Here is a 57671-nt window from a genome sequence, read left to right as displayed (position 1 = left end):
AATCAATTAGAGAGAAACGATATTCTAAAATCTCAACTACTACCAAACCCTGATTGACTTTCTGGAAACTGAAATTATGGGCATCAACCAAGCAAATCAGGTCTTGACAGTGCCGTCTGGGCCTTTGCAAATTCCTGTTGTACCGACTTTCGGTTCAACTTTTACAGACGCAGACACACCGCCCATTTATTTTTCCCTCGTCATTCCGACCTATAACGAGTGCAAGAATGTCAAGAGTATTGTGGAACAATTGAGCCAATTGCTCGATGGCGTGATTCCCGGCAACTACGAATTAATTGTAGTCGATGACAACAGTCCCGATCGCACCTGGGAAGTTGCCCAGTCCTTGACAGCCGAATATCCGCACTTGCGCGTGATGCGGCGCTCAGACGAGCGGGGACTTTCCACCGCCGTAATTCGCGGGTGGCAAGCCTCTAGGGGCGAGGTTTTGGGGGTGATCGATGCCGACTTGCAGCATCCCCCGGAGACGCTGTTGCAGCTTTTATCAGAAATTCAGCGGGGAGCCGATTTGGCCGCTGCGAGCCGCCACGTTGACGAGGGCGGGGTGAGCGACTGGAGCGTTGTCAGGCGATTGTTGTCACGGGGAGCTCAAATAGTCGGATTGATCGTACTACCGGGAGTGGTGGGCCGAGTTTCCGATCCGATGAGTGGCTATTTTATGGTGCGCCGCAGTTGCGTTGCCGGTAAAACCATGAATCCTGCCGGTTACAAAATTTTGATTGAAGTGCTCGGGAGGGGGGATATCCGCTGGATTGGAGAAGTTGGTTACGTGTTTCAGGAGCGGAAAGCAGGCGAGAGCAAAGTTACTGGGAAACAGTATATTGAGTATTTGCGGCATTTGCTCATATTGCGGTTTGCCCGCTGGCCGATGGGTAAGTTTCTGCGGTTTGGCCTTGTGGGTTTCAGCGGCGTGTTTGTGAATATGGCGGTTTTGTACGTGCTGCGCGAGATATTCAATTTGGAGCTGACTCGCAGTCTGATTCTTGCTGCTGAATTGGCAATTATCAGTAACTTTTTTTGGAATGATTTGTGGACTTTTGGGGATATTTCTAAGCGGCAGCCGGGAATGAAGCAGCGCTTGAAACGGCTGTTGAAGTTTAATACAATTTGCTTGATGGGTTTGATTTTGAATGTGCTGCTGGTTAATGTGATGTTTAATATTTTGGGGATGAATGAATATTTGGCGACTTTAATTGCGATCGCAGTCGTGACTCTGTGGAATTTCTGGATTAATATGAAGCTGAGCTGGCGGGTGACGGAAGTTGACAGTTGACTGTTGGCAGTTGACTGTTGACTGTTGGCAGTTGACTGTTGACAGTTGACTGTTGGCAGTTGGCAGTTGGCAGTTGGCAGTTGGCAGTTGGCAGTTGTCAGGGAGGGTTTTAAACAGTTGATAGTTAACAACTAGCAACTAGCAACTATCAACTGTTAACTGTCAATTATCAACTATAATAACTGTTCTTCCCAAGACCTTTGAATGACTGAATTGATGATTAAAAATAAACAACTGTTGTTGCTCTTGCTGTGGATGGCGATCGCCCTAATGCTGCGTTTTGCCAATTTGGACTCGAAACCGCTGTGGACGGACGAGTTTTCGACTCTGGTGTTTAGTTTGGGCAACAGTTTTCGCGGAGTGCCGATCGATCGCGCGATCGCACTTTCGACTCTACTACAACCATTGCAATTTCGTCCCGATGCTGGCATTGCAGATGTCTTAAACCATTTGCTGCTAGAAAGCAACCATCCGCCAGTATATTTTATGCTAGCCCACTGGTGGATGCGGTTCTTTGGGCCGACTGACGATAGTTTAGTGTGGATTGGGCGATCGCTGCCGGCATTATTGGGCGTTATTTCAGTACCCGCCATCTATTTTTTAGGCAAATTTGCATTCAATTCTCGTTTAGTCGGTCAATGTGCGGCCGCAATGATGGCAGTTTCTCCCTACGGCATTTATCTCGCTCAAGAAGCCCGCCATTATACTTTAGGAATCTTATTAGTTATTGCCTCTCTTTTTTGCTTGACCTTAGCTGCTAAAAAACTGCAACAGCGCGCTCCGCTGCCTATTTGGGCGCTGCTGCTTTGGATAGTTGTCAACTGTTTAGGAATTGCTTCTCACTACTTTTTCGTGCTGACTTTGTGTGCTGAAACCATCGCCTTAATTGCTGTAATTTGGCTGCAATTTAATCAGAAATTGGCAACTTCAAATAATCAGCAGTCGAATATTTGGCAATTTCAAATTATCTGGCGGCTTGTCGCAGTAGCGCTGGGGACTTTAGCTGGCGGTTTAGTTTGGCTGCCGGTATTTTCGTCAAATAAATACGGCAGTGAACTAACTAATTGGATTGTCAGTGGCGATCGCACATTATTAGATGGGATCAATCCGATTGTTCAAGCTTTAGCTGGATGGATCACTGTCGTGTCGCTGCTGCCGGTGGAATCCTCAAATTTGGCAGTAGTGGCTGGATCTGCGATCGGCATGGCAATATTTTTGCTTTGGGCACTTCCCCTGCTGCCAAACGCTCTTAAAAATTCCTTAAAAACGCCAAATACTCATTTAGGTACTGTGATTTTCGGCGGATTTGTACTAGGAGCAATTTTCCTATTTTTCAGCTTTGCATACATTCTAGGAATTGACCTAACTCGCGGCCCTCGATACAATTTTGTCTACTTTCCCGGCGCGATCTTATTGTTAGGAGCAATCTTAGCAGTTATTTATAGCACACCTACAGTCAAAAGTCGATGGTTTAATTTACCTGCCGTAGAAATTTCTGGCAAAAAAGCAGTCATGCTAATTTTAGCAATGGGTTTTGTCAGCGGTATCACAGTAAATTCCAATCTCGGCTATCGCAAATATTACAAACCAGACCTTTTAATTCCCATTATCCGCGAAGTCTCGAAAGTTCCCGTGTTAATTGCCACTACTCAAAATACTCATGTAGAAATAGGAGAATTGATGGGGATAGGATTGGAATGGGAAAGAAGGAAGAAGGAAGAAGGAAGAAGGAAGAAGGAAGAAGGAAGAGGGAAGAAGGAAGAAGTTAAAGCCTTTGATTCTCCACGGTTTCTTTTAGTTAAGCAGAGAAGGGATGCGCCGGAAATTGTGGCGGGGATACTCGATCAGACACTCAGTCAATTAGAACGTCCGCTAGATTTGTGGTTAGTAAATTTTCGCGCACCTGTCAACTTAGCAGCACAAAAATGTCAGCTTGAATCGCGCCAGTTTCCGGGTGTAGATGGGTATGAATATCAAGTTTATCATTGTTCTAGGTCATAGTTGTAGGGTGCGTCGCTTGCATAAAATCCCTAAAAAAAATCGATCGCGCTTTTGATTAAAATAAGTACGTTAGGGAACCTTCGTGATATCGATCGCTCAGATCGCGTAAAATTGGATACAACAAGCTTTTAAATGCGATCGCTTATGTCCAGATTTCTCCAAAATTTGCTGCTACCGTTGCTGTTGATACTCAGTAATGGTTTGTTGGGTTGGCTGATCAACCAACTACCGGGTAAACAAGACTTAAAAATATCAGACCCCCTGATACTCGGACTGACTGTAGTGTGTCTATTGGCACTTTTCATCTTCACTGCTATATCCAGTCAGTCTCAGCCGAGTGCAACACCTGGGAATCAAAACTGGCTTGTTGGTTTTTTACCCCTGCTGGGAGGTGGCATCCTGTTCGGACTCTTGAAGGGGAACTACATAGCTGCTGAATTCAGCCCAGTAGTTTTTTATACATCTCTCGTGATGTTTGGTTTGGGGACTGTGCTGCCACCCGTACTGCTTTTACCGAGACAATGGCAGAACAGATTGGTATGGTTTCCGCCCGGTTTTGGACTGGCAGTAATGTTGTATTTCATACTGAGGGGGGAATGGACAGCATCATTTTTAGCTTTGGTTGTGACTGTAATTGTGATGTTGTTTATCCATCTCATCAAGTTTCTCATCCCAGTTACTAACCAACTTGCACCGAAGTTTAGGGCAAAGAGACAGCAACTTGCAGATAGTTTTGCAGACGGGATTTGGAATAAAATTGAAGATTCAACCTCACCTTTTCAGCGGGAATATTACAAGGGCTTGACTTATATCTGTCGAGACTATCAAACACAGGGATTGGATAGAGACAGAACTCTGAAGTTGCAAAAAGTATTTGTGCCGCTCAAAATTGCTGCAACAGAGGCAGCGAATACAAGTCACAAAATGATTCAGCCACTAAAGGATGAAGGAAACAACTCAAATGAAACACAAATTTGGAGTTTTGTAGCAGCGATAGATAAGAATCCGGCATTGCGGCGCATGGCAGTGTTGGGCGCACCCGGTTCTGGGAAAACTACGGTTTTGAGATATTTAACCCAGACTTATGCCACAAAGCAACAGCGGAAAGTGCATCGGAAAGCGCCGAAACTGATTCCGATATTGTTGTATCTCCGAGATGTGCGTCAGGAAATTGTGAACAATCATCAACTGCCTCTGGCAGAGTTAATTACTCAGCAGGTACAGCAGCAGCACCAAAAATATCCACTGATGAATCCACCGCCTAACTGGTTTGCCGAAAAATTACGTCAAAACCAATGTTTGGTAATGTTAGATGGATTGGATGAAGTGGCGGATGAATCCCAGCGCCAGCAAGTAAGTCGTTGGGTAGACGAACAGATGGGGGCATACCCGGACACAGCTTTTATTTTAACTTCTCGACCTTTTGGTTATAAAACTGCGCGGTTGCAACAAGATGTGACTGTCTTAGAAGTGCAACCATTTAACCTAAAACAGATGCAGCAGTTTATTGGTAGCTGGTATTTGGAAACAGAGGTGATGAGTCGCGCTGGACAAGATGATAAGGGAGTGCGGGCAGAGGCAAAACAACAAGCTGATGATTTAATTCAGCGGATTAAGAATAGCAAACCTCTGGCGGACATGGCGGTGAATCCTTTACTGCTAACAATGATTGCCACAGTCCACCGTCGCGGTAGCGCCTTGCCGGGAAAACGGGTAGAACTTTACAAAGAAATTTGCCAGATTTTACTAGAAAAGCGACAAAGAGCTAAAAATATTGCGGATACACTAACAGCCACGCAAAAGCAATCTGTTCTGCAAGTGCTGGCATTTGAATTAATGCAGCAAAAAACTCGCGATTTCCAGCTATCCGATGGAATTGATTGGATTACAGACAAGCTGGCAAATGTAGCTGGTAACGGTACGAATTCAGAGAGTTTTATCCAGCAAATTCGGGATGTGAGTGGGTTGTTAGTGGAAAAAGAAGTAGGCGTTTATGAATTTGCTCATTTGAGTTTCCAGGAATATTTAGCAGCGGTTCAGATTAAGGAATCGAACCAAGAGAGTCTGTTAATCGGAAATATTAATCAATCTTGGTGGGCTGAAACTATCCGTCTTTATGCAGCGCAGAGTAATGCTAGCAATCTGATTCGTGCAATCTTGGCGATGCCATCTCCATCTGTTGAGGAAATGGCACTCGCCTATGATTGCTTGGACGAGGCGTTGAGTGTAAATCCCGACGTTCGGCAACAACTGCAAGAAAAGTTAAACACAGATTTGGAAAGTCGATGACAGAAAGATTCACCTTAGCAGCTAACGTGTTGTTATCCAGGCGTCTGCAAAATCTACTGCGGATTGATGAGAATGTCGAAATTGACATGAGTTACATCACCTGCGCCGAATATCAGCTTTTTATTGATGAGAATCTGAAAGCAGATGAACATCGTCAACCTGACCATTGGAAAAGTTACAGATTTCCGCCAGGAGATGCTCAAAAACCCATTACTGGAGTACGATCTAGTGATGCTGAGGAGTTTTGTGAATGGTTAACTCAGCAGCAATCTGCATTGGGATTTAAGTACAGACTGCCAACTCTAGCTGAAGTAGAGGAGCATCCAGTTACAGAAAAACAATTAGGATGCTGGTGTTTTGATGGAAAACAGCGAATCCTTGCAGGAATAGAAACAGGACAGAAGCAAACTTGGGAACAGAAATTAGCTGAGGTTTTGGTTCTCAAGCTCAACCGCGACCGCGACCTCGACATCTACCTCGACCTCGACCTCGACCTCGACCTCAACCTCGACCTCAACCGCGTCCTCAACCGCGACCTCAACCGCGACCTCAAACCCGACCTCAAACCCGACCTCAACCGCGACCTCAACCGCGACCTCAACCGCGACCTCAACCGCGTCCTCAACTCCGACCTCAACTCCGACCTCAACTCCGACCTCAACCGCGTCCTCAACTCCGACCTCAACTCCGACCTCAACCGCGACCTCAACCTCATTCTCGACTACGAGCTCAACTTCATCCTCTACCGCGACCACGAACTCGTCCTCAAACTCGTCCTCAACCGCGACCTCAATCACGACCTTTACCGCGACCTCTACCGCAACCTTCACCGCGACCTCTACTGCGACCTCAACCGCGACCTCAACCGCGTCCTCAACCGCGACCTTGAAGCCCAGTTTAAAGCAATTGAAACAAGCAAAAGCAGTAATTTTCTTTTATACTTTCCTCTGCTTTCTATTCTTGTTATCTATCGTTTCTTGTCAGCAACTTATGAGGTAATCTCCAAAAATAAAAAGGCGCTCAATACAATTAAGTTAAGCGGTCAAGAAAGTGAAGCTATTAGCAGTAACTATCTAAAGAGTCTCAATGAAATCTACCCACTTTACGTTTACTTGGTATTACTAGATGAGCGACAAGCGGGTCGGATACCTGCATGGGAGAGTATTCGGATTGTCAGGGAAAGAGTTGAGTAGCAGATATAGTTAGCGAAGTATGTCATTGCGAGCTCTTAGCTAAGCAATCGCAAAGACTATGATACTTCTCAATTAATTGAGACAGGCGAGCAATTACCTTGTTAACTGAACCGTATTGAGATATATAATACGGTTCTGATAAGAGAGTCCTGGAGATAGAACAGTGTGAAAAATATATACTGCGATTGCTTTGCTAAGACGCTCGCAATGACAAAAAAGGGTTAACCCAAGCGTATTGAAAATATAACAATCAATTGCCATCATGATTTCTTCCAAGGACACGCAATTGTTTATGAAATAGTATTTTCAATCTTGCCTGACACTATCGGGCACGCCCACCGCCGAAATACCCGATATCGCCCTTAAATTCTGACACCGAATCAACTCATTAAAATCCAAACTGCGCCCTTCAATTTGAGCCACAGCTTCGATCGCCCCCAGCAGATGTCCCGCCGCTTCAGATTCACTGTAACCACGCCTTCCCGCGACTCTAATCGCCGTTTCATCAGCATCTAGCTCTACTTGCGAACTGCGATTGTCGCGCCAAATTCGAGTCATCGCCAATCCAGTCAACCCACCGGCGATCGCAATTCCGATCGCATCACCCTGCAACAACTCTACAACAGTGCCGACAATTCCCGCCACAGCCGCACCTTGATAAATATCCGCTTTAAACCACTTAAAATTTCCCAAAAAACTCACATTTCGCAATAGCAGTAAATCCCGCTGCGGCTTAGATAGCAGCCGCCACAAATCAAAATTAATATAAATCGGGCGAGATTGATGCCAAGGTAAAGGAAAATCGCAATCAATCACCGTCGATTGTTGAGGCTTATTAATAATTTTACACGTCATGCGACCGGAAGCGGGCATCACATCTAACAGGCGGCGAATTTCTGGTTCGGGATTCATAGTTGAAGGAAGAAGGAAGAGGGAAGAGGGAAGAAGGAAGAGGGAATTTACTACTCGTTACTAGGCTCTGCCTGGTAACGCAGATCCGGAGGCTCTGCCTCCTTTTTTCCAGTCGAGGCAGAGCTTCTGAATATCGGTTCCAAGGCAGAGCCTTGGAACCAGTTAATCTGCAAAAAAACAATCTTATCTATCACGGACTCGTAGGGGCGGGTTCACCAACAATATTTAACTCCCATCAATAACCTACATAAACCCGCCCCCACACAACCAATAAACTACATCAACCTGGATTTCTATCCAATACAAAAATATAACTGTAACTTGGGATTTATTGTTAAATGATAGCCAATTTTATAGATTGTCAATAATTGATCAACTATGTCAAACTATTTCATACAGTAGTCCGGGATTTACTGCTGGGTGAGGGCGGGTTTTAGAGATTGTCAATAATTGACAAATATTGTGGGTGAACCCGCCCCTACGAGTCCCTGGTAGATATTAAGGACTTTTATTCGATTCAGATTTAGGAGATTCTTGAGCTTTAGGAGCCACTTTCTCACCCTTGGGCGAAGGCTTCGGGCTGGCAATTGCTGGAGCAACTAACGGCTTGGAAGTCGCGGCGGGGGATGCCAGCGGTTTCGGGGAAGCGGGGGCAGTTATCGGGGCAGCAGGGGCGGCCTTAGCGCCTAAAATGCTCGCGTCTCCGGTGTCAAATAAGCCGGCGATGCAGGCAATCATCATTGTTGCTAAAGTGCCGACAAATAATGCTTTCCAACCGAGTTCGGAAATGTCTTTGCGGCGGGAGGGAATTAGGGCGATTGTGCCGCCGACAAATATGCCAACGGATGCTAGGTGGGCGAAGCCGGAAAGGGCGTAACTGACAATCAAAACTGTGCGATCGCTAATTAGTCCTTTTGCCGCCGCTTCTGCTAAACTTTGATAAGGCGGAATCGCGGTTTCTAACAGCCGCCGTCCGATGATTACTGATGCTACCCAGGAATCTTCAAGGGGAACTCCGGTTAACAAGGTTAGCGGGTAAAATAAGACTCCTTGAATGTTTTGCAGGGTAACAAAACTAAAGATTGTGCCGATGGGAGCAGGTAAAACTGCCAGCCAGCCAAAGAATTGATTGATTAAGGAAACTAAGCCCAAGATTAAAATCAAAACAGCGGCAATGGCTACTGACATTTTCACACCGTCCAATGCGCCAATTATCGCTGCATCCAAAGGGCTAACTCGTTCGATTGGTTCTCCGCCAACTGTCTCTTGTTTGCGGATCTCACCGTCATTATCTCTAATTTCGTCGCCGATGAACTCGTGGCCTTGGGGCTTAGGATTTTCCTTGGGGATACCGCCCATTGTCAGCGGTACTCCTGTCTCCGGCACTAAAATCTTGGACAGGACAAAGCAAGCGGGAATGGCGATAATTGAGGCTGAAACTAAATGTCCTAAAATATTTGGAAATACAGGCTTGAGAAAGCTGACGTAAATTGCTAAAGTTGATGAAGCGGCGGTTCCAAAACAGCAGGAGAGGATTGCACAAAGTTCGGAACGAGTCATTTGTGGCAAATAAGGCTTGACGACAATTGCTGCTTCTATTCCTACAAAAATATTGGCTGCGCCGCTGAGGGCTTCCGCGCCACTCAACCGCATTGTCTTATAAAATATTTTGGCAAAAACTTCGGTGACAATTTGAATTACGCCGATGTTGTACAGTAAGGCCATGAGGCCGGAAAAAAAGACTACTGTCGGTAAAGCTCGAAAGGCGAAAATATATCCTAAATTAATTGGCGGCTCTTGACCTGGTTTTGGTACGATGTTTGTGCCGAATACAAATCTCGCTCCGGTGTCAGCAGCGGTGAATACTCCATCGAGCAAGCCTGTAAACCACTCTAGGGCGATGCGAGTTGGGGGAAACAGGAATACTAAAAATCCTAAGACTAATTGCAGGCCAATGCCCCAGATGATGACGCGCCAAGGTATATAACGAACTTGGCGGTTTTCTGAGAAAATCCAGGCGATCGCACATAAGCCAAATATGCCCAGAAATGAGATAAAGTTGTAAATAGACATGAGCCTAGTCCTTGAAATAGTTGAGAATGCCGATCGACGGCTTGCACCACATCAGTTATACTATTCATCGGACGGCAAATGCCAAAAAAAATAACTGGCAGATAAATTACGCACTCAACAGCGTATTTATGTCGTTGCTTATGTGATTGCGAGTTCTGCGGATCTTTAGCAACCCTTGATTTGCCGTAATTACCAGCAGTTTAGATAGAAACTCTAACACATGGAAGCTTTTGCTCCACATTCTCCTGAATGGACTGCGGCGGCGGTTCACGCTACTGAGTTTTGCTGTCCCAAGTGCGCTGCTAGCTGCACGGATGCCCATGAAGTCTGGATTAATCGTCGATCGCCAGTATACACCGAGTCCAACCGCCGCAAGTGGCAAGAATTTTACCGCTGTCGGTGTGGCGCTGTGTGGTGGGCCTGGAGTAGCGATAGGCCTCCTTCTGAACTTGTGCGTAGCGATGAGAGCTCCGATGAGGCTTCAGATGATGATTTTTAGAGTGATTTTCGATTTTATTTGAAATTAGAGTAAGGTGCGCAACGCGCACCCTACTTTTACATAAGTCTGCGCAAGTTTTCAACTAATAAAGCACGTCTAGTATTCCCTTGACTACGCCTTCCATGACTTTTTCAATTAACCTCAATTCATTTTCGCCGATCGACTCATCTAATAACATTGACTGAATTCGCTGTCTGTCATCGCGAGTCAGTTCGCCTAATGCAAAGATATGCTCAACTACTTGTTCATTTAAAAATGGGAAAGTTTGAGTTTGCATGGTTGATCTCTAAAAGCATCAATATTTTGTTGTTAACTTCGTCAGATAACTTGGTCAGAGGAGCTAGTTATTTCGTGGGTTGACTGCTGTTCCATCTAATCAGTCTACAAATTATAGGACGAAAGCGAACACTTTGTCAAGACACCTGCCACAGATAAATATTAAATTTGCATCGTATTTCCGATATTCTAGTAATGGGTGGTTTGGAAGTGCGATCGACTAACTCAGCAGATTCACACCCAGGAGAAAAGCCCCATGCGCGCAACCTCGATCGACCTTTTTAAGTTTACTGGCACTTTCGCGGAACATTACAGCTCAAACAAAATCTCAAGTACCAGAGACTAGAATTGGCAATAGGGAATTGGCTTTTCTGACTTCCCTCTGACTAATGACTGACGACTGACGACTAATGACTGACGACTAATGACTAATGACTAATGACTTATTTTTTTCGCTCTGTTCTAATTTTGACATTAGGTTTTTGGCTGCTACCGCTAGCAGTGCGATCGCAATCTGTAGTTCCGGCGAATGACGGCACTAATACTGTTGTCAATCAGGAGCAAAATCGCTTAAACATTAGTGGCGGACAACTGTCAGGAAACGGCGCAAATCTCTTTCACAGCTTCCGCCAATTTAATCTCAGCGAAGGGCAAATCGGGAACTTTCTAACTAATCCAAATATTCAAAATATCTTAGGGCGGATTTCCGGCAGCAATATTTCCGTCATTAACGGTCTGATTTCTGTCAGTGGCGGGAACTCAAATTTATTCTTAATGAATCCGGCGGGAATTGTTTTCGGTCAAAATGCTAGATTAAACGTGCCTGGTTCTTTTCTCGCCACAACTGCTACAGGTATCGGTTTCGGCGATGGTTGGTTCAATTCTGCCGGAATTAATGATTATAAATCCTTGCTCGGAAATCCCAATCAATTTAATTTTAATAATTCACAAACCGGGACAATTGTCAATACTGGAAACTTAGCAGTTGGTAGCGGTCAAAATTTAACTTTGCTGGGTGGAACAGTTATTAATACTGGGGAATTATCCGCGCCAGCAGGTCAAATTACAGTGGCTGCTGTTCCCGGACAAAATGCAGTTCGCATCAGTCAAGTTGGGAATTTATTGAGTTTAGAAATTACTCCATTTTTGCCGTCAGAAAAATCTGCAATCGCCCCGGCTGCTTTACCTCAGTTGCTGACGGGCCCAGGAGTAGCCTCAGCTACAGGTTTAACAACCAACGCCCAAGGTCAATTGGTACTGACTGATGGTCAAAAAGTGCAGGTAAATGCCGGAAGTGCGATCGTCTCCGGTACTGTAAATGTATTTGCCCCTTCTGGCCCAACAGGCGGCGCAGTCAATATTTTAGGCGAAAAAGTCGGACTGTTCGGCGCCAATATCAATGCTTCCGGGACTAACGGCGGAGGTGTTGTGCGCGTCGGAGGCGGTTTCCAGGGGATGGAACCAGTACCAAATGCTCAGGTGACTTATGTTAGTCCTGATTCTACGATCGCAGCAAACGCGATCGACCGCGGCAACGGTGGCACAGCAGTAATTTGGTCAGACAATACAACTCGCTTCTTCGGCAATATTACTGCTCGCGGCGGCACTGCCGCAGGTAACGGCGGCACAGTCGAAGTTTCGGGCAAAAATGCTCTAACTTTCCAAGGAGAGGTCGATACCCGCGCGACTAACGGGGCGATCGGCAGTTTGTGGCTCGATCCGGCAAATATTGCGATCGTCAGCGGTAATGACGACACCAGCGCGCGATCGACCGACGGAGAACTCCAAGCGACAACAGAACCATCTGACACATCGACGATCTCAGAAGTGCAGTTGGAACAGATGGCGGCGGGTAGCAACGTGGTTCTAGACACCCCCGGCGAGATCACCGTCCAAGACTTGCCCGATAACCAACTTTCACTGCAAGCGAGAACCGGAGACAGCGTAACATTTAGATCAGGCGGAGTGTTTTTTGTCAATGATCCCAACGATTTAATCGAGACTCAAGGCGGCAACATCAACATTTTCGCCAGCAGCATCTCTCTGGGGCGGCTGAATGCGAACGGTGGTAACATCGCTCTCACTGCTAACGGCATTGACTTCAGGGGTGGCAACAATTCCGTCAGCAGTGCGGGGGGAACAATTCGCTTGCAACCCAACGACAGCCGAGCAATTCGGATCGGTGGCACCGGCGATATTTTGGGCATTTTGGACTTGACGTACACGGATCTCGGCGCTTTGGCGGGGGGTTTCGGCTCGATCGCGATCGGGCGCGCCAACAGCAGCCCGATCGCGATCGTCGCACCCATTACCTTCAACAGCCCGCTAACACTTCAAGGCAACTCGATCGCGATCGACCATCCCCTGAGAACCACCGGCAGCGCTAGTTTGACTCTTGACGCGCCCCAAAGTGCGATCGGCGCGAACATTGCCACATCCGGCGCAGATCTCACTTTTACAGGCAACCTGTCCCTGATTGCTGATGCAGCTTTCAGCACTCAAGCTAGGGGCAATATTCTGTTTTCCGGCAGCCTAGACGGATCTCACGCCCTGAGACTTGACGCTCAGCGAGTGCGGTTCGGCGGTACAGTCGGTCAAGCTACACCCCTAGCTAGTTTGATTGTCAACGGCCGCAGTACCGAGCTATTCAGTGCGATCGCGACAGCCGGCAACATCACTTTCAACAGTGCCGTCACAGTCGATCGCAGCGCCACCCTAGCCACCAGTACCGGCAATATCACTTTTGCCAATACCCTCGACAGCATCCAGGGCCGCGCCAATAATTTGACCCTGCGCGCTGGCGGTAATATTAATTTTCGGGGCCCCATCGGTCAAACTCAGAGGTTGGGCCTGCTCTCGGCTGACGCTGTTAATGTGACGGCTGCTTCAACAATTGCAGTGCGTAGTTTGACCATAAACGCGCGAAATTCTGCTACTCTTCGGGGGGATACGACGGCTGCTTTGGTAGCCCATCTCAAGGCAGGAAATGTCCTGTTAGAGGGTAATTTCAAAACGGATGGCGGCAGCGTGAATCTGCAAGCAACTCGCGAGATTCGGACTCGCAATATTACCTCCAACGGCGGAAGCATTCAGGTTGAGGGGAATACTGTGGTTGCGGGCGCGATCGACTCCTCATCAGTAACGGGAACAGGTGGCGCGATCGCACTCAACAGCAAGGCCGGCTCTTTAACTGCGGGCGCTTTGAATGCTTCGGGGGCGATCGGCGGCAATATTACTGTCACCTCGCAAGCCGGAATTGCCGCTCTCGATCTCAACTCCCGCGGCACTTCCAAGGGCAACGGCGGGGATGTATCCCTGAGAGCGACTGGTAACATTCAGTTGGGATCGATCGACGCTAGAGGTGGCAAGCAAGGCGGCACAGGTGGCAACGTTGATGTGACAACTCTCGGTTTGTTTCGATCGAACAATGTTTTCAACGATGATATATCCGGGAATCTTTCCAGCAGTATTTCTACTGCCGGAGGTGCGGGAAGCGGCGCGATCGCAATTCGGCACGGAGGCGGTATTGATCTACCCTTTGTAGTTGGCGGCGCGATCGACAATGGAACAAAGGGAAGCATTAATGCTGGTGAGGGAAACACCATTTTCTCCAGTCTTGCATTTGGGCAAACTTACACCCAAGGAAGTTTACCAAATCTGATTTCCATAATCACACCAACTCCCGCACCAACTCCCGCACCAATTCCCGCACCAACTCCCGCACCAACTCCCGCACCAACTCCCGCACCAACTCCCGCACCAACTCCCGCACCAACTCCTCCTCGTGCGCCGTCATTTCCTGCATCTTTGCAAGTAGAATTGCGATCGCCAAATCGAGACAAAAATTCCCCAATTAGCCCGGATAATTTCGCTCCTTCTCGCAAATACGATCCGGCAGGCTCTGAAGTTTTAGCCTTTGAAAAAACATTCACTCGCGAGTACGAAAAACATCTAAAATTGGCCACCAGAACCCCGATCACTAATATGTCCGTAATTTACGAAATTCTTCGCAAAAACGAACAAATTACCAGCGTCAAATCGGCAATTATTTATATGAATTGGGTCAGCGGAGCCGATGCAGCCGCCGCCAAAGAAAATGGAGGAGTGCTGGTAGCAAGTCGGGATTTATCTAATCTATTGCCTGTACTCAAAAACCTCACATCGCAGCCCCCTAGCCCCTTAGAAAAAAAGTTGGGGGAGAGCTTGCCACCTGCTGGTAAAGAAACTTCAGATGTTCCTAACGGGGAGCATTTAGAATTAGTATTAGTCACAGCCAATGCTCAACCGATGCGCATTTTAGTTCCAGCAACAACGCGCTGGCAGGTGTTGCAACTAGCCGAATTCCTGCAAACCGAAATAACTAATCCCAGAAGAAGAAATAGTATCAGTTATTTAGATTCTGCTCAAAAACTTTATCGGTGGTTAATTGCGCCAATAGCCCCAGAATTAACAGCTTTAAAGATTGAAAATTTAATTGTAATTCCGGCAGCAGGTTTGCGAAGCTTGCCGTTTGCTGCCCTTCACGACGGCAAAGAATTTTTAATAGAAAAATACAGCATTAGTGTGATCCCCAGTCTGAGTTTGACGGATACCCGCTACGACAATATTGCTGACGACGAAGTGTTGGCGATGGGCGCATCGGTATTTGAAGATAAAGCGCCATTACCGGCGGTACCGGTGGAGTTAGAGTCGATCGCGCCGCCCGATCGCGGAAAATCATTTTTGAATCAAGATTTTACCCTCAGAAATTTGCAAGATCAGCGGGCAAATCGACCTTTTGGCATCATTCACCTAGCCACTCACAGCCAATTCCAGCCTGGGCAACCAAGCAATTCTTACATTCAATTGTGGGATACTAAATTACTAATCACTGAAATGCGGCAGTTGCGATGGAATGAACCGCCAGTGAATCTCTTAGTTTTAAGCGCGTGTAGTACCGCTTTGGGCGACGCAGAGGCGGAGTTGGGGTTTGCGGGTTTGGCGGTAGCTAGCGGTGCGCGATCGGCTTTGGCGAGTTTGTGGGAAGTCAGCGATGAGGGAACTTTGGGGCTGATGACGGGGTTTTACCGGCAGTTGCGGGCCCCCAGACGCGAGGGCAATGTGACTATTAAAGCCGAGGCTTTGCGGCAAGCGCAGTTGGAGATGCTGCGGGGGCGCGTGCGGATTCAAGACGGGCTGCTGCGAGTCGAAGGACTTTCTTTGCCTCTAATTTTGCCTCCAGAAATTGCCGCGCGGGGCGATCGAATCCTTTCCCATCCCTATTATTGGGCCGCCTTCACCATGATTGGCAATCCTTGGTAATCGGTAATCGGTAATCGGTAATCGGTAATCGGTAATCGGTAATCGGTAATCGGTAATCGGTAATCGGTAATCGGTAATTGCTAATTAGCTTATCTTGCTTATTTCTTGATTTTTCCATCTAACTAATGTCAACTGTCAACTGTCAACTGTCAACTGTCAACTGTCAACTGCCAACTGCCAACTGTCAACTGCCAACTGTCAACTGCCAACTGACTTAAGGTTTTTCCCTCTGCTGCAAATACTGCCAAATTGCTTGATGACATACGTGCCAAAAATACATGGCTAAATTCAGAAGAGCTAATAACTTAGTGCCATCTTCTAACATGGCGTGTACTCCTAGACTTTGAGTGTCTATAATATCCTCAAACCGCGAGATAGCAAACAAGAGGAATGCGGCGACTAATGGCAGGTAAGGAGTGGTTTTGATGTATCGCCAAAAATTTATTCCGTATAAAAAAACACCACTACCATAACACAAATAAATTAATTTCTTAGATATTCCCAACTGAAAAAGAATCAACGTCATCCGAAACCTGTCATCCAGGAAAAAGACTCCCAGCAGTACAGCGCTAAAAAATAAGAATATTGCCGATCGACTGCGCGGCTCTTTTTGACGCAGCACTCCGAATGTAAATGCACAAATTGCGACTGGGATGCACCAGAGGATTTCGGAAATTCCGGTGAAAAGGCCTTCGTAAGGGAACCAAGAATTAAAAGGATCACTAAAAAGGCGTTCAACTCCATCTCCCTGGTTGTTGAGTTTGGCGTATAGGCTCAGCCCGCCCAAAATTAGGACAGTGAGAGTGTTGAAAATAACTAAAAATGGTACAGTAAAAAAGTGTTTTTTGAGAAGTGGCAAAAAAGTTGAAAACTTGGAAATTTTTTCGGATAAAGGCAGATGCTTCATAAAAGTTGTCTCCCAACAATAGAGTTTTTTAGACTTCTTTATATTTTATATTTTATATTTTATATTTTATATTTTATATTGGCAATAACTGATGAATATCATGCTTGAGAAGAGGGGTTTAGATTTGCATTCTTGTTTGACACTGATGTCAAGTAAATCCACCTGATTTTACGTAAAATAGGGTTCGCGCTCAAGCTTGCTGTGTAGATCTTCTTCCGACTTCCATCATCAGACTTCTTCATTCTTCCTTCTTCACCGGCAGCCAAACGACAAATGTAGTGCCGCGATCTGCTGGATATAAATGAGCTGTACTAGATGGCAGCCATTCCTGATTTACTGGGGAAAATACTTGGATTTCTCCTTGCATTTGGCGGACTAAATCGCGGGCTATAGCCAAACCCAATCCTGTGCCGGGAATTTCTGTCTGGGCTTTTTCTCCCCGGTAGTGCCGCTCAAATAAGTGATCTAAATCCTGGGGGGGAATGCCGGAACCTGTGTCGCTGACTGCAACTGCTATGGCAGGTAAGGGGCGGTGGTTCGCGTCGTAGCTTACTTTAATATAAATTTGGCGGCCGGCGGGGGTATATTTCAAGGCATTGTCAATTAAGTTGCTCAAAACTTCGCGCAAAGCTCGATCATTCGCCCAGACTGGTGGCAAGTCCGTGGGTATGTCGGCTAGTAATGACAGATGCCTTTCGGATGCGATCGCAGATGCGGAAATTAACAGTGGTTTTAAGACGAATCCCACAAAACAGGATTCGTCCAAATTGGCCACCGGTAACAGCGACAGAGGAGAATGCTGGATTAATTCCATATTGGAAGTTGCTGTTTCTGAAGTGCCTGATGGGAGTCTGAGATTTGCTTCGCCGGTGTCTACTGTGCGATCGAACTGGCCGAGCAATTCTTGCAGCCGATCGCTCTCTCGGACAATACTAAAAGCCACATTGCGGTTTTTGTCTTCTGGTACCAGCCTGCGCGCTAACAGTTTGCCAAAAGTTCGCAACGCTGTCAGCGGACTTTTGAACTGGTGCAGCAAATTGTGCATCGTGTCATAAACCTGAGCCTGGATTTGCCGAGAAGATCCCAATTCCTGCTGCATCCACTGCGATCGCTGGTCTAAAATACAGGCAAGCGCCAAGGTGCGAGCAATTTGTTGCATCTGAGCCTCTTCTCGCTCGTTCCAAGCCCTGTCTTCCCTACCGCTGACCAGGAGTCCCATGACAGATCCCTCGTGTATCAGAGGCGTCACAATTTGCTTCCGTTGCTGCCAGACATTTTCCGGGCCTTGGCACTGATTGGAACTGTTTTCAAAACCTGGAAGTGGCTCTGGCGCGATCGCCTCTACGGTTGATGCTTCCACAGACTGAGCCGGCGCAGCCAGCCGCCGCGACATCGGTTTCACTGTCGAGCTTGGAGCCGATTCGAGCCTCAACTCCTGATTTTCTGGTTCGACTGAGGTGTCTGGGTAAACTGCGATCGGCACTAACTTTGCCTCGCTGCCGGATACCAGCTCTTGTGTCAGGTATACCGCGCTGAATGTCGCGCCTAAACTGACGGCGATCGCCACCTGCGATCGACAAAGCTTGACAAATTCTGAACTGGCTGGCATTAACATGAGCGCGACATTAAGATCTTTAACGGAATTTTCAGTAAATTACAACTGCTCAGTCGCCGATTACAGATCGGAGACTTCTAAATTTCTGGTGTCTGCGCTTTGATGGCAGGCTGCTCGGTTCTAAGCATTCGGCTTTCATTAACACAAATTGCCTCAAACCCCCGTCTGCCTAGTTTCCACAGATTCTCAAGCTGGGCTGATGCCGGAACTTGCGGCTCACATTAGCACAACCGCTACACTTTTGTCGATCGGCACGAATATTAAGATTATGTCGATATATTAAAAACAGTTGAAATTTTGAGCTAGAAGAGATATACTGGCCTCGGATTTGGTAGCTATGATTACCTAAAAATTGGTTCTAAAGCCCCGTCCGATTCGGAACGGCTTTGATGATTTAATCATATATTGTTGAGTCGCCAGATCTAAAAATTCGGTCTCAACTCTATGATCCAAAAAATCTCAAATTTAGGTTGGCGCATCAACCTAGGATGCTCGGCAATATCAGACAAGCTGTGCTTGAGGAAAGCTGTTTGAATCCAGAATCCCCATGTTTTTATGGCTGGGGAGTATGTCAAAACCTGTCTGCTCATACTGTCTACTCACACTGTCTGCTCACAGAGGAGGTAAAGAAATTGGCCAGGAGACGCAAACGCAAAAGTCGCCGCCGACAAGAAGGACGCAGAATTTTAGAGTGTGTGCCTCAATATAGCATCGAGAGCGGCGAAGATAAACCCGTAACAGCGGCTCGCAAGTTCATCCATGCCGAAGGCATTGCTCCCCCAGCTTTACTGTTGGTCAAGCGTAACGAGCATACCACCGACAGATACTTCTGGGCTGAAAAAGGTTTATTTGGAGCCCAATACGTAGAAGAGAACCATTTCTTGTTTCCTAGCTTAAAGGTGATGCTGGAAGCAACCGCAGAAAAAATTCCTGTGGTGTCGGCCAGTCGCGCATAGCTCAAAATGTTGAGCTCAAAACATTGACAGCAATGTTTTTCTAACTCTTTTAACAAAAGCGCCAGAGTTCTCATTGTCTGGAGAGTGCCAACTGAAATTTACGCGAAAAATCCTTGGGAAGTTAGGGTATAAGGAGCCATCGCAACAGGATAGATCACCGCAGCGGGCGATCGGCACAATTGGCACTCTCAGGATAATGGTTTTTTTTGAATCTGCCCAAAAACGGATACAAGCCGCGACGCTTCTGAGGGATCTGCCCAAAATTTTAGACGAAAATTAAAGCTCCCAGATTCATCTGTAGAATAAATTTCAAATCTAACAATCTAAAATCGTTTGACTGTGCCAGTCGATCGAACTTTCGGGCCAACGAGAGAGCTGCAAGCAGCAATCCGTTTGTCGGCTCGAAGTCGAATCACGCCATCTAGCATATCAAAAAACGTTCCGCGCCAAACTTTTAATCTTCCAGCGGTTTCAAATTTAAAGCTTTTTGCATAGTTGCTAGTTCATCCCGGTGAGCTCTGACAGTAACAAAGCTTTTAGTTGGGCCTTCCGAGTCAGCAACTGATTCGAGTTTGAGAAGGACTTGCTCGGAACGTCCAGCTTTTTTCCAGTAAAATATCCCCGTCAGCGGCGACAGCAGTACCAAACCTAGGAAAATTTGACCTTGCTGCGGTACTAGCATCCCCAAAACCAGTCCCAAGCAGAGAGCCCCCCCTGCACTCAACAGGGTTAAAAAGATAGCTAAAAACCAACTCGGCCGCACAACACCCTCAAAGGTGACTTTATAGTTGGGGGCATCAACGGCTGCAACTCGGTAAGCCCTAGCAGCAAAATACTCTTGTAGCTGGGTTAACAGTGACTCTTGGGCGCTCTCGGAAGCAAGCTTGACCTGTTCGATGCGATCTTTGACTGAGGCCTTGATGAAGAAAAACAAGCCTACAGCCAGCAGCAGCGTCATCACAAAGGTTGAAGAAAGAACAGTAGTATCCATCGGTAGAAGTTTTTGTAAGTGAAATTATCTACTATTACTTTACATAAGTTTACTGATGAAAGCGATCGAGGACTTACGCAGACACTTTTTTCACAAAATTCGCAGAAAGCTTTGTAGCAAGGCGTTTTTCTCCCCATCACCAAATTCCGAGATCTCCCCATCACCAAATTCTTAATTGACCCTGCGTAAGTCCTGACGTAGTGTAGCTCTAATCGCTATGCGGCGAGGCTGGCAAAGCGAAGGCAATCCGACAATTCGCTTTGCTAGTAGCGCCAGCATTTCAAGGGTTTAGGCATCCGATTCCAACGCCGGCTAACCCGTGTGACCAGTTTCTAAGGCGCGGGGGCGACGGCCAGATGCGCTGTTTCCCTGACCGATGTACTCGTGCCACAGACGAGCCAGGTCTTGAGCTTGGTGCCGCCACTCCGGGAGGATTTGATACATCCGGCGGGGGCGGCCGCGTCCTTCTACTTTTTTCCAGTAACCGGTGATTACGGCTTCATCTTCCAGGAATTTCAGAGCGCTGTAGAGGACGGTATCAGAAAGTCGGTAGATGGGGAATTCCCGCTCTAGTTGTCCGATGAGTTCTGTACCGTAGGAATCTCCGCGCAATAACACCGAGAGGATGTAGCACACTGCTAGCTCCTTGTTTAGATAAACAGGAGGGGGGTCTTGAAAAAATTGATAGATATGTTCAAATTTCATTGGTCTTGTCCGCTGGAAACTCTCGTGATACCGTCAGGTTAACGGGAGAGGAAAGCGGGGCGGGGTGTGCCGCTTCCTAAGGATTAAGTCGGAAATCGGGGAAACAGAGATGCAGTATTTCCCCTGTTGTGTTGATAGTCAGAAACGCTTGTGCTGCACTGCGGTAATGTTTGCTTGCGCCAAGGTTGAGGAGCGCTCACATAACTAGGGTAACTTTCTTCCTCTTCCAATCTATCGCAGCAACTATTGCCGGCGTGTGCGATCGCACGGAAGAGTTGCACTGATTTCGGGGGTTAGTGTTTCAACTAAAACTCAGCAGCGGCAACTTTCCTAAACCCTCTGCCTGCCTTGTTTGTGGGCCACAGTTTGTCAGAGTAAGCCGGTTTTTTGGGGCAGAAATTTTGCCTTTAAACCGGACTCAGACCTAACATGGCGCGCAGTGTAAAAGTTAGAAAGACAAAAGTCGCTACAATCGAAGTAATCAGGGCGATCGCAGTTGCCGGTCGATCGAGCAGAGGTCTGAGTCGCTCGAACAGGAAAAAGAAGATTCCGAGACAGACAGTAATCAAAAAACGAGGGTAGCGAGAGATGTTATTAATGAAATCTTGCATGAGCACAGGTGGGGTAAAGTGTTACAGCTCGATCTTTGACTGGTAACACTTGTGAGCGATTTAGACAATTTTGGCACAGCCGGAGCTAAATCTCCCGATCGGGCGATCGGGCATTCTGCAAGGGCGATGCTAACATATATAATTCTAACGAAAACTTTTCCAAGAGCGATCGGGTCGCAGTCTGTTCAATCCCGGAACCCTAACGGGGCGTGAGAACTTGAGAAGTATTTGTATTCAGTTGTAGTTGTGATAAATATGATAGGGCCGTTATTTATAGATAAATGTCTGCTTCCGCACCTTCTTCCATCTTGCCACGTCCCTTTCTGAAATGGGCTGGAGGCAAAACTAGGTTGATTGGACAATATCAACCTAGTTTTCCTGAAAAGTTCACCACTTACTACGAGCCTTTTTTGGGCGGCGGAGCTGTATTTTTTTACTTAGCACAGCAGCACCCTTTTTTGCAAGCTGTGTTAACAGATATTAATCCTGAGTTGATTAATGCTTATCGCTGTGTCAGGGATCAAGTGGAGGATCTGATTGAGCTTTTGTTAGAGCACGCCTCAGAACACAGCAAGGACAATAAAGAATATTATTACTCCGTGCGATCGCGCTCCTACAACACAGATACAGAAAAAGCAGCACGGCTGATCTACCTAAATAAAACTTGTTACAACGGCCTCTACAGAGAAAACTCCAAAGGTCAATTTAATGTTCCGATGGGCAGATACAAAAATCCTAACATTTGTCAAGCAGATTTATTGCGATCGGTCTCATCTCTAATCGCGCCCGCTCAAATAGAAGTGAGAAAATTCGATCGAATTTTGGATTTTGCTACAAGCAGCGAAGACTTTGTTTATTTTGATCCACCTTACCATCCGATCAGTGCCACAAGTAACTTCACTGCTTACAGCCGAGATAATTTTAAAGAATCCGAACAACTTAAACTAAGAGATGTTTTTGGAGAACTTGCCGAGCGTGGTGTCAAAGTTATGCTGTCTAATTCTAACTGCGATTTCATTAAAGAAATCTACAGCGCTCCTCAAGCTTTTCCAAGAGAGCAGTTCCCCAAACTAATTGAAATATCAGCATCCAGGGGAATTAACTCTAAGAGTTGCAAGCGCGGCCCAGTCAAGGAATTGTTAATAAGTTCAGTTTCAAGAAAAACTCTTTGCCAACTCTCTGGCTAAATATATTTTGTACGGCAGCCTGTTACCTCGGAAACCGGGTTTTTTTGTATATTTATCGTTATCAAACAAAAAAAATGTAGAAACTGGGTTAAAAAATCGGCTAAAAAAAAGGAATTATTACCTATTGACTTCTCTGGACTTTTGGGGTATTATTTAGATAATAGAAGTGGTAACTTAAATTTTATTCTTGTCAGTATTCGCATTATTAGATTATACCTCCAAAAACTGCCGCAGTCAACCCCTCAACCCAAAAAAAAGGGCGATTTTTTTAAATTCAATAAAATAAAAATATTTGAATGCTGCGTTAGGGTAAATAATAGCAGTTTCCTCAAAAAATGCAACTGTAGGGAAGGTAAAAAGGGCGATCGCGATCGGTAATGCCTGATTAGAGATGTTTGTTAGCCCAAGTCATGAAAGCTTCGAGCTTGTGAACTCCCAACAGATTTTGATTGTCGGGAATTTGTTTTTTGAACCAGTCGATCGAACCTTGCCTCATACCGTCACCGCCCACGATTACAATAGTCGGGACTCGATAGCAACTTTTAATGTTTAAATTGAGATAAGGATACTTTTCATCAACCGAACCTTTATCTTCTTGCCACTTGCACTCAACAATTAGACCCAGAGGAAACGAAGCGGCATCAACAATATAAAAATCGACATTTATTTCAGTTTCGTAAATGCTAGAACCGATATAAACCTGTTTAGCATATCGCTTGGGATTTGCCGTAGAGAGCAAGAGCCAATCTCGCTTGCGCTTTTTCGGCAACTGGGGACATATTTCGAGATATCCGTGACCTCTCAACGTACCTTCTACAGTTGCTTCTAAAACAAAACCAGTTTTATTGGCTCTACAACCCCTATTCATTTTGTTGGCTTCTGAATATAATGTGAATTAAGCCGATCGCACTTCAATCACTCCCCGGTCAAAAACCCGCTTGTCAGTACCGATAGAACTGACAAACATCCGGTCTGCATAGACATCAAACGTCGCAAAACTCAGCCGACTAGCAGAATATTCAGTCCACTCAGAACGCCCCACCGGACGAGTGCCACCGCCGGCCCCGCAAATCAAATAAGTCGTACCGTTAATCGAGCGAGTGCGTTCGTAACTATGCTCGTGTCCGTTGATATAAAGCTGCACCCCGTACTTTTGAAACAAAGGCGTCAAAGTCTTAATAAAAGGTTGATTCAATCCGTAGATGCCAGAGGAATAAATCTGGTGGTGACCGAACACAACTTTCCAAGGTGCGATGCTCTGACTCAACTCTTTTTCCAGCCAAATAAGCTGATTTTTCCAATCAGCATTATCATTAGTATCTAATGCAAAAAACTGTACCGAATCGCGCCGAAAAGTATAGTAGCGACCTTGCATATTAAAAGCCGCATATTTAACTTGCGGGTCGCCGTTAGCAGTGCGGATGTCGTGATTTCCCAGACAAGCATAAAATTTTACGCCTTGCTGCAATAATGGCTGATAAGGCTTCTCGAAAACAGCATTAATTTGTTCAATTTCGCCGTTATTGTAGATATTGTCGCCGGCGAGAACAGCAATATTAAAAGGATTTTCCCGGTGATATTGGGTCATCGCCTCAGCCACAGCATACTGACCTTTGGCCCCGGTACCGGTGTCGGCAACCGAAATAAAGCGTAAAATAGGCGGTGAGGCTGGCAATTGGACGATCGCCCTTTGCGCCTCAAGATTAGAAGGCTCAGCAGCATTGGCGTCTGTACCCCAGGAAGTCCGAAGCTGAAGCATTTTCGAGACTCCGGCAAAACCTAAGCTGCTGAGACTGCCTAAAAATAGAAAGTGACGGCGTTTGATGCTCATTTTGATTCAGTTACAACTAATGAAATGATAAATTAAGGCTGGGATGGCTCAACTAAAATTTATCGTGTTTAGATATATTTGCACCGCCCCAAGGCAGAGAAAATGTCAGAAAAACCACTAAATCAACCAACTCCAGAACCGTCTCAATCTCCAAAACCGGAGGTTGAGTCGCCGAAAAAGTCGGCCGCGACTCGCAGCCAAGCTCAAAATGCCAGCAGCGCTGTTTCCACAAATCAGAAAATCAAAGCTTTGATTGTCTCGATTGGGAATTTGAGAAAAAAGGGGAAAAATTTAACAGCAGAACCTCCGTTGCAGGCCCAAAAGCCGATCGCACCCACCGCTTCTAACTCAGTAACAGTAACTCCTCCGGCTGTTGCTGCCCAAGTAAACAGCGTTCCCCCGCCAGAAGTTGCTGTAAAATCCGATAAAAAGTATGTATCAAAACCCGCAGGCGACGGTTTTTTAGAGAAAGTCGTTGTACTTTGGCAAAGTATTGTGCGTTTAGTGCGATCGCTCTTGCCGGCATCTGCGAATGCTAAGCTGTCAGATCCAATTTTAAACGCCGGATTAGCCGCAATTCTAATCGTTGCAGTCGGTTTAACTCTCAACAGTTTCTCGGCAAAACCGCCGGAGAGAGTAGCAAAAGTGCCTTTTCCGGCAGCGCAGCAGTCGCCGTCAACGTTTGGCGATTTTGTGGTGCCGAAAACGCCGAACTCGTCAGATGCGATCGCAAATTCTCAGCCAACATCCGCTAAATTCAAAAGCAAGTTGCCCGATTTAGTAGCACCAGAAAAACCGCAATCGGTAGAAATCATCCCGCCACCCCTGACGCCGGAACAGTCTCTGATTGCTGCGATTCAAACTCAAGTTGCTGACATTACGAATCGCCTGGGCGGCGGTTTAGTTAAGTCTGTTCAAGCTGATTTCTCGATCGGGCTTTTGACGGTCAAAGTCGCTGAAGATTGGTACAAACTCAGCGAAGTAGAGCAAAATCAGCTTGCGAATCAAATGTGGAAAGAAGCTAACTCGCTCGATTTCAGCAAGTTACAAATTGCGAATCTGCAAGGAAAGTTAATAGCTAGAAGTCCGGTTGTTGGCTCGGAAATGATTATTTTAGAAAGAGGAATTAATAAAGTTTAAATTTTCTGTATCTGCCAATAGTCACATTGGCAGAAAATTCCAGGACGCAAAATCTAATTTTGTAGGCTTGTAGTGAAGACTGAAGTCCTCATCAAATGAGAGAGGACTGAAGTCCTTACTACGAACCTGAAAAGGCTGATTTACCGAAGATTAAATTAATTAAAATTGAGGAAAATTGAAAAATGACAATTTTAACTCAAGTCGAACAAGTAGAAATTAAATATCCCAGCAGCGACGGAGAGCCGATGGCTGAAAGCGATATCACGCCCGATTACATGACTTATACTGTAGAAGCTGCGAACCTTTACTTTCAAGGGCGTTCTGATGTTTACGTGTCAGCGAATTCTTTCATCTATTATGAAGAAGGGAACAACCAGGCGGTGGTGGCGCCAGATTTTTATGTGGTGTTTGGAGTAGTAAAACGGAAAAGAGATAATTATAAAGTTTGGGAAGAAGGGGGAATTACTCCAGATTTTGTGTTAGAGATTACTTCGGCAACAACTCAGACGAAAGACCAAGAAACTAAACCGGAAATTTATCGAGCTTTGGGAGTGAGGGAATATTTTCAGTACGATCCTTCGGGAGATTATCTGAATCCAATTTTACAGGGAGTACGTTTAGTAAATAATCAGTATGAGCCGATTCCAGCTAACAATATTGCTTTCGATACGCTGTGGTTGTTCAGTGAGGTTCTGGGACTGGAATTGCATCTAATTTCAGGAGAATTGAGGTTTAGAGTTCCTGAAACTGGTGAGTTTTTGAAGACTCACAAGGAAGAACAGCAAGCACGGCTGGCGGCGGAGTCAGCCTTTCAACAATCGGAGCAAGCACGGCTGGCGGCGGAGTCAGCTTTGCGATCGCTCTTAACTCAACTTTTAAATTCTGGAATGAATCTGGAACAGGTGGCGCAAATGATGAATTTATCGACCTTGGAAGTGAGACAATTGGTAGCGGAAAACTTTTGATCGCACTGACAGCAAAAAGGTGCGCATCGCGCACCATATACAACCAAATATGAACAGTCAAACAGTCAACAATTAACTCATGACTAGAAAGGCTTATTCGTAGGTTTAAAACCCTGCTTTTGAAAATAGGTTCTAAATACCTCGTGAGCAATTGGTGCCGCTGATACAGCACCAAATCCGCCGCCTTCGACAATAACTGCGATCGCAATTTCCGGTTTGTCAGCCGGAGCAAAACCTACATACATCGAATTGTCAGGATGTCCGGGCATTTCCACCGTCCCAGTCTTACCAGCACTCAAAGGAATAGTACCGTCATTCATCGCGCGGCCTGTACCTTTTTTCACCACGTCAATCAATCCTTGTTTAATCACATTTAAAGTAGCCGGTTTAATACCAGTTTTGATTTTTTGAGTGATCGGTGTATTGGTTTGAGAAGCCAACAAATGCGGCTGCACTCGCCAACCACCGTTGGCAATATTTGACACCATGACTGCCAATTCTAGGGGAGTGCAAAGTACCAAACCCTGACCGATCGCCATTGTTACTGTATCGCCAACGTACCAATCTTCCCCATACATTTTTTGTTTCTCTGCTGGTATCGGAACTTGACCGTGATTGGCGGCGTCCAACCCCAAAAGCTCTAAATTAATAGTACCGCCAATGCCCATTTTTTTGGCCCATTTCGCCATTTCTTCCGGCCCGGCTGCCATGCCTACTTGATAGAAAAATGTATTGCTGCTGTAGGCTAAAGCATCGCGGAAACCGATGACACCGTAACCGGCGCCGTGTTCGTTGAAAGATATACCGCCGATATTAATTGAAGAAGATGATACTAAAGTCGAGTCAGGAGAAAACTTGCCCGATTCCATCCCGGCTACAGAAGTTACAATCTTAAAAGTGCTGCCGACTGGATAGCCTTGAACTGCCCGATTTAAAAATGGTTTGTCTGGCCCTTGGAGTCGATCCCATTCTTTTTGCGTCACCTTGCGGGTGAAAATATTGGGGTCAAATGTCGGCCAACTACCCATTGTTAAAAGCGCTCCAGTTTTCACGTCGATTGCGACAACAGCACCGAGGCGATTTCCCAAAGCTTTTTCCGCAGTTTTTTGCATATCTAAATCTAAAGTTAGCTGCACGGGTTTGCCGGGAATAGGCTCTTTTACGCCTAAGTCTTGGATTTCCTCGCCCTTAGCATTCACCTCGATCAAACGGTTTCCCCAAACGCCTTCTAAAGTTGGATTAACTAATTTTTCAACTCCCATTTGACCGACGATCATGCCCATCGGATATGTAGGATTAGCTTTTAATTGATCTAAGCTAGCTTCGCCGACGTATCCCAAAAGGTGAGCTGCTAATTCCTGGTTGGGATTGTCTCGGCTCGATTCTGCACGAATTTCAACTCCCCGCAAAGTATTAGCTTGTTCTCCCAAAGCGACGAAAGTACCGACATCGATATCCTTACTAATTCGCACTGGTAGGGCTGATTTGTAGCCCGCTCCATCGATTTTTTTGATAATTTCGGTCGCAGGCACTTTGACGATCGGGCCTAGTGTAGCGGCGACTTCTTGCCAGTCTTTGGTCGATCGCTCTTTTGGCCACAAATAGACCGATCGAGATACGCGGTTGGCTGCAAAAACTTGGCCGGTGCGGTCTACAATTTGACCGCGAGTGGCTGCGACTGACACAGGGCGAATGCGGTTATTTTCCGCCCGCTGTCGGTTGTAGTCTCCTTGTACCAGTTGCAATTCGGCTAGACGAAAGATCGGCATCGCTACCAAGGTAGTGACGATGAGCATAAAAATCATCACTTGGAACGATCGACCGCGTTGCTGTCCAGGATTGTCCGAGGTATTTTTGTTTAATCGGACTTTAGAGTTAAAAGAAAAATCGCTAGCCATATGAATTAATCTGCTCTTTTATGCAATTAACAGCCATATCTGATTCCCATCCGGATTATTTAGCGGAGGATGCAGCCACTATAAATTGTCACTGTTTAGTGACATAGATAAATTCTGCCGATTGGCAGACAAATCAGCCAGATAGTTCAATTCATCTAGATCTTAAATATGAATTTTTTATAAAAATTCAGCCGAGAAGCGATTTAAATCCCCAGCCAAATATTTCTCCTGCTTTCTGCCTTCTGCCTTCTTACTTCCCAATCAGTGACGTATAGGCTGTCACCTTAATATCAATTCCAGTAATATCTGCGCCGACAACTACAGCCGCCGCTCCTAAATCCAATGCTTTTTTAGCCATTTCCGGCGCAGAAATCCCGCCTTCGCAGATAACGGGAACCTCAAGCTTTTCTACCATTTGGGCCAGCAAATCAAATCCGGGCGGCGAAAAACTTTCAGTTTGGGGAGTGTAGCCAAAAAGAGTAGTTCCGACAGTATCTGCACCAGCTTCGGCAGCCACGATCGCAGCTTCTATGGTATCTACATCCGCCATGACTAATTTCCCTAATTCGTTGTGAATGCGATCGATTAACGTTTTTAAGTCTTCGCCAGCAGGACGATTTCGCAGAGTCGCGTCAATGGCGATGATATCAGCTCCTGCAAGTGCGATCGCCCGCGCGTCTTCAAAGCGAGGAGTAATGTAAATCTCGCATCCCGGTAATTGCTGCTTCCAAATGCCAATTATAGGAGCCGATACCTGTTTTCGCACCGCCATAATGTGAGCCGGAGTGTCAATCCGCACACCCGCCGCTCCTCGATTCACAGCGGTGCGAGCCATTGCCGCAATCACGATCGGATCGTGTAGGGGCGAGTCAGCAGGTGCTTGACAAGAAACAATTAATCCTGTAGGAATTTGACAATTAATCATGGGTAATTGGGGATTGATAATTGGGCATTGGGCGAAGCGAAGCGGAGGGATGGGGCATGGGGCATCGGGCATCGGGCATCGGGCATTGGGGCATCGGGCTTTTTGTAATTTATTCCCTGTGCCCTATTGAACTCAAATAAGCGTTAAGTTTTGGTAGTAATTTATCGACAATTGGTTTAAATTTGCTTACTTCTTCGCTTGTGATAAGTTGTCTAGCATACGCTAATCTTAACCAGTTTACGGTTTCGTACAAAGAGCCTCTCGCAATTTTTACAAAACGCCGATTATCTTGGTCATTATAACGACCTCTTCCTTCAGCAATATTAGCACAGACACTATCAGCAGACCGAACGATCTGTTTGCCCATCGTATCTTTTGTGAAATAATCCCATTTTTTAACAATGTCCCAAATCTGATTCGCCAAACTTTCCGCCAACTTATAAACCTCTAATTCCTCAAAATCAGGTCTTCCCATAATTACCTCAAAAACTCAATTATATTAAATGCCCCATGCCCAATGACCTGTTTGGCCAATGCCCAATGACCTGTTTGGCCAATGCCCAATGCCCAATGACCTGTTTGGCCAATGCCCCATGCCCAATGCCCAATGACCTGTTTGGCCAATGCCCCATGCCCAATGCCCAATGCCCCATGCCCCATGCCCCATGCCCAATGCCCAATGCCCCATGCCCCATGCCCAATGCCCAATGCCCATGCCCCATGCCCAATGCCCCATGCCCAATTCCCCATGCCCCATCCCTCCGCTTCGCTTCGCCCAATTATCCATTACCAATCCCGGCCATCAAAGAAAGAATTTTGTCAAGCAATTGCTGGGGGTGAATCGGTTTAGCCAAACAATCGTTAGCTCCCGCTGTCACGAAAGATATCTGATCGGCGGGAATTTCCTGAGCACTTAAAGCCAAAATTTTGATATTTTTAGTAGCGGGTTTTTGGCGCAGTTGCTGAATTATTTCGCAGCCATTCATCCCAGGTAAACGCATATTGACAATCACAGCATTCGGCTGCAAAAGTTCAATTTGTTCCACAGCCGCCGAACCTTCAATCATCCACACTACTTGCAGTCCTGCTGCTGTCAGGATATCGCAAATCAGCATGGCAGTTTCTTCATCTTCTTCGACGAGGACGAGGCTGCCCCGCAAGGAGGAAGAATGCAGCGGTAAAGATGAATTCGATTTTTCATATTTGAATTTTGTGGATTCATCTTTGCTTTTAGTTTGGATGGGTATGAAAACAGTAAAAGTTGAGCCGACATCAACTGTAGAGTTGACTTCGATCGCGCCGCCATGAAGTTCTACTAACTGTTTAGTTAATGCTAATCCCAAACCTGTGCCACCGTATTCGCGGCGGTAGGGAGAATCTAACTGCTGAAATTTTTGAAACAAGAGCGATCGCTGATTTTCTGGTATTCCAATGCCGGTATCTTTGATTTGAAACACTGCGGTGCTACCTGCTGGTGCAGTACCGGGCTGCCGCACTGCCGGCGTTCGATTTTTATCTTCTGTTATCCAAACTCGCAGGATGACTCGCCCGCCTTCGGGAGTAAATTTAATCGCATTTCCTAAAAGATTGAAGAGGATTTGTCTCAAACGGCGCGGGTCTGCGGTGAAGCGATCGCATTCTTGTTTGATCCGCTGTTCTTGCACGAGTTCCACGCCTTTAGCTAGAGCTTTTTCTTTGAGGGCGTGCAGGCTCTGAGAAGCTAATTTAGAAATTGAAAATTCACTAAGTTTTAATACACCTTTTCCCGCTTCTACTTGCGATAAATCTAAAATATCGTTAATTAATTCTAATAAGTGGTCACCGCTGTCCCGGATAGTTTGCAGGTACTGGCGCTGTTTTTGTATCGGCACTTCTTTCGCGCCAACTTTGCCGTAAGACCACCGCAGCAGCGTGTCGGAAATGCCGATGACGCAGGTGAGGGGAGTGCGCAATTCGTGGCTCATAGCTGCCAAAAATTCGCTCTTGGCGAGGCTAGCAGACTGGGCGGCGGCCAGTGCATCGCGCAGTTCTTGGGTTCGCTCTATGACGCGCTGTTCTGAGGTACACTTTTGCTGCTGGACTTCTGCATAAAGTTCGGCTTGGTAAATGGCGATCGCCAAATGTTCTGCTATTTGCCGCAAAAATGTTTTTTTGCTTTCTTCCCACTCGCACACACTACACTGGTGGGCAATTAGTAGCCCCCACAATTCGTCTTGAACTACGATCGGCACTAGCAACTTCGCCCGCACCTTCGCCCCTCGCATCAACTCTAAAAAACAAGGCTGCGAAAAGTAAGTTTTTTCCACATCAGTGACGCACAAAGCTAAACCTTTGCGATATTTCTCTCTGTCGATGACTCCATCGAGGAAACATTGCGCGCTTTCACTAAAATTCAGTACCGACGAGATAGCATCGCTGGCTAAAGCTTCGTAGGTAACGCGACCTAAATACAAGTAAGAACCGGAATTTTCTTTGACTTCGCCAGAAACCGCCGCAGGTATTTCTTTACCTAATTCGCCATTATGCGGCGCTGGCACTTTTTCAAATTGATAAATTAACAGGCGATCGACATCCAAAAACTCTCGCACTCTCGAAACTGCTTTTGACAAAATTACAGGCAATTCCAAACTCTGGCGGATTTGAGTTGTCACCTGATTTAAAAGTCGCTCTTGTTGGAGTTGCTGCTGCAAAGCATCTTCCACGGGCTGACAAAATGAAATACAGGAACTGGGAATTTGTACGTGATTAGCGGTTTCGGAAATCTGGATATGTAGCGTTTCTGGAGCTATCAGTTTGAGCGCGAAATCCCCCTCTATTTCTGTTTGCGTATGTAGCGGCTGGTGACTGTTTTTGCTGGCATCGGTAGCGAGAATGTCCAGCAAATTTAGGGTGAATTCGCTTTGCATAAATGCCGAGTTTGGCTGGAGATTTTTAATTGCTTGTTTGAGGGCGTGAATGTCAATTTGTCTTTGCGGTGGGGGCGTTATTTCTGCGAGCTTGTCTGCGAGGGGAGAGAGGAAATTGGCGATCGCCCCTGGATCGAAAGTCAACTCCACATTTAATTGGGAATTGAGATTTTTCCCGCTGTGTTGGCGTCCGTTTGTTGCCAACTCATCTAATACCTCGCCCCGCAACAGCGCGCTAAACCGATCGGATACCACTGCTGCAAACCTTTGGGACGAGTTTTCCCGATTGTCAGAATTCGCGATCGCCTCATCGGCCAGCCAAATCGCCCCTGGGAGTTCAGCCATTTGCTGTAACAACTGGTAAGCAGCCTCAAAGGTTGCTAGTGGCAAAGTCCGATTTAAGGTTTTTGGTTTCAATCTAGGTATTTTCCCGGTTGTTTTAAAGAAAAAAATATCAAGGCTCATGTTTTGGGGACAGAACCAGGGGGGACAGCAGGCGCGACCACTCCAAGAGACTTGAGATGAAAGTAGTCAGAAGGCAGGCTCTCTTCAGGCTCAGGAGCCAGATATCTGATTTTTCGTTATAGTTGTTATCACTTTAAACTATCTTAATCCAGTATAATATTAATATATAATTTGTTAACTTCTACTTAACACTATCCGGGTAAATGAGCAATCCAACTCAACTCACCCCCGATTTCACGATCGGACATCTGCCGTGTCACCACTTCCAAGTGAGTGCTGCAACTCCAGGACAGGTAGTGGCCCAAAGATTCGAGCAAGAACCAGACCTGCCGGGAGTGATTATTACTCACGAATCACAGGTATTGGGCATGATTTCTCGCGTCAAATTTCGAGAGCAAATGAGTCTCCCCAATCGCGTAGAAATTTACGGAAAGCACCCGATTCGAGCCTTGTTAGATTTCATAAGAATTCCGCCTTTATTGATGGAGGAAAACTGGAAAGTTGATGATGCCGTGCAAGCATCTCTCAACAGGCCTAAAGATTTGATTTATGAACCAATTATTGTGGTAATGCACAACCATAGTTTCCGCCTTTTGGACGTTCATACTCTGGTGATTTTCCAGTCTAAAATTTTAGCTCAAACTAACAAACTTATTCAAAAATACCGACTAGAAAGACAGAAATATCTGGCAATTATTCAACAAGAACAGGCAAAATTTCATCAATGCAACGAGCTGTTAAAAGCCCAACAACGTCAAGAAGCCCAAAAATTGCAGAATACTGCCAGTCCCCAGCAAGTGACACTGGTTAAACAAGCCGAAGAAATTGCTCAAATGAATCAGCGATTTGTCAGGATTGCGAAGCTGATTTCCTCGGAAGGTCGCCAAGCATTTCAAGCTACTTTTCAAGGTGCTAATTCTATTTGCAACAATACAGAGAAAATTTTGGGCGTTGGCAAAGCCATAGCTAATGATTTAGAAACGGTTAACCGCACTTCCCGAACCATCCGGGAGGCGATCGAACAAGTCAGGCATTTAGCGGTACAGGTGGCTGTAGTTACCAATCAAATGGGAAATCAGCCAAGCGGTCTGAGCCAAGTGAGTCTGGAAATTGGCAGACTGGCAAGTAAAACTTTTGAATTGGGGACTCAAATGGAGCAAATTGCCAGTCGGTTTAAACTTCGCGTTCACGAACTCACGGAGGCAGCAAGAGCGGGTGCTAATGTGGCTAAATCCGTGACGATCAAGATCGATCGCGCGGAAATGGCTTTGTTAGAGTTGGAGGAATTAATAGCGGAAAGAAATTTCAATTCACTGACCGCTATCACAGAACCTTTGGAAGTCAGACAAACTGTTACCGCTCATTCTTTAGTTAAGGAGATAGAACACGCCGAAGTCGTGGCTTCTGAGTTGGAAGAGATCGTGAAGCAGCAAGATTCATCGCAATATCTGATCCAAAAAATTCAGCAGGCGCTGAAGTCGAAAAAGCCCTAAAATTCCAGCGCTCATCTGATGGAAATTTTCGCTATGTATATAGCCTTTCTCAAAAAGATGAGGTACGCGAACAGGATAGGGCATAGGGCATAGGGCATAGGGCATAGGGCATAGGGCATAGGGCATAGGGCATAGGGGATAGGGGATAGGGCATAGGGCATAGGGCATAGGGCATAGGGCATAGGGCATAGGGCATGAGGCTCTCCTCACTTTTTTGAGAACCGCTATATATAGGATAAGGAAGAAGGCTTGAGTTGTGGTCGCAAGAGAAAGGGATAAAGCTCGTATTTAAGTAATCAATAACTTCATGATATTCTTGATGCTTGGTATGAAAAAATAAAAACAAAAAGCAACAAATTTAAGATTTTATAAATACTGTTTCAAACGGGGGCAGACAAACTAAACTCAGAAAAGGCTATTTAAATCACAAGAAGTGGTCAAATAACAGGCGAGGTTTATGAAGATTCTGCTAGTAGAAGATGACACAATTACAATTAATTTGCTGACTAGAGCGCTGAACGCTCATAATTACAATGTGAATACGGCAGCAGACGGCGAAACAGCCTTGCAGTTGGCGCAAGCCTACGATTACGACCTGATTGTTTTGGATGTGCTGATTCCTAAACTCGACGGTATTAGTTTGTGTCGGGAATTGCGATCGTCCGGCTGCCAAATGCCGATTTTATTGCTGACAGCCCTAGACAGCAGCAGCGATCGAGTCCAAGGTTTAGAAGCGGGTGCAGACGATTATGTGGTCAAACCCTTTAATCTCCAAGAATTAATCGCTCGAATTCGGGCTTTGCTGCGCCGGGGTAAGGCAACTTGGTCGAGTACAAGTTTGACTTGGGAAAAACTGCAAGTCAACCCGGACACTACGGAAGTAACTTATGGCGAAAAAGTGCTGCACTTGACTCCCAAAGAGTACAATCTGCTGGAACTTTTCCTGAGAAATCCCCGGCGCATTTTCAGCCGCAGCGCTATGCTCGATCGCATTTGGTCTGCCGGCGAATTTCCTCAAGAAGAAGCTGTTACGGCTCATATCAAGGGGCTGCGGCACAAGCTGAAAGCAGCCGGGATGACTGTAGATTTAGTGGAAACCGTGTACGGATTGGGCTATCGGCTGAAAAGTCTGCCGGAGGAGATTGAGAGTCCAAAAGTTGCCAGGGCGACGGCAGAAACTGCTAAAAGTCAAGAGACTTTATCTGCTGAATCTAGCGGGCAGAACCCGGAATTAAGCAACGATGAGCGCCGTCTCCAAGTCCTGAATGTGGTTGCGGAAATTAGGGGCAAGTTAAGAGCTAATTTTATCGAAAAGGTGGTGATATTCGATCGCGTGATCGCCCAACTGAAAACCGGAACCTTGGACAACGAACTGCGGCAGGAAGCCCAGGAGCAAGCTCATAAATTAGTGGGTTCTTTGGGTACTTTGGGGCTGCCGAAAGGTTCGATAGTTGCGCGTAAAATCGAAGATTTGTTCAAGGCCCAAAACGTCTTGAAACCGGGGACTGCTCAGCAGATTGAGGGATTGCTGCATAAGCTGAAACAGATATTCGATCGCCCGCCGGAACCTGAAAGCGAGCTGGTTACTGCGGTTTTGCAACAGCGCCGCATCTTGATCGTGGATGATGATAGTGTTCAGAGCGATCGACTAAAAATAGCAGCATCCGGTTCCGGCTTCCAGATAGAAGTCGCCAACTCTCCCGAAGCGGCAAGAAATGCGATTTCTCAACAGCCTCCCGACGCGATTTTGCTGGATTTGACCTTTTCCAGAATTCAGGAAAACGGACTTACTCTGCTAGCCGAACTCCGCAGTGAAAAACCAGATATTCCGGTGATGATTTTTAGCGGGAACAATCAATTGAGCGATCGAATAGAAGTTGCTCGTTTGGGAGCTTCCGGCTTTTTACACAAATCTATCCCCCCAGCAGATATACTCAAAGCAGTCGCCCAACTCCTCGACCAGACAGGCCCTGCTGAAGCCAAAGTTATGGTGGTAGATGATGACGTGCATCTATTGGCTGCACTGAGCATGATTCTACAACCTTGGGGATTGCAAGTCACAACATTGGATGAGCCCGAAAAGTTCTGGGAGGTACTCGAAACCACTTGTCCAGATTTGCTGATTTTAGATGTGGAGATGCCCGGTTACAGCGGGATCGAGCTGTGTTTGGCGGTGCGGAATGATTTGCGGTGGAGCAAGCTGCCTGTGCTATTTTTGACCGCTCATTCTGAGTCAGAAATAGTACGCCAAATGTTTGTCGCTGGTGCTGATGACTACGTGAATAAGCCGATCGTGGAACCGGAATTAATTGCTCGCATCCTGAATCGTTTGGAGCGGACTCAACTCCGGCACAAACTTGCTCTGACACAGCGTTAACAGTTGACAGCGAAGTTTTTAGGCTGGGGATTTAGGGCGGATCAAAGTCCCCCTTTCTTTCGGGGGATTTAGGGGATCTGGCCTCGATGGTAAACGAGAGATACAAAGGTTTTCAGGGGATTATTAGATTCTAGAATTCGGAGGTGGTGGCATTGATTGATATTTGCCCGATCGTCAAAAACACTGACTAATTTAGAAAAGTATTTACAATAACAAGAAAGCAATGGTATTAACCTCAAACACAGGCGATCGCAATGACAGTGACTGCGAATTAATTTACGATCCCGCTTCGATTCAACCTCACGGCATCCTGTTGGTGCTGGAATCTCCGGTGTTGAAAATTTTGCAAGTTAGCAACAATACTTTTGAGGCGATCGGCATTTACCCCGAAGCACTTTTAGGCAAGTTTTTACATGAATTTGTCGTGACTGAGGAAATTGAGGCTGTTGAAAAAGCTTTATTTGAAAACAGCTATCAAAATGACAGTATCAATTTATCATTCACAAGTCAAAAACGCAAGTCTTTTTTTCAGGGGACGCTGCATCAATCAAGTTCAGTATTAATTATGGAACTAGAACAGGTTGTTGCCCCAAAAAGTAGCGATTGTTTCAATTCTTATCATTTAGTCCAAAAGCCGATCGACAAAATCCACAACACACCCAACTTGCAAGTGCTGTGTCAGACAGTGGTTGAAGAGGTGCGGAGGATGATTGGGTTCGATCGCGCGATCGTCTATCAATTTGATGCCACCGGTGCCGGGGAAGTCATCGCCGAAGACAAAGTAGAAAATTTGGCTCCCTTATTGGGAATGCACTATCCGGCTGCCGATATTCCCCCGCAGGCAAGAAAGCAGTTCAGTATGAATTTAATTCGGTTTATTCCCGATATTCACTATCAGCCTGTAGAACTAATTCCTGACTGCAATCCGCTGACTGGTCGCCCCCTGGATCTGGGATTCTCCTTGTTGAGAACAGTTTCGCCTTGCCACGTTCAATATCTCAAAAATATGAACATTGGCGCTAGCATGACCGTGACATTAATCAAAGATCGAAAAATCTGGGGATTGCTCGCCTGTCACCACCCAACAGCAAAGTATGTCAACTACGAAACCAGAACGGCTTGCGAACTGATAGCAAAGTTTGTGAATCTAGAACTCAGCTACAAACAAGATAGCGAAGACCGGGACTATGCAATTTATCTCAAAGAAATTTGCCATAAATTTATCGCGGAAATTTCTCAAGAAAACTCCTTTGTAGAAGGTTTACTTAAATCCCCAGATGAATTGCTGGCATTAATGGGCGCTACCGGTGCAGTTGTGTGTGCCAATGAAAATTTAATCACCATCGGCAAAACCCCGGAATTGGGAGAAATCAAAAAATTACTTGCTTGGATCAAAACTCAAATAAATAATGATGTTTTTTATACAGATTGTCTCTCACAAATGTATCCGCCATCCGATAACTTTAAAAAAGTTGCTAGCGGTTTGCTGGTGCTTGCCATATCCGAGATGAAAAATTATTACATTTTGTGGTTCCGTCCCGAAGCAATTCAAACTATCAACTGGGCTGGCAAACCAGATTGGCCAATTGATCTTAAACCAGATGGCACCCCATTGATGTCTCCTCGTACTTCTTTTGAGTTGTGGCAAGAAACTGTGAGGTTAAAATCTTTGCCTTGGCAGCCGTGCGAAATTGAAATCGCCGGAGAACTTCGAGTTGCTATTACTAGCATTGAGTTGCGGAAAATGAATCAGCAGCTCAGCTTAGCTTTGTCGGCTACCAAAATTGGATTTTGGGACTGGGACGTGCAGAAAAATCTCATTGTTTGGTCGAGGGAACACGAAGAGTTGTTTGGGTTGACCCCGGGAACTTTTGCCGGAACTTATCAAAGTTTTGCAGCTCGCGTTCACCCAGAAGATTTAAAAAGTATTGAGAATGCTATAAATCAGACCTTGACCCAGCCAGTAGATTACTTTCAGGAATACCGCGTGATTTGGTCGGACGGCAGCATTCACTGGATTGAGGGGAAAGGTAAGTTTTTTTACAGCGAAGCAGGCGATGCAGTGCGGATGGTGGGGACAGTTACAGAAATTACCGATCGCAAAGCTAAAGAATTACAGTTGCGGCTGTTGGAATCAGCAATCACTACGACTAACGACGCCGTGTTAATTACGGAAGCTGAACCGATTAACGCATCGGGCCCGCGAATTCTGTATGCCAACCCAGCTTTCACACGGATGAGTGGCTATACGCTAGAAGAAGTTTTGGGCAAAACGCTGCGCATCTTGCAAGGAGAAAAAACAGATCGGGCAAGTCTCGATCGCATTCGGAGAGCTTTGAAAAATTGGCAGCCGGTGCGGGCTGACTTGATCAATTACCGCAAAGATGGGACGGAATTTTGGGTAGAATTGAGCATTGTGCCGATCGCAGACGAAAGCGGTTGGTTTACCCATTGGGTGGCGGTGCAGCGCGATATTAGCGATCGCAAAGAAGCTGAAGCAGCCCTCCAACAGCTCAACGAACTGTTAGAAATGCGAGTTTTGCAGCGAACCAGAGAACTAGAAACCTCTCAAGCAGAACTCCGGGAAAGCGAAGCTTTATTTCGCTCTCTGAGCGAGAGTTCCCCCGTCGGCATTTTCCAAATCGATGCTGAGGGGAAATGTATCTATACAAATCCCCGCTGTCAAGTAATTGGCTGCTTCACAGCGACAGAAGCTTTAGGAAACGGCTGGATGCGGTTTGTTCACCCCGAAGACATTAAACTAATTCGGTCTAAGTGGTCGGAATCGCGATCGTTAGATGGGGAATTTCTCTGCGAATTCCGCCACATCCAGCCCTCCGGAACAATCCGGTTTTGTCTGGTTAAAACAGCTCCGATTTTTACCGACGGAGGTCAACTAATCGGTCACGTCGGCACAGTCACAGATATCACAGAAAGTCGGGCAATTGAAAAAATAAAAAATGAGTTTATTTCCATTGTCAGCCACGAACTGCGAACCCCACTTGCCTCAATTCACGGTTCTTTAGGTTTGCTGGCGGCTGGGGTGCTGAACGATCGACCGGAAACTGCCAAAAAGATGTTACAAATTGCGTCTAACCAGACCCAACGCTTAGTGCGTTTGGTCAACGATATGCTTGATTTAGAGCGGCTCGATTCGAGCGAATTTACTATTGTTAAGGAGTTGTGCGATGCGCAGGTTTTGATGCAGAAGTCTGCGGAAGCTGTGATGTCTGTGGCTGCTGAGAATAAGATTAATTTGTCGATTTTGCCCTCGTTGGCAAAAATTTGGGCTGACCCGGACAGGATTGTGCAACTGCTGGTAAATTTGTTGAGCAATGCGATTAAATTTTCGGCTCCGGGGAGTACAGTAACTGTCAGGGTTGATGATTTGGGCGATTCCCTACGGGATGGCTACGCTTCACGGGTTTTATTTGAAGTCAAAGATCGAGGGCGGGGAATTCCTGCTGATAAACTAGAAACTATCTTTGGCAGATTTCAACAGGTAGATGCTTCTGACTCTCGCCAAAAAGGAGGTACGGGTTTGGGTTTGGCTATCTGTCGCAGCATTGTGCAGCAGCACGGCGGCAGAATTTGGGCCGAAAGTGTTGTCTCTGAAGGCACGAGTTTCTATTTCACAGTGCCTGCACCGCTGGAAGGGGAAGGTTCATTCAGTTGACAGTTGACAGTTGACAGTTGACAGTTGACAGTTGACAGTTAACAGTTAACAGTTAACAGTTGACAGTTAACAGTTAACAGTTAACAGTTAACAGTTAACAGTTAACAGTTGACAGTTGACAGCTTGAACTGCCGAAAAGATAAAACTCGGCGATTGAAATCGCGTCTACAAAAACGAAGTCTGCGTGCGCCGACTGAAGAAAAAATTCGGCGATTTCAATCGCGTCAATACAAACAAAATCGGGCTGCGCCGACTGAAGAATTAAGGGGAAATCAAAGTCGGATGACGATCGCCAATCCGGTTTCTAGCTATTTGTCTCTTGCAAAAATCTCGAAATTATGTTACTAAGGCGGGTTTGTGCGTGCCGGAAAGTTCTGGTTTTGGTGGCTGTTTTCAGAATTTCCTCATTTTTTTGATTTAGCTTTGAGATCGATCGGTGATTGGTTACTTCCAACCCTGATTCTCTAGAAATTCCAGAGACAACTTCAGGGAGTCGGGGTTTTTTGTTGATCGTAAAGCCGATCGCCCGCCGCCGTATTTACATAGACACAAGATGTTCTATAAGTTACACACAAGTCCCTGAATAAACCAAGTTGTTTAACCAATACTCCGTAATGCAGCAAAGTTTTTTGGTAAAAAACCCAATTTCTGCCTAAGTGTTACAATCCATGCTTCGCTCAAAGTATATTAATTTAAAACAATCATTTTCTTCATAATTTCCTCATATTTTTTAGATAATGTTTATAGAAGGTTCTTGAGTTGAAAGTACCAATCTCAGCAGCATCCGGCTGCCAAAGAACGAACCTGTTGTCAGAAGAGTTCGGTTCAGTGACGATACTTTCAATTTTAAGGAGTGCGATCGCACAACCAACCTGAATCAGTCAGGAATTAGGCACTGCATACCAAACAAACCGATTTTTTTCACCTGGAAGGGTTTCTGTGCAAGTCTTCTAAGTGTTGGCAGGAAAAATCAATCAAAAATAAATTAATAACGGTTGATGTGATTAACACTGTCGAATAACGCCCCGAAAATAAGTCTGTCATTCTGTCAATAGCAAAACTGGCAATTGCCACCAATAGGCAAAGCGAAGTCTGAGTAAGTTTTTTAGAGAGTGTGGAGATTTCTCAAATGTCATATCAGCTATCTTCTCAAGGTAACAGCAAAATTTTGTGCTATTACGCAAATATTACCAACCAAATTCAGGTGGTGCGGATTGGTAACATTCCTAATTGGTGCTTTGAAAGAGTGATGTTTCCTGGACAGCGACTGATGTTTGAAGCTGCGGTCGAAGCAGTATTAGAAATTCACACTGGCGCGGTAGCAAGTGCTATTTTATCGGACAAGATTCCGTGCTACGTGCTGCGGGTTATAGAAGAGGTAAGTTATGAGTTCGATCGGGTTATTTCCGAAGAAAAATATGCGGTATTAACACGCTAAAATTCAGGAGAAATAAGACGAACTGGATATCGGAAACAAAGATATTAGTTAAGTAGTGTTTGGGGAAAGAAAAAATGCAGAAACATCTTGTCAATATCACCTTGGGCGTAGTCACAAAAGAAGTAGAAACTATCTTGGAGTCTTATCCCCACTATCCGTACCAACACGCTTTTTCACACTCTGGGTGGCGGCAGGATTTAATTGCTTATGTGCTGAGCCGAGTTCCTAATAAGTATACTGCGATCGACTTCGGCGAGTCTGTGGCGAACCACACAAGTCAGGTTCGCTGTTCTTCAGAACAGTTGCTACAGATAGAAAATTTGATTCATACTGGCATTTGCGACTTGCTGCACACCTATCAGAAGGTCGATTACCGCCTTCCTGAAGAAGTTAAATTCGATGCGAGAGTTGCTAGTTGGTTTAGATAGTCTGTGGTAATTGAGCCCAAATGCCGATCGCCTCGGCACTCTTAGTTGGTCGATCGAGCTAGAATTGTCTGTGCGATCGATCGCGATATAGATTTTAAGGTTTTGCGGACTGTGCTTGGAGTGCGTTTGATCGTTCGGATTTCAGTCCTCTAATTTTGATAATGACTGAAATCAGAACTGCGAACTAAATCTGATCTTATGCAATCAAAATCCCCAAAAATATGTCATTCCTTCGATGATTCCCCCAGCGCAAGCAGAGCCAGCTAAATAATGATTTTCAGTGCCGCATTCGCGATGCCATGCTAAGAGTTCTGACATAGCGTTAGCAACGATTACTCCCCGAACATCTTGTTCAAACATACTGATATCATTGCCAGAATCGCCGCAAACTAATGTTGCCTCAGATGGAATTTGCAGGCGCTTTTGTAAATAAGTTAGGGCATTACCTTTGTTGCTAGTTTGTGGTAAGATATCTACGTCGCGATTGCTGCTAAAAATAATTTGAGCTGCCAGTCCCGATCCGGTTAACTTTTGCTGCAATTCCTGGACAATCGAGGTATTTTCTGTTGCTGGTTCTAGACAATAACTGATTTTCCAAGGATTTTGTTCTTTGAGGGATTGGGGTTGAAGCTGGGGAAACTGCTGAGCTAACGAGGCGATCGCCATTTTATCCCAGTCTTGAGAAAGATGTTCCGCCCAATCTAAATCCAGGGTTGCGTCTTGGTAAATTTCGCTGCCTACACCTGCGATCGTATAGTCTGGTGCTAGCAGTTGTTTTTCGGCAATTAATTCGCAAGTTGAAGCATGAGAACGCCCGGTAGCGTAAACCAAACAAATTTGCGATCGCATAGATTGCAAGCGCTGGTTGAAAACTTGAGTGGCTTCGTCATCTCCCACTAGCGTATTGTCTAAATCTGTAACTAATAAAAACTTCATTTTTGGCATTAGTCAATAGTCAGCAGTCATCAGTGATTAATGATATCATGTCCGATCGATTGACTGCGATCGATCTGGTTCGTAGTGCGGACGCCAGGACGCTCTCGCTGCGGACGGCAGGACGCACTACAAACCGTTTTTGTTTTGGTAATCAAACGGAGACGATCTGATATCTCGCCTGCGTCCGAATATCAGCGAATTGGAAGTTCGATGATAAATTCAGTGCCTTTACCAGGTTCCGAGAGGCACTGCAATTTGCCGTTGTGTTTTTCCACGACAATTTGATGCGAAATTGACAAGCCCAAACCAGTGCCTTTACCTACGGGCTTTGTGGTAAAAAATGGGTCAAATAAACGCACGATATTATCTTGGGGAATTCCCGGGCCGTTGTCTTTGATCCGAATGCAAATGCTCTTGTCATCAATCGTTTCAGTTTTAATGGTAATTGTAAGACCACTTGAATTGGGGGTGTTTTTGGCTTGGTTGCTGCTTTCTTCCAAGGCATCGATCGCATTTGCCAATATATTCATAAATACCTGATTTAGCTGTCCGGGATGACATGGTATTTTCGGCAGTTCTCCGTATTCTTTGATTACTTTAATACCCTCCCATTTTGCCTTGGCTTTCAGCCTACTGTTCAACATTAACAAGGTACTTTCTAAACCTTCGTGAATGTCGGCAGGCTTAAATTTCGCTTCGTCCGCCCGCGAAAAATTGCGCAGAGTTTGAATAATTTCTACAATTCGATCGCATCCTGTGTGCATCGAGTTGAGCAATTTCGGCAGGTCTTCTGCGAGAAATTCTAAGTCTATATCTTCGGCTTTTTTCTGAATTTTGGCTGGGGGATTTGGACATTCTTCTCGATACATCTGCACGATTTCTAACAAATCGAGGACGTAGCCGCGGACGTGGCAGACGTTGCCGGCGACAAAGCCAACTGGGTTGTTAATTTCGTGGGCAATTCCTGCTAGGACTTGTCCGAGGGAAGACATTTTTTCGGTTTGGACTAACTGCATTTGAGTTTGTTGCAATTCGTGCAAAGCTGTTTGCAATTCCTGGGATTTTTGCCGATCGCGCGCAACAGAAGCGGCCCGTTCTTCCTCAACTCCGATCGCCCCAGCAATAATTCCGATCAGCTTGCAGTCGGCTTCTGTGGCCGCGATCGGTTCGGTGTAGATAACGCACACCGAACCGACGTAATCGTCGCCGCGCCGCACTGCTTGTCCCAGATAGCTTTTGAGTTCGTAGCGGATGACAGCGGGATCGCTTTGGCCGTAGATCGTGTTCTGCAAGTCAGGAATTGCCACAGCCCGATCGCTGGCTTGGTGGCAGACATCGGTGCAGATGTGTCCTTCGGCGCGATCGACCTCCGGGTAGTCAGGCGGCGTTTGCCAAGTTGCGATCGCCCGCAGCAGCCCGCCACCGACGTGGCTGTAGACGGCGCAGCTTCCGCCCAAAAGCTCGCCGGCTAAGGTTGTCAGGCGTTGGATATTGTCAGCAGCATCGGTGGTGAATCCCAAAAAACACTCGTTGATTTTGCTGAGGCGGTATTCTGCTTGCCTGCGCGCCGTCATGTCGCGGGAGTTGAGCACAATTCCCCTCACAGCGGGGTCTGCTAGCAGGTTAATGCCGACTCCTTCGAGAAAACACCAAGAACCGTCAACGCGCCGGAACCGACCTTCTACGGCGATGGGATCGCCGGGATTTGCGATCAATTGTTGGAGATAGGAAATCACCGAGGGAAGGTCGTCAGGGTGAATGAAATCGAGAACCATTCGACCAATCAGTTCCTCTGGTTCGTAGTCCAAGACTGTTTCTACAGAAGGGCTTTCGTAAACAATGCCGCCGCCCTCGTCGAGAATAGTAATGATATCGGAACTGTTGAGAATTAGCGATCGCCACTTAGCCTCATTTTGTAATAAAGCTGACTCGGCTTGTTTGCGATCAGTAATATCCTCCACCATTTTCAGAATAAACTGTGGCATTCCCTGGCTGTTGTCGATGACAGAGGCGGTGAGGCGTCCCCACCTGATGCTACCGTCAGGGCGGAGATAGCGCTTCTCGATTTGGTAAGCTTGGCGATCGCCCTGGGCCAACTGCCGGCGCAACTGGCGCGAAGCTTGTGCGTCTTCCGGGTGCACGCAGGAGTCGATATCCACCCCCCGGAGTTCGGCTTCCGATCGCCCCAGCATAGCTTGAAATGCCGGATTAGTGGCGATCGCCATACCTTCGAGAGTAGCGACTGCCATGCCGATCGCACCGCGTTCAAAAATTGCCCGAAACCGCTGTTCGCTTTCGCGCAAAGCTGCTTCAGCTTCCACTTGCTGGGTGATGTCCCGCCCCGCCACTGCCATGCCTTTGCGGGAACCGTCGGGGTTGTACAGCGGCACTTTCCGCACTTCAAACAAATTGCTGCCGCCTGTGGGTAAGGGGACAATTTGGCTGCTGGAGGTAAGAGTGCCTGCTTCCCAGGTAGTTTCGTCGGTTTCCTGCCAACTTAGGAGGATGTCTCTGACTCTGGGATCGGCTGCTGCTGCGAGTTCGGCAGTTGTTTTGCCTTGGTAATCTGCGGTTTCCCAGCCCAAAAGTTTGAGGGCGCAGTCGTTAGCAATCAGCCAGCGCCCCTCGCCGTCTGTGAGGTTGATGGCATCGGGCACGGCATCGATCGCGGTTTTCAGCCAGTATTCTCGATCGCGCAGGGCTGCTTCGGCTGCTTTGCGATCGGCGATTTCGGCAACAGTTCCTTCGTAGTAAAGGAGTTCGCCTGCTTTGTCGCGGACTTCGCGCACGTTTTCCGAGATCCAGGTAGTGCTGCCGTCAGCGCGGCCGACGCAGGACTCAAACTCTTTCAGGGAGGCGACGCGGGTGATTTCGGCGATGAATTCAGCGCGGCGGGTGCGATCGGCGTAAAGGTTTTTTGCCGAACATTTTGCGATCAGTTCTGACGGGGAATCGTAGCCGTACATTCGGGCGAGTGCGGGGTTGGCGCTGAGGTAGCGCCCGTCTGGGGCGGTTTGAAATATGCCTTCGGTGGCGTTTTCAAAGATGCTGCGGTATTTTTCTTCGGCTTGTTGCAGCGCTTCTTCTGCTTGCTTGCGATCGCTGATATCCGATTGGACGCCGATGAAGTGGGTGACAGTCCCGCTGCTGTCGCGCACCGGCGAGATGGTGAGTTCGTTCCAGAAGGGGGTTCCGTCTTTACGGTAGTTTTTGAGAACGACTTTGCAATCGTGTTGTTCTTGAAGGGCTACGCGGATTTGAGCGACTGCTGCGCGATCGGTATCCGGGCCTTGCAGGAAGCGGCAGTTGTGCCCGATGATTTCGCTGCGATCGTAGCCTGTAATCCGCTCGAAAGCCGGGTTGCAGTAGACTATTGGTTTGTCGGGCTGTCGGGCGTCCGCGATCGCGATGCCGTTGCTAGTAGCTGCCAGGGCGCGATCGTACAGCCTCCATACTTCTTCTATTAAATTCGGTGGATTGCCACCAGTGCGAGTCGGCGATAGCGTTTCAGAAGGAATACTTATATTATCGATCTGCATGAGTTTTTTATAGATTGAGTTTCTTGTCGGTTCTGACTGACTGCACCCCAAAGTTCAACAGAATTGCCCTGTTTTCCGCAGCCACAAGTTAGAAGGCGATTATGCATAATTTGGGCCGTAAATCATACCTAGAAAAACTCTAGTCTCCCTGGTTTTTCTTTTCTTCTGCTTTGAGCCTTCTGCTTTGTGCCTTCAAACGACTCCTACCTGCTAATTTATAATAGTTGTTGCTAGGATATCTCTATCTCTGGTATGGTTTACTTGGCAGGCTTCGCGCCGCTTACCGGTTCGCGCCGCTAATTGTTTCTAATGAACCCAAAAAACTCCGGCTATCTTTAAATATTTTTTTTATTCAGAACTTGCAATTTTAAACGGTTTTTATCTAAAAAACTAAAACTTTTTAGAGGAAATCTGTTTAAACCAGATTTTTGAGATTGCCTGGTAAGTGCTGTAATTATTTTATTTAACAAAATAATTGAACTTCTTCTGAAACAAACCGACTCAAGATTAATTTTGAATTATCGCAGCAAGTTCCGAAATTTTGTCGATCGCAAAAGTCGGTTCTAAAGCGAGACACTCAGCGCGATCGCCATATCCGTAAACCGCCCAACAAACATCTATCCCAGCATTTTTCGCAAACAACAAATCAACCGCCGAATCGCCAACCATTAAAACTTGACTGTTATCCAAATCCGGGAACAGCGGTTTAATAATCGAGTGAAAAACACTCGGATTTGGTTTTTGAATAATTTGTCCGTCATCACCTAAAATTAAATCAAAATAACCGTGAATTCTCAACTTTTCCAAAAATAAGTTAACAAAATTAACGTGCTTGTTGCTAAAAACACCCATACTCAATCCCGACTTGCTCGCCAACTGCAAAACTTGCTTAGTTCCCGGAAATAAATCGAGCTGCTTTTCACCTTCTGTCCGATAAAAAGAGCGGTAAGTTTCCACCCATTGGGGAATTGCGCTTTCCTCGATCGTCGGATGCAGGATTTTGAAACTATTTGATAAATTTATCCCGATCGTCGCTTGAATTGTCTCAGCAGCAGGCGGATCAATATTGAAAATTTCAAAAGTTTTGGTAAAGCAATATACAATAGCTTTGTGAGTAATTGCCAAGGTACCGTCGAAATCGAAAATAATTAACTTATACTGACTCATCTTCCTGAAAATCTCCCATATAGCAACACCCGGTTTTCTCTGATACAATAGCATTATCCATATCTAATCCACCAATTATATAGCAAGCGCGATATCGGTTATGACATAAATAACCTCATAAATAGAGACGATACCCGTCAAAGCATAAATGGTTGAATTCCCGTACTGTGCAACTGTCAACTGTCCAATGTCCACTGCTATAAGTATAATCTTTCAACATTCAAGAGGTCAAGATGAATGTCACCGAAAAACCAGATTTTCTAGCAACAGACTTTCCAGACCACACTCAATTACCAGACTCCGACGGTACTTTTGTGAAAAATTTTCAAGAACACCCTCAAAGCATCCTATTAACAACATCAATTAGACCGATTTTAGACCAAGTTCATCCCGACGGACAATACTGCATCGGTCAAGATTCCGGTATTTACTGGCGAGTAGCCCAACCCCCGGAACCGCCAGAAAAAGGAGCCGAAGCACCCGATTGGTTTTACGTGCCCGACGTGCCGCCAACTCTTGACGGAAATCTCCGCCGTTCCTATGTGATGTGGCGGGAATTAATGCCGCCTCTGATTGTACTAGAATTTGTATCGGGCGATGGTAGTGAAGAAAGAGATAGGACTCCTCGCAAAGGCAAATTCTGGATTTACGAGCGGATAATTCGCCCTGCTTTTTACGGGATTTATGAAGTTAAAAAAGCCCAAGTTGAAGTCTATCATTTAGTCGAAGACCGCTTCGAGTTAGCCGCACCAAATAATCGCGGACATTACCCGATCGCCCAAATAGGAGTAGAATTAGGTATTTGGCAAGGAGTGTATCAGGGCGTAGAACTGCCTTGGCTGCGCTGGTGGGAGACATCCGGGAATTTGATCCCAGCGGCGGAGGAACGGGCCGATCAAGCCGAATTGGCCGCAGAACGAGAACGACAAAGGCGCATAGAAGCTGAGTTGCGAATTCAAGCTTTAGAAGCGCGTTTGCGAGAGTTAGAAGGCAGCTAATAGGTGGCCAGAAACCGGATTTTTTCGCCAAAATATGCGCCAAAAATCTTCAATCTCCCAAAAACCCGGTTTCTTTGGACTGACGCATCGGTGACGAGAAACCGGGTTTTTGGGCCAAGGTATTCGATTCAAACCCTCAATCTCGCAAAAAACCCGGTTTCTTGATTGGGAGCTACCACCCTCAAAAACAAGATCGACATCGGTTATAATCCAGAATTTGCGTATATTAACTGGTAAGTATTGCATCACTTTTGTATAAATCCTATGGCACTAATTGTTCAGAAATATGGCGGAACCTCGGTTGGTACAGTCGATCGCATTCTAGAAGTAGCCCAACGAGTAGTCAAAACAGTAAAGCTGGGAAACTCCCTCGTCGTGGTACTTTCAGCAATGGGGAAAACCACCGACGGTTTAGTGAAACTCGCCAAAGAAATTTCCCCAAATCCCAACAAACGGGAAATGGATATGTTGCTCTCCACTGGGGAACAAGTGTCGATCGCACTTTTGAGCATGGCATTACAGGAAATGGGACAGCCCGCAATTTCCCTCACCGGAGCCCAAGTCGGCATTGTCACCGAAGCCGCCCACACCCGCGCCCGGATTTTGCGAATCGATCCGGCGCGGCTTGAAAGCCAGTTAAACAGCGGTAAAGTCGTCGTCGTTGCCGGTTTCCAAGGCATCGCCGACGCGGGAGAATTAGAAATTACCACCTTGGGGCGTGGCGGTTCCGACACAACAGCAGTCGCCCTCGCCGCAGCCTTACGCGCCGACAGATGCGAAATTTATACCGACGTTCCCGGAATTCTGACTACAGATCCGCGCTTGGTAGCCGACGCGCAACTGATGGACGAGATCACCTGCGACGAAATGCTGGAATTGGCGAGTTTGGGCGCAAAAGTCCTGCATCCGCGGGCGGTAGAAATTGCCAAGAATTACGGCGTGCCGCTGGTGGTGCTTTCTAGCTGGAGTGACGCCCCAGGCACGCGAGTAGTGTCCCCACCCCCACAGCCTCGGCCTTTGGAGGGCTTGGAGCTCGCAAAAGCGGTCGATGCGGTGGAGTTTGACTTGGATCAGGCGGGGGTGTCGTTGTTGCGTTTGCCCGATCGTCCTGGAGTAGCAGCGCGGTTGTTTGGGGCGATCGCACAGCAAAACCTCGATGTAGACTTAATTATTCAGTCAATTCACGAGGGAAATACTAACGATATCGCCTTTACGGTGAGGCGAAATTCTCTGAATCAAGCTGTCGCGGTTGCAGATGCGATCGTGCCCGCCCTCGGCAAGAATTCTCGCCCAGAATTTGGGGAACCGGAAGTGAGGGCAGAAGAAAGACCCATAGCTAAAGTTAGCATTGCGGGTGCGGGAATGATCGGCCGTCCGAGGGTAGCGGCCCAGATGTTTAATACTTTGGCGGATGCGGGGATTAACATTCAGATGATTTCGACTTCCGAGGTGAAGGTTAGTTGTACGATCGATGCTGCGGAGTGCGATCGGGCAGTTGCCGAACTTTGCAAAGCCTTTGATGTCGCCAATTCGCCGATCGGGCTGCGTTGTGCGTCACAAAAACCGCCAGCAGTGCGCGCCGTGGCGTTGGATATCAATCAAGCGCGTCTGGCAATTCGCCAATTGCCCGATCGACCAGGAGTAGCAGCAAAAATGTTCGGACTTTTAGCCGAAGAAAATATTAGCGTAGACACGATCATTCAATCGCAGCGGTGTCACAATATCGACGGCATATTAACACGCGACATTGCATTTACCGTAGCACAAATTGACGCAGAAGCAGCTAAAGAAGTCCTGGAAAAATCAGCAGTTGAATTTGGCTGGGGCGAAGTAGCAGTCGATACAGAAATCGCCAAAGTTAGCGTTGTCGGTTCCGGGATGGTAGCGCATCCGGGAGTTGCGGCTAAGATGTTTGAAGCGCTTTCGCAGCACAAAATCAACATTCAAATGATTGCGACTTCTGAGATTAAAATTAGCTGCGTTGTGGATGAAGCACAGGGTGTCACAGCTTTGAAGGCAATTCACGCGGCCTTTGAGCTTTCGGGAAGTGAAAAAGTCCAAGTTCCAGCTTAATCAAATATAGAGTACACGGCAGTGCCGTGTCCCTACTGGCGGTTTTCGGTAGGGACACGGCAGTACCGTGTCCCTACCGAATATAGAGGAGACGGCAGTGCCGTTTCCCTACAAATATCGCTCGTCGCGCGATCGCCAATGATATCAGTTTTGACGGCAAATATCGCAGTAAAAGCCTGTGTTAAGATGAAATTGGCGATCGGCATTAAGGAATTTATATATTATGACTGTAGCTAACGAACAGATTACTGATAGCAGTAGCACGAAGCGATTATCAAACTTCCGCGTGACAGTTGAACGTCTTCTGGAACTTTTAGATTTAGAAGACGACGAATATGGAATTTTAAGACCAACTGAGTACGCTTTTAAGACAGCGATGAAATTGATTGTAGAAGCAAGCCTATGATGTTTTGGGCAATGATTTCCCTAAAGCATCAACAAGTACAGACGATGCAGGTAGTATCAGACTTGCTTGGCAAAATAAAAATGCTGATTGTAGAGTCAGGTTATTCTGCCCATCTAATGCCGACGATCGAGCTTACGTTTATCATCAAAAGAGTGAGGAGTATAGCTCGGAAGATATCATTTCCTCATCAACGTTAGTTCATTGGCTAGAATGGTTTAACCCTTTGTTGGCAAGGCCGTCTATAATTGTATGTCAACATTCCCAAACGTAACTGAGAAAATTGTAAGATATGGTATTTTATAGGAGGTGAAGTGGATCGCACCCATCTATTCAACACCCAATTTCTCAATTAATTCATTCCACTTTAGCTTGTGAATAGGCTGCAACTCTGTATCAAGATTAACCAGATTAGAGTAATCACTCATAAATGTTTCTAATGAAATTAATCTTAAGTAATATTTAATTGTGGGAATTACTCCATTGATTATTATTTGACAGCCGTGTTCTGCTCTGACTTGAGATATGATGTTGTTTATTTCCTGAATTTCCGACGCTTTAATATCTTTACACGAAAGTATATAGTATCTTTTGGGATTAAACCTGATAATTTTTTCATAAGCTACTCGCACAATTGTTAAGTCAATTTCCCGATCAAGCTTTACTTCAATAGCTTCACAGATTTGCCCTTGTTCATCAAATACTTCTATGTCGCCTGAACTTCTTGAAGTCAAGTCAGATGCTGTGTGACTGCCTAAAGGTGCTAAAATACAATTTTCATATCTTTTCACTTCTGCCAGGAGAGACTTGTACGTGGCATAGATAGCTAGAACAGGCAGCTTTGAGCCACCGCGAACTCCATATTTAGTTGAAAAATGCTCTTCCAAGCAATCAACTATACTCAGTATATTTAGAGTCTCAGGATTAACTAATTTAGCTAGATTTACAATATTTTTAGCTTTGACTTCAATCACTTTATTCAAAATTAATCTAAGCACATCATTTGCCTGTTCAGGTCTCCTTTCAACATAATCAATTATGCTCAAAAATGCTTTTTTTACGGCCTTGTTGCTGATTTTTCCCTTATAATCTAAATTGTAGGGATGCGGTTGTTCTAAAGACCTCGTGAGCCAACCGCTTTCAGCCATAGATGGAAGTCCCAATTCTTTTAATGTAGGTGTAATAGATGAATAATCAATAGTTCTTCCAGAAAAACCACCCAGCATACTACTCTGATGTTTTCTGATGTCCTGTTCAGGGAATAAGGACTTGTGAGTTAGAAGAGTAACCAAGACGGTATAGACTCCTTTTTGTTTGTATGCTTGCTCACCAATTAGTAAAATATATTGAAGGTATTGTTGAGGAATATCCTTGATATCAGCAATTGAAGAGGACAAGCTGTATATATTCTTCAGTTTTTCTTTGTGGTTCATTTGGCTCATTTGACAATAAATTTTGATTTAATATTTCTTTAGCGATAGCGTCCACCACCGGTACACAAACAGAATTCCCAATTTGCTTGTAACTTTCCCCCGCACTAGGATAACTTTTGAAATCTTCAGGAAAACCCATAAGACGGTAACATTCCTTCAGCGTCAACTTTCTCACCATATCTTGCTCAGGAATGTAGATAAAAAACCTGCCAGATGTTTCTTGCGAAGGAATTGTCGGATGCACTCCATCTACCGAATAAATGCGATTAGGCTGTCTGTGAACTCTCGATAAATGTTCTGTATTGGGCCTTACGCCAGTTTTCCAAGTACCTTTATTTCTGTAACCTACAAACAAAAGTCCCGAATCTTGCTTTCTCGGAGACTCAATTAAAGTATACTCGGATTTGTCCAATATTTCAAAATCCCCTGTCTCGTCTAGAAATTCCCTGAGTTTTGGAGGAAACTTGGTTTTAAGTCGAGAAAAATTGAATTCTTTACCTTTAGTTGCAATAATAAATATTCTTTCACGATGTTGAGGAATTCCAAAGTCTTTAGCATTTAGCATTTTGTAATTCACGCTGTATCCTAAATCTTCCAGACTCGCAATAATTACTTTTAAGGTATTTCCTTTGTCATGATGGATTAAGTGCTTGACATTTTCCAGAACAACAACTTGAGGTTGTTTGATTTTGATGATTTTACATATCTCGAAAAATAGTGTACCTCTAGTATCTTCAAAGCCTAGCTTTTTGCCGCAGATGCTAAAAGGTTGACAGGGAAACCCGGCGACTAAAACATCAAAGTCTTCTAAATCGGGGGGCTTGATGTTACTGATGTCTGCAAAAGGCACTTCGCCGAAATTTTCTGTGTAAACTTCTCGGCATTTGGCGTTGATTTCGCAGGAAAAAACGCATTGAAAGCCATTTTTTTCAAAACCTTGTCTGAAACCTCCTATTCCTGAAAACAAATCTATAAATTTCATTTATAATTTAATGCAAAATGTTACTCCGCCAATAATAACATATTTTGTTTCTCTCTCTTGTTTCACTCTGCGTTCTCTGCGCTCTCTGCGGTTAATAATACTCATTTAAACAAAAACCCCGCGCCGCACAGGGCATTGCCGTGTCTACAGATATCGCCTAGAATGTCGATCGCCCAAAAACTCCCAAACTTGCGCCGCAGCCCACTAAACTAGAAATAGCAAAACAAACAACAGCGATTATTTACTGCCTTTCCCCAACCATGAGTCAAACATTGGAAAACCTCACCGCCATCGATGACAACCTCTCCAAACGCCACATCGACCTCGATCCGGGCGGCTACTTCATCATTTACATCGATCGCGAAACCAGCCTAATTTGCGCCAAACACTTCACCAACATTATCGACGATCGCGGCCTCGCTGTCGATCCCGAAACCGGCAAACCCATCCCCGCCCGCGGCAAGGTAGAACGCACCCAGTGCACACTTTTTAGCGGCAGAACCGCCAAAGAACTTTGCGTCAAAATCCTAGAAGAAACCCGCCCCAGCCCGCTGACAATGTTAGATCACGCGGCTTATCTGGGACGGGAATTTGTGCGGGCAGAAATGGCGTTGTTGAGCGATCGAGAATACGTTCAAGATTAGTCCAAGCGTCAACTGTCAACTGTCAACTGTCAACTGTCAACTGTTTAAGAAAAACCTTGATACCAGAAATAAGTCACCATTGGAATCACTGTCGCCAACACCAACAACACAACCACAATAACTGTGGCATTACCTTGGTCTGTTTCTTCAGCTTTCTTAAATGTGCCTTCAACTTGAATGTTATCAACAACTTCAGGCGGGCCCGGATCTGGTTCACCCGACATCACAGTCGCAATCCGTGAACTAGCTTCGGCAAATGCCTCGTTGTATTTATTACCTTCCCGCAGCGGTACTTGCACGGTTTCCCCAGCTACACTCTGGGCAATTTCGTCGCTTAGCAGGGACTTCACCCCTTCCCCGGTGCGAATTGCCGCGCTGTTGGTAACAGTGTCGAGAGCGAGTAAAATTTGATTAGTCTGGTCTTCTTTGGCGGGAAACCACTGTTCAAACAGTTGGTCGGTGAAAGTGGCAGTCGTTTCGCCGTAGTCTAAGCGGTGAATGGTGACAAACCGGACTTGTTTTCCTGTTTTTTGTTCTAGGGTGTCGAGCACACTGCTGATATTGCTTTCGCTGCTGCGGCTGAGTACGTCGCCTTTGTCAAACACCCAAGTTCGATCGCCCGCTGACAATACTGGCATTTCGTACACGCCCGTCGCCAATGCCGGCAATACCGCTATTTGGGATGCGATCAGGACGATCGCGATCGCCACCGCCAAAGGTTGGAGATAATTTCTCCAGTTAAATAATTGCTTCAGGAGTCTAGTCATGAGGTTAACCGTAAAACTGACTTTTTTCCAAAAATACTATATAAACCCCCGTAAAATTCATTTTACACGGGGCAATATTTACAATTAGGCCGCCAGTGGAACTCCTCACCCGATTATTTTACCAGAAAAAAATGGTTTAAAGCCGGAACCCTTGTAGGGAGAAATTAAAAGCAGACTATTCATTAATCCAATCCTCTTACTTCCAGGTAGAGGTCGCTGTCAACTGTCAACTGTCAACTGAATGAAGATTTTAACTATGGAACCAGCAGACACTTATAAAGGTTGGATTATTCAATCCCAGAAAGTATTCTACGTCGAGGTTTGGGATGGCCGCGGCAACCGCCACGTCGCCGTCCAAAATGCCAAAACCGAAGAGGAAGCTTTGGAATTGGCGAAAAAGTGGATTGACAATTATGAGTCAAAACCCGGAAGAATGCCGATCGACGTACCGCATCCTTTCGGAGATATGATCGATATGCCATTTTGAAGTCAGTTGGCAGTTGGCAGTAGTCAGTAGTCAGTAGTCATTAGTCATTAGTCAACAATTCCAAAATTCCCGCCTTATACTACTAAGAAACTCCTCGCAATTTCCGCGTATTTTCTACCAAACTGCGAGCAAATTCATCGAACCTTTCAGACAGTTTATCATCCAACAATTTACCGTCTGGACTAAAAGTTTTCCAAGCTTGTCCGATCGCAATTTGTTCGGGAATTACCCAAGCGTGCACCCATCTCAAAATAGTTCGCAAATCGTTAAGCGCGTTGCTGTTGACTTGCCCTCCCAAAACGCTAATCGCACCCGCAACTTTGCCGTCCAAATGCTCGAAAGTGAGTAAATCGAGGGCATTCTTGAGAGCACCGCTGACGCTACCGTGATACTCCGGCGTTGCTAGAATCAAAGCGTCGGCTTGCTTTACCGCATTCCGCAGCTTTTCCACATCGGGGTAATCGGAATAATCATTATCACCGTCGCAGAATGGTAGATTGAGCGATCGCAAATCCAATATTTCAACTTCCGCGCCCAGTACCTGCGCCCGCTCAGCCGCTACCATCAGCGCCATCTGGCTGTAGGAGCCAGCCCGCAAACTTCCACCAATGCCGACTATCTTTACCATAGGACTTAAAAACAATAACAGAGCAAGTAAAGCGTACTCATTACGAGTATGATTAATATAACAAGGGCGATCGGCAAGTGTCAATCGATTTGAGATTTGAGATTTACGGAGGGGCCGAGAAACCGGGTTTTTGCCAAAATCCTTGGTGATAGCCGACAGATTTGGTAAAAAACCCGGTTTCTGAGTCGGAGTGCGTAAGTTCAGTGGAGGGGCCGAAAAACCGGGTTTTTGCCAAAATCCTTGGTAAAAAGCCCGGTTTCTGAGTCGCAGTGGGTTCAAAACCCGTCATCTTAAGCGGTCTCTTGATATCCCAGCGACAGATAAACCGATTCAACACCCGGCATCTTGTTAAAATAAATGAACGTAGCAAACCACAAGCGGTCAATCTTGGCAGTCTTCCACCTTGGGCAAAAAAGCAATATGAAAAATTCTTGGAAACACGCATGGCTGGGACATCTAGCTGTAAACAAAGACAAATCGAGCCAGCAGAATCCGAAAAAATCAATTCCAGGACGGAATATTTGGCGCATCCTGGGTAGTTTGGTGATTTCTCAAGGAATATTGCTCTCGACCCCGGTTTTTGCCGACAGCGCGCCAAACAACACCATGAGTTACAGCCAACTCATCGACAACATAGAAAAAGGACAAGTCAGTAAAGTCGAAATAGACGAAATTCAAAGAACTGCCAAAGTTAAGCTAAAAGATCAAAAAACCGATCAAGCCCAAATTGTTACTCTCTTCGACTACAACAACCGAGAACTCTACTCGCAAATCCGTGCCAAAAAGATTGACTTTGAAGTCAAACAAACAGCCGACAACGCCGCAGCAGTCAGTTTAGTAGTAAACTTGCTGGTAATTTTTGCAGTGTTGGCAGTGTTGATGGCTATCCTGCGTCGATCGACCCAATCGCAAGGAAATGCCATGAACTTCGGCAAATCCAGAGCCCGTTTCCAAATGGAAGCCAAAACCGGCGTGATGTTCGACGACGTAGCAGGGATCGAAGAAGCCAAAGAAGAACTGCAAGAAGTTGTAACTTTCCTCAAAAAACCCGAACGTTTCAACGCCATCGGCGCCAAAATTCCTAGAGGAGTTTTGTTAATCGGGCCTCCGGGAACAGGCAAAACAATGTTGGCAAAAGCCATCGCAGGGGAAGCAGCCGTTCCATTCTTCAGCATCTCCGGTTCCGAATTTGTGGAAATGTTCGTCGGAGTCGGCGCTTCCCGCGTCCGCGACTTGTTCAAAAAAGCTAAAGAAAATGCGCC

46 protein-coding genes (1 of these 46 only partly in view) are annotated in these 57671 nt (G+C 46.0%); 24 read left to right on the top strand and 22 right to left on the bottom strand.

The genetic code is table 11. From position 1 onward, the window contains the following. Positions 1 to 76: 76 nt before the first annotated feature. The 4 genes from QUB52_RS05265 to QUB52_RS05250 all read left to right on the top strand — a co-directional run bounded on the left by QUB52_RS05265 (position 77) and on the right by QUB52_RS05250 (position 6777). Positions 77 to 1294 (top strand): glycosyltransferase, encoded by a 1218-nt coding sequence (locus tag QUB52_RS05265; RefSeq protein WP_332972433.1) that lies wholly within the window; start codon positions 77 to 79, stop codon positions 1292 to 1294. A 204-nt stretch (positions 1295 to 1498) separates the two neighbouring features. Continuing rightward, the gene (locus QUB52_RS05260) at positions 1499 to 3295 is read left to right on the top strand and encodes a glycosyltransferase family 39 protein (RefSeq protein WP_332972432.1); all 1797 of its coding nucleotides are present in this window, start codon (positions 1499 to 1501) and stop codon (positions 3293 to 3295) included. Positions 3296 to 3439: 144 nt separating this feature from the next. Beyond that, on the top strand, positions 3440 to 5584 hold the full coding sequence (locus QUB52_RS05255) for an NACHT domain-containing protein (RefSeq protein WP_332972431.1): 2145 nt from the start codon (positions 3440 to 3442) through the stop codon (positions 5582 to 5584). Further along, entirely contained in the window at positions 5581 to 6777 is a 1197-nt protein-coding gene (locus QUB52_RS05250; RefSeq protein WP_332972430.1) for an SUMF1/EgtB/PvdO family nonheme iron enzyme, read from the top strand. Before QUB52_RS05255 ends, QUB52_RS05250 begins: the two co-directional genes overlap by 4 nt. A 306-nt stretch (positions 6778 to 7083) precedes the next feature. Here the strand turns inward: QUB52_RS05250 and QUB52_RS05245 are convergent, their stop codons facing one another. After that, positions 7084 to 7689, bottom strand: a complete 606-nt coding sequence (locus QUB52_RS05245; RefSeq protein WP_332972429.1) for a DUF3318 domain-containing protein — start codon at positions 7687 to 7689, stop codon at positions 7084 to 7086. Here QUB52_RS05245 and QUB52_RS05240 point away from each other — a divergent pair. Further along, positions 7631 to 7753 carry a hypothetical protein gene (locus QUB52_RS05240; RefSeq protein WP_332968298.1) on the top strand — a complete coding sequence of 41 codons (123 nt, stop codon included), beginning with the start codon at positions 7631 to 7633 and terminating at the stop codon, positions 7751 to 7753. The genes QUB52_RS05245 and QUB52_RS05240 overlap by 59 nt on opposite strands. Positions 7754 to 8187: 434 nt before the next feature. Here the strand turns inward: QUB52_RS05240 and QUB52_RS05235 are convergent, their stop codons facing one another. Further along, the gene (locus QUB52_RS05235) at positions 8188 to 9762 is read right to left on the bottom strand and encodes a NupC/NupG family nucleoside CNT transporter (protein ID WP_332968215.1); all 1575 of its coding nucleotides are present in this window, start codon (positions 9760 to 9762) and stop codon (positions 8188 to 8190) included. 220 nt (positions 9763 to 9982) lie between these two features. On the opposite strand from QUB52_RS05235, the gene QUB52_RS05230 reads away from it, so the two are divergent. After that, positions 9983 to 10261: a hypothetical protein gene (locus tag QUB52_RS05230; protein ID WP_265233840.1), complete on the top strand. Its 279-nt coding sequence runs from the start codon at positions 9983 to 9985 to the stop codon at positions 10259 to 10261. An 82-nt stretch (positions 10262 to 10343) separates the two neighbouring features. Here the strand turns inward: QUB52_RS05230 and QUB52_RS05225 are convergent, their stop codons facing one another. Further along, positions 10344 to 10538, bottom strand: a complete 195-nt coding sequence (locus QUB52_RS05225; RefSeq protein ID WP_265233839.1) for a hypothetical protein — start codon at positions 10536 to 10538, stop codon at positions 10344 to 10346. Positions 10539 to 10975: 437 nt separating this feature from the next. Here QUB52_RS05225 and QUB52_RS05220 point away from each other — a divergent pair, with 437 nt between their 5' ends. Further along, the gene (locus tag QUB52_RS05220; RefSeq protein WP_332972427.1) at positions 10976 to 15838 is read left to right on the top strand and encodes a CHAT domain-containing protein; all 4863 of its coding nucleotides are present in this window, start codon (positions 10976 to 10978) and stop codon (positions 15836 to 15838) included. Between the two features lie 214 nt (positions 15839 to 16052). Here QUB52_RS05220 and QUB52_RS05215 read toward each other — a convergent pair whose 3' ends face one another. Then, positions 16053 to 16745 carry a hypothetical protein gene (locus QUB52_RS05215; RefSeq protein ID WP_265233837.1) on the bottom strand — a complete coding sequence of 231 codons (693 nt, stop codon included), beginning with the start codon at positions 16743 to 16745 and terminating at the stop codon, positions 16053 to 16055. Between the two features lie 238 nt (positions 16746 to 16983). After that, positions 16984 to 18354 (bottom strand): GAF domain-containing sensor histidine kinase, encoded by a 1371-nt coding sequence (locus QUB52_RS05210; protein ID WP_265233836.1) that lies wholly within the window; start codon positions 18352 to 18354, stop codon positions 16984 to 16986. A 638-nt stretch (positions 18355 to 18992) separates the two neighbouring features. Between QUB52_RS05210 and QUB52_RS05205 the strand changes: the two genes are divergently transcribed. Continuing rightward, the gene (locus tag QUB52_RS05205; protein ID WP_265233835.1) at positions 18993 to 19316 is read left to right on the top strand and encodes a DUF3155 domain-containing protein; all 324 of its coding nucleotides are present in this window, start codon (positions 18993 to 18995) and stop codon (positions 19314 to 19316) included. 454 nt (positions 19317 to 19770) lie between these two features. Here QUB52_RS05205 and QUB52_RS05200 read toward each other — a convergent pair whose 3' ends face one another. From QUB52_RS05200 to QUB52_RS05185, 4 genes are all read right to left on the bottom strand, one after another. Continuing rightward, positions 19771 to 20307, bottom strand: coding sequence for a cofactor assembly of complex C subunit B (locus tag QUB52_RS05200; protein WP_265233834.1), 537 nt, complete (start codon positions 20305 to 20307; stop codon positions 19771 to 19773). Positions 20308 to 20619: 312 nt separating this feature from the next. Then, complete coding sequence (locus tag QUB52_RS05195; RefSeq protein ID WP_265233833.1) at positions 20620 to 21012, bottom strand: PadR family transcriptional regulator; 393 nt, start codon at positions 21010 to 21012, stop codon at positions 20620 to 20622. Positions 21013 to 21095: 83 nt separating this feature from the next. After that, complete coding sequence (locus QUB52_RS05190; RefSeq protein ID WP_265233832.1) at positions 21096 to 21293, bottom strand: hypothetical protein; 198 nt, start codon at positions 21291 to 21293, stop codon at positions 21096 to 21098. A 126-nt stretch (positions 21294 to 21419) separates the two neighbouring features. Then, positions 21420 to 21623 (bottom strand): DUF751 family protein, encoded by a 204-nt coding sequence (locus tag QUB52_RS05185; protein WP_265233831.1) that lies wholly within the window; start codon positions 21621 to 21623, stop codon positions 21420 to 21422. 51 nt (positions 21624 to 21674) lie between these two features. Here QUB52_RS05185 and QUB52_RS05180 point away from each other — a divergent pair, with 51 nt between their 5' ends. Both QUB52_RS05180 and QUB52_RS05175 read left to right on the top strand, forming a co-directional pair. Continuing rightward, positions 21675 to 21836, top strand: a complete 162-nt coding sequence (locus QUB52_RS05180) for a hypothetical protein (RefSeq protein ID WP_332972426.1) — start codon at positions 21675 to 21677, stop codon at positions 21834 to 21836. Positions 21837 to 21904: 68 nt separating this feature from the next. Then, positions 21905 to 22810, top strand: a complete 906-nt coding sequence (locus tag QUB52_RS05175) for a DNA adenine methylase (RefSeq protein ID WP_265233830.1) — start codon at positions 21905 to 21907, stop codon at positions 22808 to 22810. Positions 22811 to 23195: 385 nt separating this feature from the next. Here the strand turns inward: QUB52_RS05175 and QUB52_RS05170 are convergent, their stop codons facing one another. Further along, a complete protein-coding gene (locus tag QUB52_RS05170) occupies positions 23196 to 23678 on the bottom strand; it encodes a PD-(D/E)XK nuclease superfamily protein (RefSeq protein ID WP_265233828.1) in 483 nt (160 codons plus the stop codon). Between the two features lie 27 nt (positions 23679 to 23705). Then, positions 23706 to 24641: a metallophosphoesterase gene (locus QUB52_RS05165; protein WP_332972425.1), complete on the bottom strand. Its 936-nt coding sequence runs from the start codon at positions 24639 to 24641 to the stop codon at positions 23706 to 23708. A gap of 102 nt (positions 24642 to 24743) precedes the next feature. Here QUB52_RS05165 and QUB52_RS05160 point away from each other — a divergent pair, with 102 nt between their 5' ends. Next, positions 24744 to 25781: a hypothetical protein gene (locus QUB52_RS05160; protein ID WP_332972424.1), complete on the top strand. Its 1038-nt coding sequence runs from the start codon at positions 24744 to 24746 to the stop codon at positions 25779 to 25781. 182 nt (positions 25782 to 25963) lie between these two features. Further along, positions 25964 to 26746, top strand: coding sequence for a Uma2 family endonuclease (locus tag QUB52_RS05155; RefSeq protein WP_332972423.1), 783 nt, complete (start codon positions 25964 to 25966; stop codon positions 26744 to 26746). Positions 26747 to 26829: 83 nt separating this feature from the next. Here QUB52_RS05155 and mrdA read toward each other — a convergent pair whose 3' ends face one another. The 4 genes from mrdA to QUB52_RS05135 all read right to left on the bottom strand — a co-directional run bounded on the left by mrdA (position 26830) and on the right by QUB52_RS05135 (position 32892). Continuing rightward, positions 26830 to 28644, bottom strand: coding sequence for a penicillin-binding protein 2 (gene mrdA, locus QUB52_RS05150; protein WP_265233824.1), 1815 nt, complete (start codon positions 28642 to 28644; stop codon positions 26830 to 26832). 250 nt (positions 28645 to 28894) lie between these two features. Beyond that, on the bottom strand, positions 28895 to 29569 hold the full coding sequence (locus QUB52_RS05145; RefSeq protein WP_332972422.1) for an N-acetylmannosamine-6-phosphate 2-epimerase: 675 nt from the start codon (positions 29567 to 29569) through the stop codon (positions 28895 to 28897). A gap of 109 nt (positions 29570 to 29678) precedes the next feature. After that, positions 29679 to 30044, bottom strand: a complete 366-nt coding sequence (locus QUB52_RS05140; protein WP_265233822.1) for a four helix bundle protein — start codon at positions 30042 to 30044, stop codon at positions 29679 to 29681. A gap of 304 nt (positions 30045 to 30348) precedes the next feature. Continuing rightward, positions 30349 to 32892, bottom strand: a complete 2544-nt coding sequence (locus QUB52_RS05135; RefSeq protein ID WP_442923163.1) for a hybrid sensor histidine kinase/response regulator — start codon at positions 32890 to 32892, stop codon at positions 30349 to 30351. Positions 32893 to 33143: 251 nt separating this feature from the next. On the opposite strand from QUB52_RS05135, the gene QUB52_RS05130 reads away from it, so the two are divergent. The 5 genes from QUB52_RS05130 (at position 33144) to QUB52_RS05110 (ending at position 42352) form a co-directional block, all read left to right on the top strand. After that, complete coding sequence (locus QUB52_RS05130) at positions 33144 to 34433, top strand: chemotaxis protein (RefSeq protein WP_265233819.1); 1290 nt, start codon at positions 33144 to 33146, stop codon at positions 34431 to 34433. A 457-nt stretch (positions 34434 to 34890) separates the two neighbouring features. Then, the gene (locus tag QUB52_RS05125; RefSeq protein WP_332972420.1) at positions 34891 to 36810 is read left to right on the top strand and encodes a response regulator; all 1920 of its coding nucleotides are present in this window, start codon (positions 34891 to 34893) and stop codon (positions 36808 to 36810) included. Positions 36811 to 37033: 223 nt separating this feature from the next. Further along, positions 37034 to 40486, top strand: a complete 3453-nt coding sequence (locus QUB52_RS05120) for a PAS domain S-box protein (protein WP_332972419.1) — start codon at positions 37034 to 37036, stop codon at positions 40484 to 40486. A gap of 1129 nt (positions 40487 to 41615) precedes the next feature. Next, the gene (locus QUB52_RS05115; protein ID WP_265233816.1) at positions 41616 to 41924 is read left to right on the top strand and encodes a DUF1830 domain-containing protein; all 309 of its coding nucleotides are present in this window, start codon (positions 41616 to 41618) and stop codon (positions 41922 to 41924) included. A 74-nt stretch (positions 41925 to 41998) separates the two neighbouring features. After that, positions 41999 to 42352: a hypothetical protein gene (locus tag QUB52_RS05110; RefSeq protein WP_332972418.1), complete on the top strand. Its 354-nt coding sequence runs from the start codon at positions 41999 to 42001 to the stop codon at positions 42350 to 42352. Between the two features lie 204 nt (positions 42353 to 42556). On the opposite strand, the gene QUB52_RS05105 is transcribed toward QUB52_RS05110, so the two are convergent. Next, positions 42557 to 43288, bottom strand: coding sequence for a sucrose-phosphate phosphatase (locus QUB52_RS05105; protein WP_332972417.1), 732 nt, complete (start codon positions 43286 to 43288; stop codon positions 42557 to 42559). A 2-nt stretch (positions 43289 to 43290) separates the two neighbouring features. On the opposite strand from QUB52_RS05105, the gene QUB52_RS05100 reads away from it, so the two are divergent. Then, positions 43291 to 43458 carry a hypothetical protein gene (locus QUB52_RS05100; protein WP_332972416.1) on the top strand — a complete coding sequence of 56 codons (168 nt, stop codon included), beginning with the start codon at positions 43291 to 43293 and terminating at the stop codon, positions 43456 to 43458. Positions 43459 to 43479: 21 nt separating this feature from the next. Here the strand turns inward: QUB52_RS05100 and QUB52_RS05095 are convergent, their stop codons facing one another. Both QUB52_RS05095 and QUB52_RS05090 read right to left on the bottom strand, forming a co-directional pair. After that, on the bottom strand, positions 43480 to 46827 hold the full coding sequence (locus QUB52_RS05095) for a PAS domain S-box protein (RefSeq protein WP_332972415.1): 3348 nt from the start codon (positions 46825 to 46827) through the stop codon (positions 43480 to 43482). A 507-nt stretch (positions 46828 to 47334) separates the two neighbouring features. Beyond that, positions 47335 to 47994 carry an HAD family hydrolase gene (locus tag QUB52_RS05090; RefSeq protein ID WP_332967610.1) on the bottom strand — a complete coding sequence of 220 codons (660 nt, stop codon included), beginning with the start codon at positions 47992 to 47994 and terminating at the stop codon, positions 47335 to 47337. 233 nt (positions 47995 to 48227) lie between these two features. Between QUB52_RS05090 and QUB52_RS05085 the strand changes: the two genes are divergently transcribed. From QUB52_RS05085 to QUB52_RS05075, 3 genes are all read left to right on the top strand, one after another. Further along, entirely contained in the window at positions 48228 to 48992 is a 765-nt protein-coding gene (locus QUB52_RS05085) for a Uma2 family endonuclease (RefSeq protein ID WP_332972414.1), read from the top strand. Between the two features lie 264 nt (positions 48993 to 49256). Continuing rightward, positions 49257 to 51065, top strand: coding sequence for an aspartate kinase (locus QUB52_RS05080; RefSeq protein WP_332972413.1), 1809 nt, complete (start codon positions 49257 to 49259; stop codon positions 51063 to 51065). 223 nt (positions 51066 to 51288) lie between these two features. Further along, positions 51289 to 51471 carry a hypothetical protein gene (locus QUB52_RS05075; RefSeq protein WP_332972412.1) on the top strand — a complete coding sequence of 61 codons (183 nt, stop codon included), beginning with the start codon at positions 51289 to 51291 and terminating at the stop codon, positions 51469 to 51471. A 326-nt stretch (positions 51472 to 51797) separates the two neighbouring features. Here the strand turns inward: QUB52_RS05075 and QUB52_RS05070 are convergent, their stop codons facing one another. Both QUB52_RS05070 and QUB52_RS05065 read right to left on the bottom strand, forming a co-directional pair. Continuing rightward, a complete protein-coding gene (locus tag QUB52_RS05070) occupies positions 51798 to 52901 on the bottom strand; it encodes a hypothetical protein (protein ID WP_332967616.1) in 1104 nt (367 codons plus the stop codon). Further along, positions 52846 to 53883 (bottom strand): DNA cytosine methyltransferase, encoded by a 1038-nt coding sequence (locus QUB52_RS05065; RefSeq protein WP_332967618.1) that lies wholly within the window; start codon positions 53881 to 53883, stop codon positions 52846 to 52848. Before QUB52_RS05065 ends, QUB52_RS05070 begins: the two co-directional genes overlap by 56 nt. Before the next feature lie 260 nt (positions 53884 to 54143). Between QUB52_RS05065 and QUB52_RS05060 the strand changes: the two genes are divergently transcribed. Next, positions 54144 to 54527, top strand: a complete 384-nt coding sequence (locus QUB52_RS05060) for a DUF4346 domain-containing protein (protein ID WP_332972411.1) — start codon at positions 54144 to 54146, stop codon at positions 54525 to 54527. Between the two features lie 44 nt (positions 54528 to 54571). On the opposite strand, the gene psb32 is transcribed toward QUB52_RS05060, so the two are convergent. Continuing rightward, entirely contained in the window at positions 54572 to 55294 is a 723-nt protein-coding gene (gene psb32 / locus QUB52_RS05055) for a photosystem II repair protein Psb32 (RefSeq protein WP_265233806.1), read from the bottom strand. Between the two features lie 256 nt (positions 55295 to 55550). Here psb32 and QUB52_RS05050 point away from each other — a divergent pair, with 256 nt between their 5' ends. After that, a complete protein-coding gene (locus tag QUB52_RS05050; protein ID WP_265233805.1) occupies positions 55551 to 55781 on the top strand; it encodes a hypothetical protein in 231 nt (76 codons plus the stop codon). An 82-nt stretch (positions 55782 to 55863) separates the two neighbouring features. On the opposite strand, the gene QUB52_RS05045 is transcribed toward QUB52_RS05050, so the two are convergent. After that, on the bottom strand, positions 55864 to 56688 hold the full coding sequence (locus QUB52_RS05045) for an NADPH-dependent FMN reductase (RefSeq protein WP_442923162.1): 825 nt from the start codon (positions 56686 to 56688) through the stop codon (positions 55864 to 55866). Positions 56689 to 56829: 141 nt separating this feature from the next. On the opposite strand from QUB52_RS05045, the gene ftsH reads away from it, so the two are divergent. After that, positions 56830 to 57671 carry the start of an ATP-dependent zinc metalloprotease FtsH gene (gene ftsH / locus QUB52_RS05040; RefSeq protein WP_332972410.1) on the top strand. Its footprint extends 1105 nt past the window's final position, so the window shows 842 of its 1947 coding nt (coding positions 1–842); it begins with the start codon at positions 56830 to 56832; its stop codon lies beyond the right edge, outside the window.

Source organism: Microcoleus sp. A6-C6, from assembly GCF_036705955.1.
Taxonomy (GTDB): domain Bacteria; phylum Cyanobacteriota; class Cyanobacteriia; order Cyanobacteriales; family Microcoleaceae; genus Microcoleus.
This window is presented reverse-complemented; position numbering and strand designations above follow the sequence as displayed.

Bases quoted from the DNA above. Each gene is read 5' to 3' on its own strand.
- QUB52_RS05165 (WP_332972425.1), bottom strand. From the start codon at position 24,641: ATGAGCATCAAACGCCGTCACTTTCTATTTTTAGGCAGTCTCAGCAGC.
- QUB52_RS05070 (WP_332967616.1), bottom strand. From the start codon at position 52,901: ATGAACCACAAAGAAAAACTGAAGAATATATACAGCTTGTCCTCTTCA.
- QUB52_RS05220 (WP_332972427.1), top strand. From the start codon at position 10,976: ATGACTTATTTTTTTCGCTCTGTTCTAATTTTGACATTAGGTTTTTGG.
- mrdA (WP_265233824.1), bottom strand. From the start codon at position 28,644: ATGGCTAGCGATTTTTCTTTTAACTCTAAAGTCCGATTAAACAAAAAT.
- QUB52_RS05250 (WP_332972430.1), top strand. From the start codon at position 5,581: ATGACAGAAAGATTCACCTTAGCAGCTAACGTGTTGTTATCCAGGCGT.
- QUB52_RS05065 (WP_332967618.1), bottom strand. From the start codon at position 53,883: ATGAAATTTATAGATTTGTTTTCAGGAATAGGAGGTTTCAGACAAGGT.
- QUB52_RS05225 (WP_265233839.1), bottom strand. From the start codon at position 10,538: ATGCAAACTCAAACTTTCCCATTTTTAAATGAACAAGTAGTTGAGCAT.
- QUB52_RS05140 (WP_265233822.1), bottom strand. From the start codon at position 30,044: ATGGGAAGACCTGATTTTGAGGAATTAGAGGTTTATAAGTTGGCGGAA.
- QUB52_RS05175 (WP_265233830.1), top strand. From the start codon at position 21,905: ATGTCTGCTTCCGCACCTTCTTCCATCTTGCCACGTCCCTTTCTGAAA.
- QUB52_RS05230 (WP_265233840.1), top strand. From the start codon at position 9,983: ATGGAAGCTTTTGCTCCACATTCTCCTGAATGGACTGCGGCGGCGGTT.
- QUB52_RS05240 (WP_332968298.1), top strand. From the start codon at position 7,631: ATGCGACCGGAAGCGGGCATCACATCTAACAGGCGGCGAATTTCTGGT.
- QUB52_RS05210 (WP_265233836.1), bottom strand. From the start codon at position 18,354: ATGCCAGCCAGTTCAGAATTTGTCAAGCTTTGTCGATCGCAGGTGGCG.
- QUB52_RS05075 (WP_332972412.1), top strand. From the start codon at position 51,289: ATGACTGTAGCTAACGAACAGATTACTGATAGCAGTAGCACGAAGCGA.
- QUB52_RS05090 (WP_332967610.1), bottom strand. From the start codon at position 47,994: ATGAGTCAGTATAAGTTAATTATTTTCGATTTCGACGGTACCTTGGCA.
- QUB52_RS05245 (WP_332972429.1), bottom strand. From the start codon at position 7,689: ATGAATCCCGAACCAGAAATTCGCCGCCTGTTAGATGTGATGCCCGCT.
- QUB52_RS05235 (WP_332968215.1), bottom strand. From the start codon at position 9,762: ATGTCTATTTACAACTTTATCTCATTTCTGGGCATATTTGGCTTATGT.
- QUB52_RS05265 (WP_332972433.1), top strand. From the start codon at position 77: ATGGGCATCAACCAAGCAAATCAGGTCTTGACAGTGCCGTCTGGGCCT.
- QUB52_RS05050 (WP_265233805.1), top strand. From the start codon at position 55,551: ATGGAACCAGCAGACACTTATAAAGGTTGGATTATTCAATCCCAGAAA.
- QUB52_RS05085 (WP_332972414.1), top strand. From the start codon at position 48,228: ATGAATGTCACCGAAAAACCAGATTTTCTAGCAACAGACTTTCCAGAC.
- QUB52_RS05110 (WP_332972418.1), top strand. From the start codon at position 41,999: ATGCAGAAACATCTTGTCAATATCACCTTGGGCGTAGTCACAAAAGAA.
- QUB52_RS05145 (WP_332972422.1), bottom strand. From the start codon at position 29,569: ATGATTAATTGTCAAATTCCTACAGGATTAATTGTTTCTTGTCAAGCA.
- QUB52_RS05200 (WP_265233834.1), bottom strand. From the start codon at position 20,307: ATGGATACTACTGTTCTTTCTTCAACCTTTGTGATGACGCTGCTGCTG.
- QUB52_RS05130 (WP_265233819.1), top strand. From the start codon at position 33,144: ATGAGCAATCCAACTCAACTCACCCCCGATTTCACGATCGGACATCTG.
- QUB52_RS05215 (WP_265233837.1), bottom strand. From the start codon at position 16,745: ATGAAGCATCTGCCTTTATCCGAAAAAATTTCCAAGTTTTCAACTTTT.
- QUB52_RS05260 (WP_332972432.1), top strand. From the start codon at position 1,499: ATGACTGAATTGATGATTAAAAATAAACAACTGTTGTTGCTCTTGCTG.
- QUB52_RS05185 (WP_265233831.1), bottom strand. From the start codon at position 21,623: ATGCAAGATTTCATTAATAACATCTCTCGCTACCCTCGTTTTTTGATT.
- QUB52_RS05115 (WP_265233816.1), top strand. From the start codon at position 41,616: ATGTCATATCAGCTATCTTCTCAAGGTAACAGCAAAATTTTGTGCTAT.
- psb32 (WP_265233806.1), bottom strand. From the start codon at position 55,294: ATGACTAGACTCCTGAAGCAATTATTTAACTGGAGAAATTATCTCCAA.
- QUB52_RS05105 (WP_332972417.1), bottom strand. From the start codon at position 43,288: ATGAAGTTTTTATTAGTTACAGATTTAGACAATACGCTAGTGGGAGAT.
- QUB52_RS05125 (WP_332972420.1), top strand. From the start codon at position 34,891: ATGAAGATTCTGCTAGTAGAAGATGACACAATTACAATTAATTTGCTG.
- QUB52_RS05255 (WP_332972431.1), top strand. From the start codon at position 3,440: ATGTCCAGATTTCTCCAAAATTTGCTGCTACCGTTGCTGTTGATACTC.
- QUB52_RS05155 (WP_332972423.1), top strand. From the start codon at position 25,964: ATGACAATTTTAACTCAAGTCGAACAAGTAGAAATTAAATATCCCAGC.
- QUB52_RS05170 (WP_265233828.1), bottom strand. From the start codon at position 23,678: ATGAATAGGGGTTGTAGAGCCAATAAAACTGGTTTTGTTTTAGAAGCA.
- QUB52_RS05060 (WP_332972411.1), top strand. From the start codon at position 54,144: ATGAGTCAAACATTGGAAAACCTCACCGCCATCGATGACAACCTCTCC.
- QUB52_RS05120 (WP_332972419.1), top strand. From the start codon at position 37,034: ATGGTATTAACCTCAAACACAGGCGATCGCAATGACAGTGACTGCGAA.
- QUB52_RS05195 (WP_265233833.1), bottom strand. From the start codon at position 21,012: ATGAAATTTGAACATATCTATCAATTTTTTCAAGACCCCCCTCCTGTT.
- QUB52_RS05160 (WP_332972424.1), top strand. From the start codon at position 24,744: ATGTCAGAAAAACCACTAAATCAACCAACTCCAGAACCGTCTCAATCT.
- QUB52_RS05080 (WP_332972413.1), top strand. From the start codon at position 49,257: ATGGCACTAATTGTTCAGAAATATGGCGGAACCTCGGTTGGTACAGTC.
- QUB52_RS05095 (WP_332972415.1), bottom strand. From the start codon at position 46,827: ATGCAGATCGATAATATAAGTATTCCTTCTGAAACGCTATCGCCGACT.